General features: G+C 63.8%; 45 protein-coding genes and 1 tRNA gene. 26 read left to right on the plus strand and 20 right to left on the minus strand.

Features of this window, described 5'->3' with window-relative positions:
* Window positions 1-263: 263 nt before the first annotated feature.
* A complete protein-coding gene (locus tag L981_RS26440) occupies window positions 264-680 on the minus strand; it encodes a DUF2000 domain-containing protein (protein ID WP_043623416.1) in 417 nt (138 codons plus the stop codon).
* 142 nt (window positions 681-822) lie between these two features.
* Between L981_RS26440 and L981_RS26445 the strand changes: the two genes are divergently transcribed.
* A complete protein-coding gene (locus L981_RS26445; protein WP_043623419.1) occupies window positions 823-1,308 on the plus strand; it encodes an Lrp/AsnC family transcriptional regulator in 486 nt (161 codons plus the stop codon).
* 12 nt (window positions 1,309-1,320) lie between these two features.
* Here the strand turns inward: L981_RS26445 and L981_RS26450 are convergent, their stop codons facing one another.
* On the minus strand, window positions 1,321-2,226 hold the full coding sequence (locus tag L981_RS26450; RefSeq protein ID WP_043623422.1) for a LysR family transcriptional regulator: 906 nt from the start codon (window positions 2,224-2,226) through the stop codon (window positions 1,321-1,323).
* Window positions 2,227-2,356: 130 nt separating this feature from the next.
* Between L981_RS26450 and L981_RS26455 the strand changes: the two genes are divergently transcribed.
* From L981_RS26455 to L981_RS26470, 4 genes are all read left to right on the plus strand, one after another.
* Window positions 2,357-2,836: a carboxymuconolactone decarboxylase family protein gene (locus tag L981_RS26455; protein ID WP_043623425.1), complete on the plus strand. Its 480-nt coding sequence runs from the start codon at window positions 2,357-2,359 to the stop codon at window positions 2,834-2,836.
* A gap of 59 nt (window positions 2,837-2,895) precedes the next feature.
* Window positions 2,896-3,648, plus strand: coding sequence for an SDR family oxidoreductase (locus L981_RS26460; protein WP_043623428.1), 753 nt, complete (start codon window positions 2,896-2,898; stop codon window positions 3,646-3,648).
* 52 nt (window positions 3,649-3,700) lie between these two features.
* Window positions 3,701-4,108, plus strand: coding sequence for a cupin domain-containing protein (locus L981_RS26465; protein ID WP_043623431.1), 408 nt, complete (start codon window positions 3,701-3,703; stop codon window positions 4,106-4,108).
* 69 nt (window positions 4,109-4,177) lie between these two features.
* Window positions 4,178-5,182, plus strand: coding sequence for a mechanosensitive ion channel family protein (locus L981_RS26470; protein WP_043623434.1), 1,005 nt, complete (start codon window positions 4,178-4,180; stop codon window positions 5,180-5,182).
* Here the strand turns inward: L981_RS26470 and L981_RS26475 are convergent.
* Entirely contained in the window at window positions 5,165-5,653 is a 489-nt protein-coding gene (locus L981_RS26475; protein ID WP_043623437.1) for an Rrf2 family transcriptional regulator, read from the minus strand. The two genes, L981_RS26470 and L981_RS26475, sit on opposite strands and share 18 nt — an antisense overlap.
* A gap of 114 nt (window positions 5,654-5,767) precedes the next feature.
* Between L981_RS26475 and L981_RS33450 the strand changes: the two genes are divergently transcribed.
* Together L981_RS33450 and L981_RS26485 are read left to right on the plus strand one after the other, a co-directional pair.
* Entirely contained in the window at window positions 5,768-6,670 is a 903-nt protein-coding gene (locus L981_RS33450) for a M23 family metallopeptidase (protein WP_052202025.1), read from the plus strand.
* An 86-nt stretch (window positions 6,671-6,756) separates the two neighbouring features.
* Complete coding sequence (locus L981_RS26485; RefSeq protein WP_043623440.1) at window positions 6,757-7,401, plus strand: LysE family translocator; 645 nt, start codon at window positions 6,757-6,759, stop codon at window positions 7,399-7,401.
* Window positions 7,402-7,460: 59 nt separating this feature from the next.
* On the opposite strand, the gene L981_RS26490 is transcribed toward L981_RS26485, so the two are convergent.
* Window positions 7,461-8,732, minus strand: coding sequence for a GGDEF domain-containing protein (locus L981_RS26490; protein ID WP_197067196.1), 1,272 nt, complete (start codon window positions 8,730-8,732; stop codon window positions 7,461-7,463).
* Window positions 8,733-8,923: 191 nt separating this feature from the next.
* Between L981_RS26490 and L981_RS26495 the strand changes: the two genes are divergently transcribed.
* Window positions 8,924-9,493: a methylated-DNA--[protein]-cysteine S-methyltransferase gene (locus L981_RS26495; protein ID WP_043623444.1), complete on the plus strand. Its 570-nt coding sequence runs from the start codon at window positions 8,924-8,926 to the stop codon at window positions 9,491-9,493.
* A gap of 99 nt (window positions 9,494-9,592) precedes the next feature.
* On the opposite strand, the gene L981_RS26500 is transcribed toward L981_RS26495, so the two are convergent.
* The 4 genes from L981_RS26500 to L981_RS26515 form a co-directional block, all read right to left on the minus strand.
* Window positions 9,593-10,858: an alkyl sulfatase dimerization domain-containing protein gene (locus L981_RS26500; RefSeq protein WP_082006164.1), complete on the minus strand. Its 1,266-nt coding sequence runs from the start codon at window positions 10,856-10,858 to the stop codon at window positions 9,593-9,595.
* Between the two features lie 122 nt (window positions 10,859-10,980).
* Window positions 10,981-14,037 carry an AsmA family protein gene (locus tag L981_RS26505; protein WP_043623447.1) on the minus strand — a complete coding sequence of 1,019 codons (3,057 nt, stop codon included), beginning with the start codon at window positions 14,035-14,037 and terminating at the stop codon, window positions 10,981-10,983.
* 97 nt (window positions 14,038-14,134) lie between these two features.
* Window positions 14,135-15,079, minus strand: coding sequence for a DUF817 domain-containing protein (locus L981_RS26510; RefSeq protein ID WP_052202027.1), 945 nt, complete (start codon window positions 15,077-15,079; stop codon window positions 14,135-14,137).
* 156 nt (window positions 15,080-15,235) lie between these two features.
* The gene (locus L981_RS26515) at window positions 15,236-15,718 is read right to left on the minus strand and encodes a hypothetical protein (protein ID WP_052202028.1); all 483 of its coding nucleotides are present in this window, start codon (window positions 15,716-15,718) and stop codon (window positions 15,236-15,238) included.
* A gap of 531 nt (window positions 15,719-16,249) precedes the next feature.
* On the opposite strand from L981_RS26515, the gene L981_RS26520 reads away from it, so the two are divergent.
* From L981_RS26520 to L981_RS26550, 7 genes are all read left to right on the plus strand, one after another.
* Window positions 16,250-17,992 (plus strand): hypothetical protein, encoded by a 1,743-nt coding sequence (locus tag L981_RS26520; RefSeq protein ID WP_043623453.1) that lies wholly within the window; start codon window positions 16,250-16,252, stop codon window positions 17,990-17,992.
* 132 nt (window positions 17,993-18,124) lie between these two features.
* On the plus strand, window positions 18,125-20,161 hold the full coding sequence (locus L981_RS26525; RefSeq protein ID WP_245281723.1) for a type I secretion protein: 2,037 nt from the start codon (window positions 18,125-18,127) through the stop codon (window positions 20,159-20,161).
* Between the two features lie 21 nt (window positions 20,162-20,182).
* Window positions 20,183-22,651 (plus strand): type I secretion system permease/ATPase, encoded by a 2,469-nt coding sequence (locus tag L981_RS26530; protein ID WP_043623456.1) that lies wholly within the window; start codon window positions 20,183-20,185, stop codon window positions 22,649-22,651.
* 6 nt (window positions 22,652-22,657) lie between these two features.
* Window positions 22,658-23,998 (plus strand): HlyD family type I secretion periplasmic adaptor subunit, encoded by a 1,341-nt coding sequence (locus L981_RS26535; RefSeq protein ID WP_043623459.1) that lies wholly within the window; start codon window positions 22,658-22,660, stop codon window positions 23,996-23,998.
* A 519-nt stretch (window positions 23,999-24,517) separates the two neighbouring features.
* On the plus strand, window positions 24,518-24,928 hold the full coding sequence (locus L981_RS26540) for a hypothetical protein (protein ID WP_043623461.1): 411 nt from the start codon (window positions 24,518-24,520) through the stop codon (window positions 24,926-24,928).
* Between the two features lie 106 nt (window positions 24,929-25,034).
* Window positions 25,035-26,006, plus strand: coding sequence for an aldo/keto reductase (locus L981_RS26545; protein ID WP_043623464.1), 972 nt, complete (start codon window positions 25,035-25,037; stop codon window positions 26,004-26,006).
* 94 nt (window positions 26,007-26,100) lie between these two features.
* Complete coding sequence (locus L981_RS26550) at window positions 26,101-26,481, plus strand: VOC family protein (RefSeq protein ID WP_043623467.1); 381 nt, start codon at window positions 26,101-26,103, stop codon at window positions 26,479-26,481.
* Between the two features lie 45 nt (window positions 26,482-26,526).
* Here the strand turns inward: L981_RS26550 and L981_RS26555 are convergent, their stop codons facing one another.
* Window positions 26,527-26,952 carry an OsmC family protein gene (locus L981_RS26555; protein ID WP_043623470.1) on the minus strand — a complete coding sequence of 142 codons (426 nt, stop codon included), beginning with the start codon at window positions 26,950-26,952 and terminating at the stop codon, window positions 26,527-26,529.
* Window positions 26,953-27,124: 172 nt separating this feature from the next.
* Here L981_RS26555 and L981_RS26560 point away from each other — a divergent pair, with 172 nt between their 5' ends.
* Window positions 27,125-27,607 (plus strand): isoprenylcysteine carboxylmethyltransferase family protein, encoded by a 483-nt coding sequence (locus L981_RS26560; RefSeq protein WP_043623472.1) that lies wholly within the window; start codon window positions 27,125-27,127, stop codon window positions 27,605-27,607.
* Window positions 27,608-27,639: 32 nt separating this feature from the next.
* Here the strand turns inward: L981_RS26560 and L981_RS26565 are convergent, their stop codons facing one another.
* Complete coding sequence (locus L981_RS26565; RefSeq protein WP_043623476.1) at window positions 27,640-28,398, minus strand: sulfite exporter TauE/SafE family protein; 759 nt, start codon at window positions 28,396-28,398, stop codon at window positions 27,640-27,642.
* Window positions 28,399-28,525: 127 nt separating this feature from the next.
* On the opposite strand from L981_RS26565, the gene L981_RS26570 reads away from it, so the two are divergent.
* Complete coding sequence (locus L981_RS26570) at window positions 28,526-29,869, plus strand: PLP-dependent aminotransferase family protein (protein ID WP_043623479.1); 1,344 nt, start codon at window positions 28,526-28,528, stop codon at window positions 29,867-29,869.
* A gap of 195 nt (window positions 29,870-30,064) precedes the next feature.
* On the opposite strand, the gene L981_RS35850 is transcribed toward L981_RS26570, so the two are convergent.
* On the minus strand, window positions 30,065-30,196 hold the full coding sequence (locus L981_RS35850; RefSeq protein WP_256364296.1) for a hypothetical protein: 132 nt from the start codon (window positions 30,194-30,196) through the stop codon (window positions 30,065-30,067).
* A 282-nt stretch (window positions 30,197-30,478) separates the two neighbouring features.
* On the opposite strand from L981_RS35850, the gene L981_RS26575 reads away from it, so the two are divergent.
* Window positions 30,479-31,855, plus strand: coding sequence for a GntP family permease (locus tag L981_RS26575; protein WP_043623481.1), 1,377 nt, complete (start codon window positions 30,479-30,481; stop codon window positions 31,853-31,855).
* A complete protein-coding gene (locus L981_RS26580) occupies window positions 31,852-32,361 on the plus strand; it encodes a gluconokinase (protein WP_043623484.1) in 510 nt (169 codons plus the stop codon). Before L981_RS26575 ends, L981_RS26580 begins: the two co-directional genes overlap by 4 nt.
* Before the next feature lie 170 nt (window positions 32,362-32,531).
* Here L981_RS26580 and L981_RS34730 read toward each other — a convergent pair.
* Window positions 32,532-32,627: transfer RNA gene (locus L981_RS34730), tRNA-Sec, on the minus strand.
* A 1,604-nt stretch (window positions 32,628-34,231) separates the two neighbouring features.
* Here L981_RS34730 and L981_RS34735 point away from each other — a divergent pair.
* The gene (locus tag L981_RS34735; RefSeq protein WP_156134244.1) at window positions 34,232-34,519 is read left to right on the plus strand and encodes a hypothetical protein; all 288 of its coding nucleotides are present in this window, start codon (window positions 34,232-34,234) and stop codon (window positions 34,517-34,519) included.
* Here L981_RS34735 and L981_RS35685 read toward each other — a convergent pair.
* The 7 genes from L981_RS35685 to fdnG form a co-directional block, all read right to left on the minus strand.
* Window positions 34,497-36,434 carry a M10 family metallopeptidase gene (locus tag L981_RS35685; RefSeq protein WP_082006165.1) on the minus strand — a complete coding sequence of 646 codons (1,938 nt, stop codon included), beginning with the start codon at window positions 36,432-36,434 and terminating at the stop codon, window positions 34,497-34,499. The genes L981_RS34735 and L981_RS35685 overlap by 23 nt on opposite strands.
* A gap of 1,008 nt (window positions 36,435-37,442) precedes the next feature.
* Window positions 37,443-39,347, minus strand: a complete 1,905-nt coding sequence (selB, locus tag L981_RS26595; RefSeq protein WP_043623488.1) for a selenocysteine-specific translation elongation factor — start codon at window positions 39,345-39,347, stop codon at window positions 37,443-37,445.
* Window positions 39,344-40,720: an L-seryl-tRNA(Sec) selenium transferase gene (selA, locus tag L981_RS26600; RefSeq protein ID WP_043623491.1), complete on the minus strand. Its 1,377-nt coding sequence runs from the start codon at window positions 40,718-40,720 to the stop codon at window positions 39,344-39,346. The genes selB and selA overlap by 4 nt, the downstream gene beginning before the upstream one ends.
* Window positions 40,720-41,631, minus strand: coding sequence for a formate dehydrogenase accessory protein FdhE (gene fdhE, locus L981_RS26605; RefSeq protein ID WP_043623494.1), 912 nt, complete (start codon window positions 41,629-41,631; stop codon window positions 40,720-40,722). The genes selA and fdhE overlap by 1 nt, the downstream gene beginning before the upstream one ends.
* Before the next feature lie 102 nt (window positions 41,632-41,733).
* Window positions 41,734-42,423: a formate dehydrogenase subunit gamma gene (locus L981_RS26610; RefSeq protein ID WP_043623496.1), complete on the minus strand. Its 690-nt coding sequence runs from the start codon at window positions 42,421-42,423 to the stop codon at window positions 41,734-41,736.
* Entirely contained in the window at window positions 42,423-43,409 is a 987-nt protein-coding gene (fdxH, locus tag L981_RS26615; protein ID WP_043623499.1) for a formate dehydrogenase subunit beta, read from the minus strand. Before fdxH ends, L981_RS26610 begins: the two co-directional genes overlap by 1 nt.
* A complete protein-coding gene (fdnG, locus tag L981_RS26620) occupies window positions 43,406-46,492 on the minus strand; it encodes a formate dehydrogenase-N subunit alpha (protein ID WP_082006166.1) in 3,087 nt (1,028 codons plus the stop codon). Before fdnG ends, fdxH begins: the two co-directional genes overlap by 4 nt.
* 195 nt (window positions 46,493-46,687) lie before the next feature.
* Here fdnG and selD point away from each other — a divergent pair, with 195 nt between their 5' ends.
* Window positions 46,688-47,734 (plus strand): selenide, water dikinase SelD, encoded by a 1,047-nt coding sequence (selD, locus tag L981_RS26630; protein ID WP_245281725.1) that lies wholly within the window; start codon window positions 46,688-46,690, stop codon window positions 47,732-47,734.
* Between the two features lie 177 nt (window positions 47,735-47,911).
* Here selD and L981_RS26635 read toward each other — a convergent pair whose 3' ends face one another.
* Window positions 47,912-49,606: an amidohydrolase gene (locus L981_RS26635; protein ID WP_052202030.1), complete on the minus strand. Its 1,695-nt coding sequence runs from the start codon at window positions 49,604-49,606 to the stop codon at window positions 47,912-47,914.
* A gap of 421 nt (window positions 49,607-50,027) precedes the next feature.
* Here L981_RS26635 and L981_RS26640 point away from each other — a divergent pair, with 421 nt between their 5' ends.
* The 5 genes from L981_RS26640 (at window position 50,028) to L981_RS26660 (ending at window position 55,672) form a co-directional block, all read left to right on the plus strand.
* Window positions 50,028-51,272, plus strand: coding sequence for an acyl-CoA dehydrogenase family protein (locus tag L981_RS26640; RefSeq protein ID WP_043623505.1), 1,245 nt, complete (start codon window positions 50,028-50,030; stop codon window positions 51,270-51,272).
* A gap of 38 nt (window positions 51,273-51,310) precedes the next feature.
* Window positions 51,311-52,063, plus strand: coding sequence for an electron transfer flavoprotein subunit beta/FixA family protein (locus L981_RS26645; protein ID WP_043623508.1), 753 nt, complete (start codon window positions 51,311-51,313; stop codon window positions 52,061-52,063).
* Window positions 52,060-53,001, plus strand: a complete 942-nt coding sequence (locus L981_RS26650; RefSeq protein ID WP_043623511.1) for an electron transfer flavoprotein subunit alpha/FixB family protein — start codon at window positions 52,060-52,062, stop codon at window positions 52,999-53,001. Before L981_RS26645 ends, L981_RS26650 begins: the two co-directional genes overlap by 4 nt.
* 40 nt (window positions 53,002-53,041) lie before the next feature.
* A complete protein-coding gene (locus L981_RS26655) occupies window positions 53,042-54,058 on the plus strand; it encodes an AraC family transcriptional regulator (protein WP_043623514.1) in 1,017 nt (338 codons plus the stop codon).
* A 111-nt stretch (window positions 54,059-54,169) separates the two neighbouring features.
* Entirely contained in the window at window positions 54,170-55,672 is a 1,503-nt protein-coding gene (locus tag L981_RS26660) for an aldehyde dehydrogenase (RefSeq protein ID WP_052202031.1), read from the plus strand.
* Window positions 55,673-55,890 lie beyond the last annotated feature (218 nt).

Raw genomic sequence — 55,890 nt, forward strand, 5'->3', positions numbered from 1 at the left:
ACGGCGGGAGCCGTCGAGCCGATGTGGTATGTGAAGGAATTCTGATATTCTGAAAATTGTTTTCAGAGCTTGTCGCGCAGGGCGGGTCCCGTCAAGGCGGGAAGAGGCCGGCAAGTCGGAAAGCGCAGCCTTTCCGAGCGAATGGCTATGGGTGTTGCGAATGTGTCGCCACCAATCTGCGCATTGGTCTGGTTCGGGTGAAAAAAATGTACATGCCGGGCAGGGGCAGGCCCGACCCGCCGCGCCGTTGCGGGGCTTTTGCCCTATCGCAGCAATTTCAGCGATCCCGTCAGCGATTTGACCCACTTTCCGTCGCCGGCAAGGCCGGTTCCGTCGATCGTCTCCTGCGAAAGGTCGCGTTCCGGAAATTGCGCCTCGTAGTCCGCGTAGCTGTGGAGCGAGCGCGCGAAGGCGGGAAACGGCACGACGACACGGTCGTCGTCTTTCGGCAGCGCCTTCAGGAGCAGCGCACGGATCGTCGCGCCATCGGCCTGGAGGATCGGCACCGGCCGGTTGGAGCTGATATCGATGGTATTCTGCCTGCTGTCCGTCAGCTTCTGGTTACCGAGACCGGGCATCGCCGAGCCGATGCCGATGGATATCGCCGCGATCGTGTTGGCGAGATGGCCGGGTGCCAGTTCGGGATTGACGATGATGGCGAGGCGGGTGTCCTGAAGCACGTGGTCTGTTTCCTCTCTCTATCTCAAGGCGGCTGCCGGACGGGAGAATAGACCGTGTGGCGAGGCAGTTTCTTTCGGATGTTGCGAAAAATGGAAAATATGAGGTAGATTCTACCGCGTACACCTCGAACTGAGATGGAAAATGCCCGCGACCCTGACGCCCGCCGATGTAAAGATTCTGAACGCACTGCAAAGTGACGGGCGCCTGAGCAACCAGGCGCTTTCGGAGGAGGTGGGCATGTCGACCTCGCCCTGCTGGCGGCGCGTGCGGCAACTGGAGGACGACGGCGTCATCCAGGGCTACATGGCCGTTCTCAATCGGCGGGAAATCGGCCTTGGGGTGCTTGCCTTCATCCGTGTGAAGATCGACAGCCATACGGAGGCGGAAGCGGACGCCTTCGCCGAGGAGGTGATGAAGCTCGACAGCGTCGTTGCCTGCTACAGCATCGCCGGCGATGCGGACTTTCTGCTCCAGGTCGTCTCTGCCGACCTCGATTCCTATTCGGATTTTGCCATGAAGGTCGTGCGGCGCCTGCCGTGCATCAAGGAGATGCAGACGACCTTCGTGCTGAAGGAGATCAAGGCCTATGGCGGGCTGCCCCTTCGTGCCTCGGCCGGCCAACGCTGACCCAAGCCGCGGTCAGGAGGCGGACGCCATCAACGGGTCTTCCCGGACCACCTCCACCAGGAAATCGAGAACGGTGCGCACGCGCAGCGGCACGTTTCTGCGCGAGGGGTAGACGATGCTGATCGGCAGGCGCGCCGGCGGGAAAGCCGGCATGACGTTGACCAGGCGACCGGCGTCGATGTCCGGGCGGGCTAGGATATGGGAGAGGATTGCAAGGCCGTTGCCGGCGAGCACCGCGCGATGCACCGCCACGGCACTGTTGGCGACAAGCCGGGGTGCGATGCGCACGAAAACGTCGTCGGAGCCGTCGGAAAACGTCCACTGGCGGCCGTCGCCGGCGCGGCTGTAGCAGATGCATTCATGCGTCCCGACGTCGTCGGGTAACGTGGGCGCGGGGCGCCGATCCAGATAGTCGGGTGCCGCCACCAGAAAAGCGGTCGTCCAGCCGATCCGCCGGCAGATCAGGCCGCTCTCCGACACCGGGCCCAAGCGCACCTCCAGATCGATGCCCTCTCCGACCAGGTCCGAGGGTTCCTCGCGAAACAGCAGCTCGACCGACAGGCCCGGATGGCGGGCGAGCAGGGCAGCCAGGCGATCGCTGAGATAGAGGCCGAGCGGCGCGGGCACGGTAAGCCGCACGCGGCCCGCCACGAGGCCGGTCTCGCCGCAGGAGGCCTCGGTGAGAGCATCGACCGCCTCGACCACTTTGAGCGCCATCGGGATCATGTGCTCGCCCTCGGCGGTCAGCGCCAGCGCATTCGTCGTCCGGTGCAGAAGCCGCGTGCGCAGATGCTCCTCGAGCGCCGAGACCTGGCGTGACACGGCCGGCTGGGTCAGGCCGAGGTCGTTGGCGGCGGCGGAGAACGAGCCGGTCTCTGCCACCCGCAGGAAGGCTCTGAGCGCAGAAACGATGTCCATCCGGCTTCCCCCAAACGTTTCGACATAAGCCTTATGCGCCGAGTTTACGCCGGACGCGCTTTACTGTCCATCAATTAAGGATATCTTGTATCCATAAGGATATCAAATGTCCTTAATTAGGAGCAAATCCATGACCCAGCGCCTCAACTACGCCCAGCAGTCACCCGAGTTTTTCAAGAAAATCTCCGACTTCAGCCTCAGCCTGAAGGACAGCGTCATCGAGCAGGCCATCCGCGATCTCGTCAATCTGCGCGCCTCGCAGATCAATGGCTGCGCGTTCTGCGTCGACATGCATGTGAAAGAGGCGAAGATCCACGGCGAGAGCGAATTGCGCCTCTACCACGTGGCGATCTGGCGCGAATCGAACCTGTTTGCGCCGCGCGAACGCGCAGCACTCGCCTGGACCGAGGCGCTGACGAAATTGCCCGAGGGCGGCGTACCGGACGAACTCTACGAGCGCGTGCGCGGCCAGCTCTCGGAGAAGGAAATCTCCGATCTGACCTTCTCCATCATGGCCATCAACGCCTGGAACCGCGTCAGCGTCGCCTTCAAGTCCGTGCCCGGCTCGGCCGACAAGCTCTATGGGCTCGACAAAGCCGGGCTCAACTGAGCGCGCCTCAGCAACCCTCATGCAAGGCGGCGCGATGGGCGCCGCCGATGGAGGATCCCATGAAAATCGTCATCATTGGCGGAACCGGCCTCATCGGTTCAAAGACGGTCGAACGCCTGCGCAAGCGTGGACACGAGGTGATCGCCGCCTCGCCGAACACCGGCGTCAACACGATCACAGGCGAGGGGCTCGCCGAAGCGCTCAGCGGCTGCGATGTCGTCGTCGACCTCGCCAACTCCCCTTCGTTCGAGGACAAGGCGGTGCTTGAATTCTTCGAGACGTCCGGCCGCAACCTGCTTGCCGCCGAAAAGGCTGCCGGAGTCAAACACCATATCGCGCTTTCCGTGGTCGGTACCGAGCGGCTGCAAGAGAGCGGCTACTTCCGCGGCAAGCTTGCCCAGGAAAAGCTGATCAAGGCCGGTGGCGTGCCCTTTACGATCGTGCACTCGACCCAGTTCATGGAGTTCCTGAGCGGGATCGCGCAATCGGGAACAGTCGGCGACGTCGTGCGCCTGTCGCCGGCCTATGTGCAGCCGATCGCCTCGGATGATGTGGCCGATGCCATGACCGACGTGGCGCTCGCCGCTCCTGTCAACGGCACGATCGAGATTGCCGGTCCCGAACGCTCGCGCCTCAGCGATCTCGTCGCCCGCTATCTCAAGGCGACGGGCGACAATCGCAAGGTCGAGCCCGACCGGGAGGCGCGTTATTTCGGTGCTCTGCTCGAGGACGGCTCGCTCGTTTCCGACAACCATCCCCGCCTTGGCCGCATCACCTTCGAAGAGTGGTTCGCAACGGCGCCCCGCAAGTAACCGAACCGGAGGTGCGCGTCGCGCGTCTCCCTCATCTGAAAGGATTTTCGACATGATTAAGTCTCTCCTCGCCGCTCTTGCCGTTACCGCAACCCTGTTCGGCACCGCCGTCGCCGGTGATGCTGCCAAGGTGACGCTTGTCTATGAGCATGAATTGCCGAACATTCCGGGCAAGAGCATCAAGGGTGTCCTGGTGGAATACGGACCTGGCGGCTCGTCAGAGGCGCATACCCATGCGAGCACGGCGTTCATCTATGCGACCGTGCTCGAAGGCTCGATCCTCAGCCAGGTCAATGATGGCCCGGTGAAGGAATACAAGGCCGGTGAGAGCTTCTCCGAAATGCCGGGCGACCGTCACGGCGTCAGCGCTAACGGCAGCAAGACCGCGCCGGCCAAGCTGCTGGCCGTCTTCGTCGTCGACACCGCCGAAAAGGAACTGACTTTTCCGGTGACGAAATAGCGTGATGCCAAGGGCCGGGTGCCAATCGTGCGCCCGGTCCTTCTTTCGGCCCAATTGTTGGAGCCTGCCATGTTCGCCGAGCACCTGCCCTTGCCGCTCATCCTGATCAACCTTCTCGGGGCTGCCGGCATCGTCGTCTGGCTTCTGCAGGGTCGCCGTCGTCCGATGGCGCGGCTGATCGTTCAGATCCTGTTCTTCTCCATCATGACCGCGGTTCTCCTTCTTGCCGGGATCATGCCGCATCGCGGCGACGACCAGCATCTGCAAGGCGCGGCGGCGTTCCTCGCGACCTCGGCGCGGGTGCTATGGTGGACACACCTCGCCTGGTCCCTCGTCGGCTTCGTTCGCCTCTACATCGTTCTTGACCGGCGGCCACAGGAAGCCCGCCTTCTACAGGATCTCATCGTCGCTGCCGTTTATCTCGGCGTGGCGCTGTCGATCCTGGGGTTCGTTTTCAAAGCGCCGATCGGCACGCTCGTCGCCACGTCAGGCGTCGTCGCCATCATCTTCGGGCTTGCGCTTCAGAACACGCTCGGCGACGTCTTTTCCGGGATTGCCCTGACCCTGGGGCGGCCGTTCGCCATCGGCGATTGGGTGGCGCTCGGCGACGGAACCGAAGGGCGGGTCATCGAAAACAACTGGCGCTCCACCTTCCTGCTCACCAGCGCCCACAATGTCGTCGTCCTGCCGAACAGCGCACTCGCCAAGGTCGGGCTCACCAACTTCAGCCGCCCTGACGAAACCCATCAGATCTCGCTGCCGATCCGCATTTCGGCGGATCACCCGCCCGGCCGGGCCGAAGAGGTTCTGCGGACCGCCTTGCAGGCATGCACCCGTATCGTGCACGATCCGCCGCCGGCCGTGGCCCTCATGGCAATCGACGCCGTGGCGATCGAGATCGAACTGCAGTTTCGCGTCAGAAGCCCGGCGGAAAGGACGCCCGCGCGAAACGAGGTGATCGCACGCGTCCATGAGCAATGCCGGCAAGATGGCCTGTCGCTCGCGCTGCCGGCGTATCTCTACGTCTCGCCGGCTGAAACCACGGCAGGGCGCCGCTCATCCGGCGCGCTCTAGCACCCAGGCGAAGCTTCGCTTCCAGAGATCGGCGGGGAGTTCCTTCGAAAGCGTCTCGATCAGATCGGACAGGCGCACGCTTCGCAGCTTGTCGCGCCAGGCTTCATCCGCTTCCCACATGATACGCGCCACAGCGCAGGGCGTCTCTTCGCAGTAACCAGGCGCCCGGCAGGGATTGTTGGCCCGGATGTTGGTGCAGACAAAGGTGCGCGTCCTGCCTTCGACCGCCTCGACGATTTCGAGGAAGGTCAGTTCCGCTGGCGCCTTTGCCAGCCGGTAGCCTCCAGAAGGGCCGAGGGTCGTGTGGACGAGGCCGGCCTGTGACAGGCTTTGCAGCGCCTTCGACAGATACTCCTTCGGAAGTCCGTGGAATTCGGCCAGCGCCTTGGTCGATAGGTAGCGGCCCTCGGGCAGGCCGGCGAGAATGGCGCAACAGTGCAACGCCCATTCGACTTGGCTCTTAAGGATCATACGCTCTAACGATCATTTTTCGTCCGGCAGATGCCGTCCGCATCTATTAAGGACAAAAAATATCCCTATTTTTTCCCTGTGTAAACAGCGCCGTCGTGTGCAACAGGAGGGGTCATGGTCGTTGTCGTCGGTTTTCTGCTTGTTCTCAGCATCCTGTTGCCGCTTGCCTTTATCTGGCGACTGTGGCGGCTGAATGAGCCGACGCGGCTTGGCTGGTTGCTGGCGTTTGCAGAAACCGTCGTCCTGCTCGCCTTGATCGGGGTTCTCAACCGCTGGGATATCGCCGGCTTCTGGACCCGGGCGGCGCTTGCCGCGCTCGCGGTCGCAGCGGCTCTGGTTTCGTTGCCCCGACATTGGCGGCGGCCCTGGCTGTCGCTCGATCGTGGCGCCTTGGCGCACAGCCTGGTGCCGACCGTAACCTCTCTCGTCGTCTTCGGTGCAGCACTCGCCTATGTCTCCTGGGGCATCGGTGCACGGTACGATCCGCGCGCGCTGACCTTTCCGCTGACCGGCGGTCGCTTCGTCGTCGCGCAGGGCGGCGGCATCGGCGTGCTCAATCATCACAGCGATCACCCGGCGCAACGCCACGCCCTCGACATCACGGCGATCGGCGACGCCGGCTTCCGGGCGTTCGGACTGCTGCCCAGGGAGCCCGCCGACTACGCCATCTTCGGCAAGACCGTCGTCAGCCCCTGCGAGGGGGAGGTCGTTGCGGCCGTCGACGGTCTTCCCGACCTGCCGCCGCCCGAGGCGGACCGGGACAACCCGGCCGGAAACCACGTGATCGTCGCCTGCGACGGCATGCGGGTGGAACTGGCGCATCTGCGCGAGGGGACCGTGACCGCCACGGTCGGGGCGCGGGTTCTCGCCGGCGATCCGATCGGCGCCGTCGGCAACTCCGGCAACAGCACGGAGCCGCATCTGCACATTCATGCCGTCGACGCAGGATCCGGAAAGGCGGTTCAGCTGTCCTTTGACGGGCGTGTTCCTTCGCGCAATGCGCAATTCTCCAGGTGAAGCCGACGCGCGGTTGAGCGGGGCGGGTGCTTTACACGCTCGATCTGAATGGCCAAAGATAGGCCGCTTAGGGGAGGAGCTCGTTCATGGACATCAGCACCGTGGCTGCCTTTGCGGCCGTCACCTTCATCGCCGTCGTGACACCCGGTCCGGATGTGATCCTGGCGATGGCCAACGGGTCTCGCTTCGGCATGAAAAAGGCGGTTGCCGGCATGGTCGGCGTGCTCCTTTCCGACTTCTTCCTGATCGCCGCCGTTGCAGCCGGCCTCGGCGCCATCCTTGCCGCCTCGGAGTTCTGGTTCTCGGTCGTCAAATATGTGGGCGCCGGCTATCTCGCCTGGCTCGGCTACAAGATGCTTCGGCCCGGCAGAACCGAAAAAGCCGAAGGACAGCGCGCGGAAAGCGCCGATCTCGTTCGTTCGGAATCCGCGCTTGCGATCTGCCGCCACAGCATGATCGTGGCCATCACCAACCCGAAGGCCTACCTGTTCTTTTCCGCGCTGCTGCCTCAGTTCATCAACCCGGCCGCGCCGCAACTGCCGCAGTTCCTGGCGCTTACGGCCGTGTTCACCGTCGTCGAGTTTGCCGTCATGTTCGGCTACGCCCTTGTCGGCTTCAAGACGACGCAGTTTGCCGCCTCGTCGATGCGGCGCTGGATGGAAAGAGGCTGTGGCGGCGCCTTGCTCGTCTCAGCCGCCTCGCTTGCGCTGGTAAAGCGCGTCAACGGATAGGCGGCGGGGCGCGATACCGGCGCGACCGGCCGATGGTTCGCTTCACTGACGCGGAAATATCAGGAGCCGGTGGGCCGCCGCGTCGCCGCACTGCTTCTGGATGGGCTTAGCGATAGAAGCGTTGCCGCCGTTTCTGTGGGCGCAATCGAGCCCGCAGCAAACTGCGGCATGCCCGACGGATGTTCCGACCAGACGCTGTTTCTGCCGGCGGCCTTGGCGGCGTAAAGCGCGGCGTCGGCGGCGGAAATGATCGCGTGCACATCCTCGTGCCGGTCGGCAAAGGCAATGCCGATACTGACCGTTGCCGACAGCACGCCCTTGGCCGTGCTCATCCGGCGCGCCTCGAGCGAGGTGCGAATGCTGTCGGCAATGGCGATCGCGTCGGCGCGATCCGCCTGCGGCAGGCAGGCGGCGAATTCTTCGCCGCCGATGCGCGCGATCACGGCGCTGCGCGGCACGGCCTTCGACAGGATCCCGGCAAATTCCACGAGCACCTGGTCGCCCACCGTATGGCCGAAGCGATCGTTGATCGCCTTGAAGTGATCGATGTCGAGATAGAGCAGCGCTCCTCTGGCCGGTTGCGTGGCGAGATGGCTCTCCAGCTGCGCAAGGAACGAGCGGCGGTTCGGCACGCCCGTCAGTGCGTCTGTTTCCGAGGCGAGCTTGTAGCGTTGCTGCGTTCGTTCCTTGACCAGCGCGAAGAACGCAAAGCCTCCGGCGAGGCTGTGAAGAAACAGCTCGAAGGTCAGCAACTGGTACCAGAGCGGCTGCGCCGTTCCCGCCGCCGTGTTGCCGGCGAGCGGCCAGATCAGGATCAGCGGAATGCGGGAAAGGTAGAGCAGGCCATGAGTGGCGAAGACGAAGGCGACGATGTAGGAGCTGGGGAGCTTGCGGAAATTCTCCGACCGGAAGATCTCGTGCGCGATCAGTGCCGAATAGGCGAAGATCAGCAAGGAATAGAGCACGATCCGGCTGGTGACGCTCTCGCGAACATAGTCTGAAGAGTAGGTGACGACGATCCACAGGATCGGCCCGATGAGCGCGGAGGCGATCTTGAGCGGCTGATTGTCAAAGGCGCGCAGGCCAAGCCAGATCATCGCCAGCCCTAGCACCGCGAGCGCATTGCCGAGCGAGATGGTGATGAAGTTGTAGCCGTCGCCGCGCAGCGTCAACAGGACGAAGCCAAGCGCGCCGATGGCGAAGGCCGAGGACCACAGAAGCAGTTCGAGGCTTTTGCGCTCCTGTCGCCAGGCAAGTCCGAAGAAAGCGGCGAAGATCACCAGTGTCGCGAACGAACTGAGCATGATCGTCGGGGTATGCAGGATGTCCACCATCGTCTCCTGATGTTCGCGCGAAACCATGCCCGACAAGCGTAAAGCTTTCGCAAATGACGGCGCGGGGCGGTGTGCGGGGCTTCGGGCAATCTGTGCCAAAACGGCGGTCGCGTAGGCAGGAAACGGGTTGAATTCGGCGGCGTCCTGCACGATTTCTAGGGAGAGGCGTACAAGTGGAGGCAAGGCCGATGGGCCAGGCGATGCATCGTTATTTCATCTTTGAGACCGCAGCCGGCTTCTGCGGCATCGCCTGGAACGATGTCGGCATCACGCGCTTTCAATTGCCGACCAGCACGCGAGATGCGACCGAACGGCTGTTGCTACGGCGGCTGCCTTCCGGCGACGCGTCGGAGCCGACGCCTGAAATAGAGGCGGCGGTGGAAGCCGTGCAGCGCTACTTCGAAGGCAGGGAGGTCGATTTCTCCGGCTTTGCGGTGGACCTACAAGGCCAGGACGAGTTCTTCCTGCGTATCTACGCGGCCGCGCGGGCGCTGCGCTGGGGCCAGACCACCACCTATGGCGCGCTCGCCAAGGAATTGGGCGTCGGGCCGGAAGCGGCGCGCGATGTCGGCCAGGCCATGGCCAAAAACCCGGTATCGTTGATCATCCCCTGCCACCGGGTGCTGGCCGCCGGCGGCAAGATCGGCGGGTTTTCGGCGCCCGGCGGGTCGACCACCAAGACGCGCATGCTCGAACTGGAAGGCGTCCACCTGGAAGAGCAACAGCCAAAACCCGCACAGCAGTCCTTTGGCTTCTAAGTAAACTCTTTCAAGCGGGTGCCGCGTGAAGAGGCTTCACGCGACAGGTTTTAAGCTCTTGCTTTTATGGCGTTGTCGCAAATCGTTGCGCGACATGCTTTAGCCTTTGGACCGCTGCGCCGCCTCGCGTTCGTAGACCGCGAGAAAGGCCTTGCCCATCAGTGACTTCTCGTTCTCGATGCTCTGTCGCAGGACCGCCGCGCGGGTTGCCTGAATGGCACGGTCGTCGGGTGCGGCTGCACTGGCGAATTCTATGAGTTGCACCGCGAGGCGGAAACGCCCTTCCTCCGATAGGCGCACGGCTCGTTCTGCAAGCTTTTCGGCGCCGCCGGCAAGAGCGGCCAGTTCCGATGCGAGGTCGGCGGTCCGCGGCGGCTTGAGGTGGGCCGCGTCGCCATCGAACCAGCCGGCATAGAAGTGATAAATGCCGCGGACGAGGAATTCCGGGTCGTCGTATTTGGCTGCCAGATAGGGCTTGGCCAGATATGCATCCGGCACCTTCACCGCATGCAGGACTTCGTCGAGTGTCGCGCCCCTGTTGAGGAGCGCGAGCGTTTCGCGCACGAGATGCTCGAGCGCCTCTGCCCCGTCGCGCAGCATCTCGGCCGCGCGCTCTTCGCCAAAGACGACCGGACCGTGACCGGGAATGAGGACCGCCGGGGCGAGCGCCTCCATCCGCCGGAGTGCCGTCGCCCAATCGGCAGCATAACGCTGCACCTTGCGCGGATTGCCGGCGTTCGGAAACACCCAGATGACGAAATCGCCGCTCGCAAGGACGCGCCGTTCCGGCAGCCAGACGAATGTTGCGTCGTCCGTCTCGCCCCTGCCGTGAAAGAGTTCGATCCGCTCGCCGCCTATGGAGAGCGACAGGGTGTCGTCAAAGACCACGTCCGGTCGCCGCTGGCCGATCGGATAGACGTAGCCCGGATTGTTGAACTGCTGGCTCTGCGCGATGCTGTTGTAGCCATGCGAGACTTCGTAGCGCTCCATCCGCCGCTGCACGTTGCGGTGGGCGACGATCCGCGGCCGCGCCAGCCCGCGCGCATCCGCTTCCCGGTCGATTTCCGTGATCCCGCTGGTATGGTCGATATGGCCATGGGTGAATATGACGGTGTGTATGGGGCTGTCGTCCCACGAGCGTATGACGTCGAGGGTCTGCTTTGCCGTTTCCGGCTTCGCGGTATCGATCAGGACCAGGCCTTCGCGCGTGCGGATGGCCGTCACGCTGCCGCAGAAATAGGTCGTATGGACGGTGATGATATCGTCGGCGACGTGCGTGATGGCGCCATGCGAGACCGCGGCGGTCCATTCTTCCATCGGAGCCGTGCCGTCCCAAAGACGCTCGAACAACGGGTCGTGTCTCATGATCTTTCTGTCCTTGCAGCAATCGCAGACAGCTTTAGCACTGCCGGCCGTAGTTGGAAGCCGGCAAGTGCGGTCTTGTGGGCATGTTTCAGGCTTCGGGCTCCATCACCGGAGGCGCCCGCTCACTGAAGGAGCTTGAACAGCTTTCCCAAGGTGCTCTTGTCCTGTGCCGGCTGCTCGGCTTCTGTGGCGGGTTGCTGCTCAGGCTGCGGCGTTTCCGGCGATGGCTGTTCCGCAGCCGTGTCGGGCGGAATTTGCCCTTCGACAGGCGGTGCCGCCTCGGGCTCGGCGCCGCCACCGCCTATGATCTGCTCGATGGAGAGTTCTCGGCCTTCATCTTTCGGCTGCTTGCCGATCGCACCGCTGAGGATGTCGCGGAGCTTCCCTCCCTTGCCTTCGCCGGACAGGAGCTCGTCGAGCCCCAGCTTGCCGGTCGGCAATCCGAGCTTCTTCAACGTCGAAAGCGCGGCATCGGGGTTTTTCAGAAGGCCCGATAGGTCGGGATAGATACGCGGAGCGGCAAACGACCCTTCGATGATGACGGGCACGCCGATGCCTTCCGTCGCGATATCGGCGCCCTGGCCCTGCAAGGATGCGACGACGCGTGGATCGAGTCGGAAGTTCAACTGGTCCTCCGGCAGGTTTGCCTCGCCCTTGCCGCTCATCCGCACGAGCGGGCCGACGAGCTTGATGTCGTCGGTGCGGGCAACGCCGTTCTCGATCGCAAAGGACGCCCCGAGCTCGGTAAAGCCGGTCGCCTTGTTGTCGTTCTGCTTGAAGCCGGACGACATCAGGCCGACGAGATTGTTGTAGACGTCGGCGACGTCGATCCCGCGGATGGCGCCGTCGGAGAAGCGCACCTGCGCCGTGCCCTTGAGCGCTCGCTTGAGCGCGCCCGTCGTGCCGCCGGCGCCTGCAATGTCGAACGTCGTCTGCAGCGCGCCTTCAAGGTGCTTGAAGTTCGCAAGGTCGGTCAGCAGCGGCGCGGCCGAAGCGCCCGAAATCGAGGCCTTGACCGCGATCGACGGCTCCGTGCCGGAGCCGTCTGCGGTGAGGCTTGCGGCCACCTGGCCGCCATAGAAGGGGCTTTCGGGAATGTCGAGGTTTGCAATGCCCTCGGAGATCCTCAGGGAGGTAGCGACCGGCCCGGCGACGACGCGGCCGTAACCGAGCGTCTCGGCATCGACCTTGATGGAGGCATCGATCGTGCGAAGCGCGGACAGATCCAGCGGCGCATCCGGGGCAGGGCCTCCGCCCGCTTTGCCCTTGGCCTTTGCCTGCGGCGCTGCCGAAGGTGCGCCGGCCAGCCGCGCGAGGTCCAGTTCCTTGAAATGGAGCGCGCTTGAAATTTTGAGCGGGGTTCCAAGTTCGACCGCGCCGTTACCACTTCCCTCGACCCCGTTGACCGAGAGCGTGGCCTTCTGGAACGCGACGCCGGCAGCGCTTGCCTGCACGTCGCCGTTGAAGGCGAATTGCCTAATGCCGCCCGCGTCGGCCTGGCCGATCCAGGCAAGAAGTGCTTGCAGGTCTGCGGCCGCGAAGTTCACCTTGCCGGCGTAGTTGCCTGCAAGCGCCGCCTTGCCGTCCAGCGCAAGCGTCGCCTCCTTCGTGCGCACATCGAGCTTCAGCGGGATGTCACCCGCGCGGGCGTTGGCATCCATCAGCAGGTCGCGGACCGGCAGCGTGAGGTCGAGATCGGCCGGTTTGCCGCGCCAGACGAGGCTGCCCGCAAGGCGCATCGGCTTGGCCAGGCCCTCGATCTTGAGGGCGAGCTTCTTTGCCTTCACCTCGGCCATCGCCGGATCGGCGATGCCGGGAATGACGATGGTCGCGTCGTGCAGGCTCGCGCCGCCGGTCACGTTGATCGTCTTGCGCACGGAGCTTGCGCTCAGTCCGCGGAACGCGAAGGCCGTGTCCATCGTCACGGTCCCCGTCAGCGGCACCGCTTGGCCGGCCAGAGCCGCGAGTTTGGAAACGTCGAGCCCGTTGCTGACGACGCGGCCCTGGAAAATCGGCTCGGCGGCGCTGACGTCGGCGGCGAGATCGGCGGCAACACTGCCGGCGTCGATGCCGAGATGCTCGAGCCGCCCGGTCAGTTGTCCGTCCTTGAGCGTCGCCGTCAGCGTGACGTCGGATGCGGAAATGTCGCCGACGGCAAGGGCGCCGACATTGACGCTGATATCGGCGTCAAAGCCGGCCAGCGCCTGCAGGCCCGCTGCCGCCTTGGCCTTGTCCGTCCGGCCTGCCGGTTCCTCGGGCTGCGAGGAGGATGCGGCGGTCTCGCCGCCCTCGAGGAACGCGCTCAGGTCCAGCCGTTCGGCATTGAGGTCGGCGAGGAACCGCGGGCGGCTGCCCGGCACGAACAGCGCGTCGAGTCCGAGCGCTTCGTCGCCGATCGTAAGCTTGCCGCCGCGGATCTGGTAACCGCCATTGGCATTCAGCGCCACCTGGCCGCTGGCGGTCAGTTCGGTGAGCCCGGCCGCGAGCTGAGGCTCGGCCTGCAGAGAGAGGCTGAGTTCGGCGGGCTTGTGCTCGAGCAACGGACGCAATGGCGATACGGCAAGCGTCACCTCGTAGCGCCGGCCCTCGACGCCGGCGCCGGCCGAGAGCGACAATTCGCCATCGATATCCGGAACGGCGAGCGTAAGGTCGAGATCCTTGACGACGTCGACCGAACCGGCGGCGTCCTCCTGCCGCAGCGTTCCCTCGCTGATCGAGATCTTGTCGATGGCGCTTTTTTCGAGGAACGCCACGAGAGCGGCGAGCGGATCGCGTGTTTCGCCCGTGCTCGCCTGTCCCGCCTCGGCCCCCCCGTCTTGGGTGGCCGCTGCGGCCTCGGCCTTCGGCCGCAGCGCGACGACAGGGCGCACGAGCCTTACTTCCCTAACGTGCAGGCGTTCGGACCAGAGCGAGGAAAGCGTCACCGAGCCCGCGACTTCGCCAATCTCTGCGGTCATGCCGTCCGCATCGAGCGAAACGTTTTCGGCCACCACCGCCAGATGCGGGACGACGGAAAGCCTGACCGGGCCGTTGAGCGCGATTGCGCTGCCGGTCGCGTTCGAGAGCTGCCGCCCCAGTTCGGCGCGCATCCAGTCGCTCGAAACGAAGCTGGGCAGGATCATGACTGAAACGACAGCGAGGACGCCGAACGCCAGCAGGCAAAGAAAGAAACGCCGCATGTTTCCCCTCGTTGCGAAAGCGATTGATTCGGTATCGTTTTCCAGCGCGCGCCGTTTTGCAACTCCCGGGGCGATCCGGCCTCTCTCTAGGGTTGCGCTATCGCGCGACGACACCCTTTTCGGCGGCGGGTGAACCGCTCATCTCGGCGGCCTTCCTCTCGGCCACGGCGGCCGAAGCGACAACCGCACGCGGACGATGCACGAGCGTGACGAGCACGAAGGACAGGATCATCAGCAGATACCAGGCGCCGAGCTTTTGCACGGAGACCAGCGTCCAGCCGGCATGCTGCGAGGGATAGATCCAGGCCCGCGACCATGTGCCGATGTTTTCGGCGAACCAGATGAAGAGGGCGACCAGCAGGAAGCCGAGAAGCAGCGGCATGCGGTGGCGAAAGCGAAAGACGCGATAGTGCACCGTGGTGCGAAGGAAGAGGATCGCGGTCAACCCGAAGAGCGCGTAGCGCAGGTCGATGATGTAGTGGTGGCTGAAGAAGTTGACGTAGATGGCGAACGCCAAAAGCAGGGTGGCAAAGAGCGGCGGGTAGTTGCTGTAGCGCATGTCGAGAATGCGGGTCACGCGCGCCAGGTAGGAGCCGACCGCGGCATACATGAAGCCCGAAAACAAAGGCACGCCGCCGATGCGAAAGAAGCTCGGCTCCGGATAGATCCAGGAGCCGACGGAGGTCTTGAAGATTTCCATCAGCGTGCCGACGATGTGGAAGATCAGGATGACCTTGGCCTCGGCGATCGTCTCGAGTTTGAAGACGAGCAGCGAGATCTGGATGGCGATGGCGCTCAGGAACAGGAAGTCGTAGCGGGCGAGACCACTGCCTTCGGGCCAGTAGAACTTCGTTGCCAGCATCAGGGCCAGCATGGCGCCGCCGAAGAGGCAGGCGAAGGCCTGCTTGATGCCGAACACCAGAAATTCGGTCAGGCCGCCAAGGAGGCCGCTTGCCGGAAGCCGGTCGAGCACGCCATGGGCCGCAGCGTCGATGCGCGCCTCAAGGCTCGTAAACCGCCTCTCCTCAGGCTTTCCAACCATCCGCATCGCCTCCTGTTGCCGTCGCTCGTGCGATGGCCTGACAATGCGGTTGAATTGTGGATGGGTGGAAACCGGGCCGTGTGGGGCCGCCGCGCCCGTCACCGCCCGCAGCCGGCAGGATGGCGACGGGCAGCAATCAGCGCTCGTGGCGGTCGATCAGCGCGGGAAGGCGTAGCGGTCGACGATCGCCCAGATTTCCCGGTTGACCTCCTGCAGCTGCTCGATCACCTCGTTGATCCGCGCGATCTCCGCCTCGTTGATCTGCTCGATCTTGCCGTACTTGATCGTGTCCTTGCTGTCGAAGATCGCCATCAGCTGCGTGCTCGCCTGATCGCCGGTTTCGTCGAAGGAATAGATGCAGTGGCTGTATTTGTTGCGGAGCTTCGCCTGCCGGCCAAGCTGTTGGGTAATCGCCAGAATTTCCTGCCGCTGGGCGGCAGGCGTCTTTCCCATCTTGGTCAGCCGCTCGACGAGTTCGATACGGGCCCGCGTCGTGTTCAGCGTCAGGAAGATGACGATCGCGGTTTCCTTGTCGACCCGGGCGAGGCCGGCGATGAGGTAGATGAGCAAACTCTCCGTATTGGTCCACGTATAGTTGAGTTGTCCGATCAGAAGTAGGATCTCATGAAATCTTGCCATGGGCCCCTGCCAGCGCTTTTGTCCGTCAATGGACGAACGCTAGAATATCCCATTCTGGCGGCGAGTAAATTTGTTCCGGCAGGCGTCCTGCAGACCCTGAAACGCAACGCCCAGCCCTGTCGTCGGCTTGCCGCCGGCGGACGGTTGAGGGCCACATTTTACCTAACCCACGGGTGAAGACATTTCGCCGTCGCCGCTAGCCCGCGGTGGTTAGCCCGAACTGACAACTTACAATGTGTATCGGTTTTCGACAGACTCTCCAGCGCAACCGGCGAGCAGGACGCATCGGGCCTTATGGGGCTAGCACTGCATCGAATGGCAAAATGCCCTTTAGGGAACCTGATCCGGTCCTCTCGACCCAATAGGGGAGAGGCAGCCAGAAGAAAGCAATCGAAATATCGGCATGCGGACGCTGCGGCGTCCAGGAGGAACCATTTTCATTAAGTTCAACATGTAGCCCGCGCATGGCCCAAATCCGCGTATGAGAAGAATGCGGCTCGGCTGTCGCGGCCTCAACTTGAGGTGATCGTTATGAGCAAGGACAAGAATATCCTGTGGCCATGGGATGACAGCCAGTCTCAAGATCAAGACCAGGATCAAGGGCAAGGCCAGGGTCAAGGACAATTGCAGGCGGAGCTGCAGGGCCAGCTTCAGGGACAGGGACAAGGCCAGGGCCAGGGGCAAGACCAGGGACAGGGCCAGGATCAAGGGCAGGGCCAGGACCAGGGACAATCGCAATACAGCGAGTCCTACAATGGCAACCTGAACGGCAACGGAAACCTGAATGGCAACGGCAACGCCAATGCCAACGGTAACGGCAACCTGAACGGCAATGGCAATGCCAACCTGAACGGCAACGGCAACGCCAACCTCAACGGTAATGGCAACGCCAATCTCAATGCCAACCTCAACGAAAACAGCACCCATGTCGACGTCGACAGCAAGACGACGGTCGACGTGGACGTCGATCTTGACTTGAGCGGCTACAAGCCGTCGGACGACGACTTTGCCGATATCGACAACTCCTCGATCCACGGCATGGCGAACACGAGCTTCAAGGACATCCTGAACGGCTCGATGAACGGCAACAGCAACGTTGCCAACGTGTTCAGCCAGAACGCCATCATGTCGGATGACGACAGCGCCTCGGACATCAACAACAGCGGTACGCTCAACCAGAACGGCAACGCCAATGCCGGCGACGCCCGCTCGGGCGATGGCATCAAGGCCGGCGCCGATGGCGGCGAGGGCGGCAGCAAGGCCTATGCCAACGGCGGTGACGGCGGCGATGGCGGCCACTCGATCGGCGGCTTCGCGGGTGCTGGCGACGGTGACGGCGGTGATTCCACCAACAATGCCGATGCCACCGGCGGTGCCGGGCTTGGCGGTATCGCTGCCAGCGTTGGCGTTGGTGCCGACGGCAGCAGCGGTGACGCAAATGGCGGTTCGGCCACGGCAGGTGCCGGTGGCGCCGGCGGTGCCGGGCTCGGTGTTGGCCTCGGCCTCGGTGTCGGCCTTGGTGTCGGCGCGGGTGTCGGTGGCGACGGCGGCAGCAACGGTGCCGGCAATGGCGGTGAAACGGGCGCGGTCACGAGCGGCCCGGCAGGCGCCTCGGACGGCGGTGACGGCGGTGACGCCGGCGGCTTCGTCCTGCCGATCCTGAACCTTGGTGGCGACGGTGGCGACAGCCTCGGTGGCAACAGCGTGGCGGTTGGCGATACCAGCGGTGCCAATGGCGGCGACGCCGGTGACGCAGGTGATGGTGGCGACGGCTTTGGTGCCGGTCTCGGTGCAGGTGCCGGCTTTGGCGCCGGTGCGGGCGTCGGTGGCGCCGGCGGCGGCGGTGGCGATGCCTATGCCGGCGGTGGGACCAGCGGTGACGGCTATGGTGGCGACGGCACCGGTGGTGCTGCAACCGGCGGCGCAGGCCTTGGCGGCCTTGCTCTCACGGGTTCGTGGGCAGGCGGCGGCGACGGTGGCGACGCCTATGGTGGCCATTCATTCGGTGGTGCCGCGGGCGACGGCGGTGCTGGCGGCTTCGCAACGAACGGCGATGGCGGTGCTGGTGGCAGCGCCGGCATGTGGGGCTCGTACAATGGTGACGACAGCTTCGTCGAAGGGCTCTCCTCGGCGTCGGCCGATGCCGTCATCGACACGAACGCCTTCAACCAACAGATCGTGCTTGGTGCGAACCTGCAGGGCAACACGATCGACATGACGGTTGTTGGTGGGGACTTCACGACCACTGCGGTCGGCGACGACGACAACACCTGATCATGAGGTGATGCCGAACCGCATGCCGCGGACATCGGCATTGAATTGGACTGCGCGGGGAGCCTCTCGCGCAGTCCGGCATGACCCGCCATGCCAGAGGGGACTGCCGGTTACAAGAAGGAGGCCCTGACCTTGTATTCCGCAAAGATCACCGAGGCCATTGCCCATTTCATCGGTCTCTTCGAGCTCTCGGCCGAAGAGGCCCGTCTGCGTGAAATCCACGAGAAATTCGATCCGGATCGCGAGGTCCACAAGGACCCGAAGGAACTCTCGTCCGCGCCGGTCAAGGTGCACGCACCCTACGATCTCGACGATTTCAACCCCGACGTCCCGTACAAACCGGTCGGACCGGACATATTCATGCCGATACCGGACGGCTATGCCGGAGTGTCCTTGCCGGAATATCCCATTTTTGGCGGTTCCTTTGGCCGCGCCAGCACGGAAGCCTTCCTGCAGGGCGGATCGCCGAGATCGGCGGCGCAGGTGGTCGAGCCGCACATCAACCCGCCGGGTTCGGTCGTGGTCTACAGCAACCAGATCGCCGAACTCTCGGACAACGACTTCGTCAGCGTCGGCGGGCATGGACTGACGTCCAGCCTGCAGATCGACAACAGCGCAACGATGGCCGAACTCATCGATGCGGCCCAGCAGATTTCGCTGTTCGGCGACACCGATGTCGCTGGCTCCAGCGATGCGATCGCCAGCTTGGTAACGAACGCGGCTGAAAGGCTCGATGCCTATGCGGCCAGCGGCGAGGCAGAGGCCGAGGGGATGACCGTCAGCCATTTCGTCGCCAAGGCAAGCGCGCTCGAAGGCATTTATGTGAATGGCGTGATCGTCGAGGAAGCGCCGGTTCTCAAGGATCATCTGCCGGGCGCGGACGAGGCCACCGAGACACCGGACGCGCCTGCACTTACGAACGGGCCGGTCGAGGTCAGCGGCGGCGTCGCGTACGGGGAAGGCACCGTTTCGATCAACAGTTCGGTCGAACTGGAGACCGGCAGCAACACGCTGGTCAACTCCGTCGTGATCACCAGCAACTGGCTGCAGGCGGACGTGCTGGCTGTGGCCGGCGACCATGTCGCGCTCAACGCGATCGTGCAGGTCAACGCCTATTACGACAGCGACCTCGTCAGTTCGGCGCTCAGCGGCGGCAGTCCGGAGCAGGCAGCCACCCAGGCGTTCAACATCGCGATGTTCAAGCATGTCGAGCCGGCGCAGGAACCAGCCCATGCGGAAACCGGGGACTTCCCCAAGGCCTGGGCCATCACCGAGGTCAAGGGCGACCTGATGATGGTGAACTGGTTGCAGCAGTTTACCTTCATGTCGGACCAGGACACGGCGATCCTTTCGGCTTCGGGCTCGAAGCTCTCGATCGTCGCCGGCGACAACACCGCCGCCAACGAGGTGTCGCTGCTTGAACTGGGATACCGCTTCGACCTGATCTTTGTCGGCGGAAGCGTCTTCGACGCCAACATCATCCAGCAGACGAATATCCTGCTCGACAATGATCTGATTGGTGCCGTCGGCGGATTCCACACCAGCGGTGCCGGTTCGGTCTCGACCGGTGGAAACCTGCTTTGGAACTATGCCGGCATCGTCGAGGCCGGTCGTGCAGGCCCGGTCAATCCGATGTCGGACGGTTACCTGTCGGCGCTGCAGGACCTGTCGGAAGGCAAGAAGCCGTCGGGCGACGACTTTCTGCACGATCCCGCCTTTGCCGGGCTTCATGGCCTGCGGGTGCTCTACATTTCCGGCGATCTCATTAGCCTCAACTATATCCAGCAGACCAACATCCTCGGCGACAGCGATCAGGTGACGCTGGCGATGAACGCGCTCGAGGCGCGCCCGGATGCGGACTGGACCATTTCCACCGGCTCGAACGCCCTGTTGAACTATGCCGGGATCGTCGATGTCGATACCGGCAAGACCATCTATGCCGGTGGCGGCGCCTATTCGGACGAGGTGCTCATCCAGGCGGAGCTGGTCAAGAACGATCCCTATCTCGGAGGCCAGAATCCGGATGCGCTCGTCAGTGAGGCGGTGATCTTTCTCGGCGACGACATGCTCACGCCGGATTCCGGCCACCAGCCGCAGGACCAGATCTCGCCGAACCAGCACAGCATCGACACGGCCAGCGCCGACCCCATGCACAGCATGGTCGCCTGATGGGAGTGCGGGAGGATAATCATGACCGACCGCACCAATCCGTCTCGGCCGGCGCCCGCCGAAACCGGCGGCGATGCCGCTTCGCGCGTGGAGGAAAAGGAAACACGGTCGGAAACGTCCCGCGCCGATGCCGCGCGGCGGCAGTTTCTTCGCAAGCTCAATCATCAAGAACACGTTCTCAATCGTGCGGTTAGGGAGATCGACGGAGTGGCGGACCAGATAAGAAGAGTGGCGGCAACCGACGCCGGCGACAACGGCAATTGGAGTATTTCACCCGGGGGCTCGGGTGTCGCTGCAAGGCCGATACAGGCGGCGACCACCGTACCCGGCGTCGCGCCGGTGCGTGCTGCAGCGGCCGCGCCGATGGGGATCGCCGAGGCGGTGACGCGGCAGGCGCCACAGACGGCAACGCCACCGGCAGGCGCCGCGGAGACAGGCAACGTCATGCAGCGGCCCTGGCCGCCGAAGACCGAGCCGGTGGCGCGCGTCGAGATCCAGCCCGCTCCGCGCGACGAAGCGCCGGGCGAGCGCCGACCGATGCAGGAGGAACTGAGGCCGGAACCGCGCATCGAAAAGCCGGCGGACAAGCCGGTCGTCTGGCCGACGGCGGAGATGAAGGAGAGATATTCGCCGTCGGGCATGGTGGTGATCGAAGCCGATCGCGGACCGATCAAGGTCGAGGCCCGTTCGCCCGACAAGGGTGGCGGATCGTCCGACGGCAAGGGCGGCGGCGGTGGCGGCGGAGGGGGCGCCTTTCACAAACGCCTCGGACCGGTCGATTTCTCCGCCAGCCTCAGGGCCGGCATCAAGGCGATCCGGCAGAACCTGATGATCGTCATGGTGTTCACGATCGCCACAAACGTGCTCGTGCTCGCGATACCGGTCTATCTCTTCCAGATATCCGACCGGGTGCTGACCAGCCGCTCGATCGACACCTTGATGATGCTGACGGCGCTGATCGTCGGCGCCGTGGTGCTGCAGACGGTTTTCGACGGCATCCGTCGCATGATCCTCATGCGAACGGCGGTAGAGGTCGCCGCCCAGCTCGGCGCGCCGATCCTGAGTGCGGCGGCAAGAGCCGCACTCCACAGCAACGGGCGCGAATACCAGACGCTCGGCGACCTGCAGCAATTGCGCTCGTTCCTGGTGTCGGGAACCTTGCTTTCCTTCCTCGATGCGCCGATCGCGCCGTTCTTCCTGGTGGCGGTCTTCCTCATCCACCCGCATCTCGGCGCCATCGTCGTCACCTCGGCCGTCCTGCTTTTGATCGTCACGCTGCTCAACCAGCGTGCGACGGCCGCCGGCTTCGGCGAGGCCACCAACTACCAGACCAAGGCAAACCTGCATCTCGATTCCATGTCGCGCAATTCGCAGATCATCAATGCACTGGCGATGATCCCAGAGGCCGTGCACATCTGGGGCAAGGACATGGCCGGCTCGCTCAAGGCGCAGGTTCTGGCGCAGGATCGCAACATCGCCTTTGCCTCGCTTTCCAAGGCGGTGCGGTTGCTGACGCAGGTAACGATGCTTGGCTGGGGCGCCAATCTTGCGCTTCACGGCCACCTGACGGGCGGCATGGTGATTTCGGCATCGATCATCGCCGGCCGTGCGCTCGGCCCGATCGAGGCGGCGATCGAAGGCTGGCACCAGGTGATCCAGGCGCGCGCCGCCTATGGGCGCATCACCTCGCTGTTGCAGACGTCGCCGCTGAACTTCGAGCGGCTGAAGCTGCCGCGACCCGAAGGACGCCTCGATGTCGAGCGCCTGCTCTTCGTCCCGCAAGGCACAAAGCGCGTGGTGCTCAACGGCATCACCTTTGCGCTGGAGCCGGGCGACTCGCTCGCGGTCATCGGCAGTTCCGGCGCCGGCAAGACGACGCTCGGCAAGATGCTCGTCGGCTCCATCCTGCCGACGTCGGGCAACGTCCGGCTGGATCTCATGGATCTCAGAAACTGGGACCAGCGGCAATTCGGCGAAAGCATCGGCTACCTGCCGCAGGACGTGCAGCTGTTCCCCGGCACGATCAAGGCCAACATCGCCCGCATGCGCGAGGATGCTACGGACGCCGACATTTACGCCGCCGCCAAGCTTGCCGACGTGCACGACATGATCGCCACGTTGCCGCACGGGTATGAGACCGTGGTGGCGGCCGACGGCTCGCCGCTTTCGGGCGGCCAGAAGCAGCGCGTGGCGCTCGCCCGCGCCTTCTTCGGCAATCCGCGCATGGTCGTGCTCGACGAGCCCAATTCCAATCTCGATACTGCCGGCGAAGCGGCGCTGACGCGGGCGCTGAGCCATGCCAAGCGCGAGAAGATCACCGTCGTCACCATCACCCAGCGGCCCGCACTGCTCAACAGCGTCGACAAGGTCCTGTTGCTCGTCAACGGCACCGTGGCGCTCTTCGGCATGCGCCAGGATGTGCTCAAGGCACTTGCGTCGCGCGGCGTGAATACCGAGGGCAACCCGCTCGAACAAAACCAGCTTCCGTAGGCGATCATGAGCGATATGGCCAAAGTACAGGATCTGACCTGGTACGCGGAGGTTCCGCGTTCGATCTGGCGGCATACGATGATCGGCATGGTGCTGATCGTCGTTACCTTCGGCGGTTTCGGGCTGTGGGCCTTCACCGCGCCGCTGGCGGCGGCCGTCATCGCCCAGGGAAGCTTCGTTGCGACCGGGCAGAACAAGGTGATCCAGCATTTCGAGGGCGGGATCATCAAGGAAATCCTGGTCAACGAGGGCGACCATGTCACCGCCGACCAGCCGTTGATCCGGCTGGACGAGACGGCGGCGCTTGCCAACGAACGGCAGTTCTTTTTGAGACGGGCAAGGCTCGAGGCGATCGTCGCCCGGCTCAATGCGCAGGCCAACGGCCTGAAGGAGGTGGCGCTGCCGACGGTCCTCACCGAGAACCTGAAGGACGATCCGGAGGTCGTGCCGATCGTCCAGAGCCAGCAGCTCAACTTTAAAACCTGGAGAAGCAAGCTCGACAGCGACATCGGTCTTTTGAAGCGAAACATAGAGAGCCTTGAGTTCCGGTCCGAAGGCTTCGAGGAGCAGCTGAAGTCGGTCCGCGAGCAGCGGACCTTGCTCGAGGAGGAATATATCGGCAAGAAGACGCTGCTCGCCAAGGACCTGATCCGTAAGACGGAGATCAAGAGCATCCAGCGGGCGATCGCCGATGCCGAGGGGCAGATCGGCCGGCTGATGTCCGAAGTCTCCGAAACCGGCGCCCAGATCCTGAAACAGCAGCAGCAAGTCAACCAGACCGAGGAGAGCTACCGCGAGGCAGCACTCGACGAGTTGCAGAAGGCCGAAGCTGAGTTGGACACGGTGCGCGAGCAACTGCGTGGTGCCACCAATGTTCTGCGCCGCGCGACGATCAATGCGCCGGTGACCGGCACGGTCATCCGGATGCATTTCCACACCTCCGGCGGTGTCATCGAGAGCGGCAAGCCGATCATGGAAATCCTGCCGGCTGACGTTCCGCTCATCATCGAGGCACAGGTGCTGCGCACCGACGTCGACAATATCCGGGTGGGCGAAAAGGCGACGGTGCGCCTGACCGCGCTCAACCAGCGCACGACGCCGGTTCTGAACGGGCAGGTTTTCTACGTCTCGGCGGACGCATTGCCGGTACAGACGCAGGAGGGCACGCGCGAGGTCTATCTGGCGCGCGTCAACCTGCCGGCAAGCGAGCTTGCGAGGGTTCACAATTTCGTCGTGACCCCCGGCATGCCGGCGGAAATCCTGATCCAGACGGCGGAGCGGACCTTCTTCGACTATCTCACCAAGCCGATCCGTGACAGCATGGCACGCGCCTTCATGGAAAACTGATCGTTTCGCCCAGCGGCAGCATCTGCGGCGTCGGAGCGGGGGCGGCGTGAAACCCGTTTCCGCCCGCCTGCGCGTCGCCTGACGTGCTCGCGTATCATCTACGTCGCCGGCCGTTCGACCGCATTTTCTATGGGCCTGGACCGGTGCGCCGGTGTTGCGCTGCGCGCATAGCGCATAGCTGGCCTGCACAAAATCCGCCTACGATTTGGGCAGAAACCCTGTATATTCACCTCATCGAAGCAATGCATCTCCTCCCGCAGAGCTTCGACGGGTGAACGATCTCCTCCTCCCATGGATCGTTCACGAGATCAGCGCCACTCCTCCTCCCAGGCTGCTGATCGATTTTTGAGAGCCTGCCGCTCCTCCCGCGGCGGGCTCTTTTATTTTTCGGCTGACGCTGCCGGCAATTGCGTCCCTCAAGCGACGTATCGGCGACGCTCCGCCCCCCACGATCAATAATGCGCGCCCGCCCACGGAACCAAAGCGCCCGGTTAGCGGTTACTCCGGTGGAGGTGCGTAATGTCCATCCGGCACGTGAAATCCGATCTGCAGTCGAAACCCCAGCGCTGGGTGTTTCACCATGGCGCGGGGCGCCTGCGGGCAGGAGACGCGACCCGCAATCAGCCCACGACGGAGGGCCGGCCGGCCCCGGTGGTCGATGCAGGCGATGGTGGCCTCGTCGCGCCGGATCTTTCGGGATCGCTTGCCTCTCATCGCAACCGGCAGCCGCCGACGCACGACTATAGCCGCCGGACGGTGGGTCGCGAGGCGCTGGCCTCCATTCGCGACCTGCGCGACGAAGACTGCAGCGGCGGGCCGATCTGGGTCGCCTTGCTCGGCGACAATACGAGCGAGGGCATGCGGCAGTTCATCGGGCTCGTGCTCGCCTTCATCTTCCTGTCGGCTGTCTTCTTCTGGTTCCTTGCCTAGAAGGCATAGGGCAGCTGGCCCGGGCATTTTCCAGGTTGACCGTCGATCGCCGAGGCCTAGATAACCGGCGACATCCCGTCCTCCCTCCAATGCCAGCGAGAGCACCATGCACTACAGAACCCTCGGCCGCACGGGCCTGCGCATTTCCGAAATCGGTTACGGTGCCTGGGGCATCGGCAAGAGCCAGTGGCAGGGCGCAAGCGATGACGAGTCCGCGCGCGCCCTCAACCGCGCGGTTGACCTCGGCCTCAACTTCATCGACACCGCACTCGGCTACGGTCAGGGTCACAGCGAGAAGCTGATCGGCGCCTTGCTGCGCGAGCGGTCGGAGACGATCCACGTCGCCACCAAGATCCCGCCGAAGAACATGCAATGGCCTGCGCATGCCGGCACGCCTGCCGAGCAGACTTTCCCGGCCGATCACGTGATCGCCTGCACCGAGACGAGCTTGCGCAATCTCGGCGTCGAGACGATCGACGTGCAGCAGTTTCATGTCTGGTCGGACGAGTGGGTCGGCCGCGGCGACTGGCTGGAAGCGGTCGAGCGGCTGAAGCGCGACGGCAAGATCCGCTTCTTCGGCGTTTCGATCAACGACTACGAGCCGGACAATGCGCTCCGGCTGATCGAGACCGGCGTCGTCGACAGCGTGCAGGTGATCTACAACATCTTCGAACAGGCGCCCGAGGAGAAGCTGCTGCCGGCGTGCCTGAAGCACAATGTCGGCGTCATTGTCCGCGTGGCGCTGGACGAAGGCGGTCTCACCGGCCAGATCCGCGCCGATACCGTCTTTCCCGAGGGCGACTTCCGCGAGACCTACTTTCGCGGCGAGCGCAAGCGCGAGGTCGAGGAACGGACGCAGAAGATCGTCGAAGACCTGGAAATCAAGCCTGACGCGCTGGCCGAGACGGCGCTGCGCTTCGTTCTCAGCCACCCGGCGGTATCGACGGTCATTCCTGGCATGCGCTCGGTGCGCAACGTCGAGCGCAACTGCGCCATCGGCGACGGTGCCGGCCTGCCGGATACGCAGCGGGCAAAACTGACCGCCCACCGCTGGCGGCGCAACTTCTATCGGGATTGAAGATCGGCGACCACTCTCTTGAAGGAGGGGCGTTGCCGAGGCGCAGGCGCCGGCTTCTGTTTGCGGGCAGACGGTTGCTTCGGAGGAAAGGCAGATGTCTGAAACGGTCAACGTCCGCTACATGGTCGACGACGTCGAGGCGGCGATCGCCTGGTATACGACCCACCTCCGTTTTTCGCTTCTGTCGAGCTATGCACCGGCTTTCGCGGATGTGCAGCGCGGTGCGCTGCGGCTGCTGCTGAGCGGACCGACGAGTTCGGCCGGCCGGCCGATGCCGGACGGCGAGAAGCCGGCGCCGGGCGGCTGGAACCGCATCCATCTCCTCGTCGATAACCTCGACGCCGAAGTCGAGCGGCTGCGCCGCGCCGGCGTCATGTTCCGCAACGACATCGTCACCGGTCCCGGAGGGGCGCAGATCCTTTTGATCGACCCCTCCGGAAATGTCGTCGAACTGTTTCAGCCGGCACGACGATAGGGACCGCGCGCCCGCTGGTCGTTGATGCGAGCTCCGGGTAGGGGCTCAGCCGGCGCTGGTATCGACCACTTCGAAATCGTGGGTAATCGTCGCGGTCTTGGCGAGCATGGCCGAGGCGGAGCAGTATTTCTCGATCGACAGCGAAACGGCGCGCTCGACCTTGTTGACTGCGAGCCCGCGGCCCTTGACGATGAAGTGCATGTGGATGCGGGTAAAGACGCGCGGCTCCGTATCGGCGCGGTCGGCGTCGAGTTCGACGACGCAGTCTTCGATCGGTTCGCGACCCTTCTCCAGGATGTGCACCACGTCATAGGCCGAGCAGCCGCCGGTGCCGATCAGCACCAATTCCATCGGGCTCGGTCCCGGGGTGCGACCTTCCTCTCCGAAGGCGGTTCCCAAAACGACTTTGTGGCCGCTACCAGACTCTCCGACGAAGGTCCGGTCTTCCACCCATTTGACGCGTGCTTTCATGTGTCTCGTCCTGTTGTAGCCATGGCGTGATCATGGTCCCAAACAGAGCCGATGATCCTCCGTTCACATAGCGTCTTGGAGGGTTTTCGCAAATGGCCCGCGTCCGCTAAAATGGCAACCGCGCCATTGGTGCGGGAGCGGACCACGCGCAAACCAGGCAACAGGTGTTTTGATGAACGAGACGACAGGAAATGCGCCTGACCGTTCCGGCGCGGTGATCCATCCGCCGATCGCCTGGGTAATGTCGGTGGGCGGTGGCCTGGTGCTCGACCGGCTCCACCCGTTGCCGTACGTGCCCGCGATCGTGCCGGACGCCCTCGCCGGCGGCATCATTTTTCTCGCCGGTCTTGCGCTTTTGATCTGGGCGGCGGTGAGTTTCAGGCGCGCGGGAACCGAAATCCAGATCCATCGCCCGACATCGACGATCGTCGAAGCCGGTCCCTACCGCTTCACCCGCAACCCGATCTATACCGGCATGTTCCTCGGCCTGATCGGCTTTTCCATTCTCTTCGACACTCTGTGGCTGCTGATCCTGCTGGTCCCCTTTTACCTCGTCATCCGCTATGGCGTCGTGGCGTCCGAGGAGGCCTATCTCGAGCGCAAGTTCGGCGACGTCTATCGGGCCTACAAGGCGCGTGTCAGACGCTGGCTCTAACTGCCCAAGTCGGCTCACGCCCGTAGCGACGATCAGGCGATGTAGCCGGAAACACCATCCCACAGCAGTTTCAACGCGGTTATCACCAGCAGCCCGTAGCAGGCGCGATAGACCTGGCGCTGGTCCAACACCCCATGGAGCCGCCAGCCCGACCACACGCCGACCGGAATGGTGAGAAGGCAAAGCGCCATCAGGGTCCAGGTTCCGCCCGAAGGCTGCGACAGCAGCAGCCAGGGCACAAGCTTGGTGGCGTTGCCGACGGTGAAGAACAGGCTCGTGGTTCCCGCATAGATTTCCTTGCTGAGACCGAGCGGCAGCAGGTACATCGCGAGCGGCGGGCCGCCCGAATGGGCAACCATGGTGGTGATGCCCGAGGTGAAGCCGGCGGCAACGGCCTTTGGTCTCGAACGCGGATGCGGGGTCACCTCGGCGCCCCGGATGAACCAGAGCCCGACAAAGGCGAGCGTGATGCCCGCCATCAGAATTGCGATGGCCCGATGGTCGAGCGCACGGAACACGAAGTAACCAATGCCGATCCCGATCACCAGCCCGGGCACGAGCAGCATGAGGTCCGGCTTCGACCAGGTCGAAGGCTTCCAGTAGCGCAGCGCATAGAGGTCCATCGCGATGAACAGCGGTGCAAGCAGACCGCCGGCCGTAACCGGATCCATCACGGTCGACAGCAGCGGAATGCCGATGATGGCGAAGCCGCCGCCGAATGCGCCACGCATGAAGCTGATCAGAAACACGCCGGCAAAAGCGACGAGGACGGTCGCAAGGGTCAGTTCCATGGCGTGGCTCCGCGTTGACGCGCCGCGACGCCGAAGCGCCTGCGTTCTCAATGAAAGTGGGTTGATGAAAGGAGAATGATCGCAGATACTGCTCGGTGCAATCTAAACATTGTACTCGGAGCAATAAATGTCTAACTCCGAATATATCAGGCTGGCCGACGCCATCGCCGCGGAGATCGCGAACGGCACGCTGAAACCGGGCGACCGGCTGCCGCCACAGCGCCGGTTTGCCCATGAGCACAAGATTGCCGCCTCGACGGCGAGCCGTGTCTTTTCGGAACTGCTGCGGCGTGGACTTGTCGTTGGCGAAGTCGGTCGCGGCACCTTCGTTTCGGGCGAGACCAGGCGTGGCGCGGAAGCGCTTGGCGAACCGCGTGGCATCCGGACCGATCTGGAATTCAACTATCCGATCCTGCCCGAACAGACCGCGTTGATCGCCAGGAGCCTCGCGGGCCCCGAAAGGCCCGCCGCTCTGGATGTCGCCTTGAGGCAGGTCACCAGCACCGGAACGGCCGTTGCCCGCAGCGTGGCCGCTGATTTTCTGTCGCGGGACGGATGGTGCGCAACGCCGGAGCAGCTCGTTTTTACCGGCAACGGTCGACAGGCCATTGGCGCGGCACTTGCCGCGCTCGTTCCGACCGGCGGCCGATGCGGCGTCGAGGCGCTGACCTATCCCTTCATCAAGGGCATCGCCGTCCGGTTGGGCATCACGCTGGTGCCGCTTGCGATGGACGGCGACGGTGTGCGGCCGGATGCGGTGTTAAGGGCGCATCAGGAGGCCCGGCTGTCGGCGATCTACATTCAGCCGGCGGTCCAGAACCCGCTTGGCACGACGATGTCTGCGGCGCGGCGGAGCGATCTGATCCGGGTCGTCGAGGCGCTCGACCTCCCGGTCATCGAGGATCGCGTCTACAGCTTTCTCGAGGACGACCTGCCGCTTGCGACACTCGCGCCCGAAACCTGCATCGTCATCGACAGCCTGTCCAAGCGGGTCGCGCCGGGCCTGTCGCTCGGTTTTATCGTCCCGCCCCTGCGCTTGCGGGAAAGCATGATGGCGTCGGTGCGTTCCGGCGGCTGGCCGGCCTCCGGTCTTACCTTTGCCGCGGCCCAGCGGATCATGGCGGATGGCACCGTTGCCGAACTGGTCAGGCGGAAGCGCATCGATGCGCGCGCCCGGCAGAGGCTTGCGGCCGACCGACTATCCGGCTTCGATATCCAGTCGAACGAGAACGGCTTCCACCTCTGGCTGACGCTGCCACCCCACTGGCGCTCGCAGAGTTTCGTCGTTGCCGCGGCCAGGCGCGATATCGCCTTGACGCCCTCCACCACCTTCGCGGTGATGCCCGGCCATGCGCCCAATGCGGTCAGACTGGCGCTGGCGACCCCGACGATGGACCAGCTCGACAGCGGCTTGCGCACGCTCGCGGGAATGCTGAATGCGCGGGAGGAGGATCTCTATTCCACGGAATGAGTGGTCCGCGGCGATGAAACCGGTCCGGAATGGTCGCGGCACTTGCGATTTCGGGTGGATGAGCTGGCAGACCAACGATTGATCGTGGCCATGGCAGCTGCCGCTCTGCTTGGGAGGCGTTGCCGGGATGGACTTGATCAAGCGCCCATCCCGCCGGAACACGAAAGCTGGTCTTTCGTGCGGGAAGGTTGGGCCTTATCTCGGCGCGACGATCCCGTGATAATAGTCGCCGTCGCCAGCCTCATAGTCAGCGGTGTAGCCGCCACCGCCGGTCTGGGAGCATCCGGCGAGGGCTAGAACCATTGCCAACAGGATTGTAGCGCGCATTTATTCTACCTTTCAGTTGAACTGATCACGACAGGTCTGCCATGTTGGCATACCTAACACGCCCTATGGGGTCTGATCGAGTGCGTGTGGCGAACGGTGCCTATGGCAATGCGACGCGCCTCAAACGTGTTGTGATCGCCTGTCGAAGGCGATCGCGACCGCCCGGCTACGGGCCCTTATTGATGCGGTCGTATCTCCTGTGCCCACCTCTTTCAGGTAGGTTGCTGAGAAGGGCCATAGACTATATGGCCCTTGACCTCACTTCCGGAACAAGGAGGACACATGACTTCGATCGAACCCGTCTATGGAACCGCGACGCTCCTGCTGATTGCGGCGGCAGCCGTCGGCCTGCTTCTTTTTCTTATCCTCCGGTTGCGTCTGCACGCCTTCGTCGCCCTGGTTTTGGTCAGCCTGTTGACCGCGCTGGTGACCGGCATCTCGTTCAAGGACGTGGTTCCGACGCTGTTGCAGGGGTTCGGCTCGACGCTCGCCTCGGTGGCGCTTCTCGTCGGCTTCGGCGCGATGATCGGGCGGATGCTGGAGGTTTCCGGTGGCGCACAGGTGCTCGCGGACCGGCTGATCGGCCAGTTCGGGCCTGAGCGCGCGCCTTTGGCGCTCGGCATCGCCTCGCTGCTCTTCGGCTTTCCGATCTTCTTCGACGCCGGCCTCGTGGTCATGCTGCCGATCATTTTCAGCGTCGCGAGCCGCTTCGGCGGTTCGGTGCTGCTTTATGCGCTGCCGTCGGCGGGCGCTTTCGCGGTGATGCACGCATTTCTCCCGCCCCATCCGGGCCCGGTCGCCGCCAGCGAATTGCTGGGGGCGGATATCGGCCTGCTGGTGATCGTCGGTCTCGTCGTCGCATTGCCCACGTGGTATCTCGGCAGCTACCTCTTCGGCCTCTGGGCGGGCAAGCGCTTCGAACTGCCGGTGCCAACCCTTCTCGGATCGCCGAGCGAGGCGGCGCGCGACAAGGTGCCCCCGTCTTTCGGCACCGTCATGCTGGTGCTGCTGCTGCCGCTCGTGCTGATCTTCCTGAATACCGGCCTTTCGACACTGGCCGCCGCGAAGATGATCGACGGTGGCGCATTGTGGGTCAGCATCCTGCGCATGGCCGGGCAGACGCCCGTCGCCCTGCTGATCACCGTGCTTGTCGGCATGTGGGTCCTCAGCGGCGAGCGCACGCTCAAGGACATGGAAAAGCTGATGGACGGGGCGCTGGGCCCGATCTGCGGCATCATTCTCGTCACCGGAGCCGGCGGCATGTTCGGTGGCGTTCTGCGCGCAAGCGGCATCGGGCAGGCGCTCGCCGGCAGCCTCGAGGCGATCGGCATGCCGCTGATCGTCGCCGCCTTCCTCATTTCCACGGCCCTGCGCGTGGCGCAGGGGTCGGCGACCGTCGCTTTGACGACGACGGCCGGGCTGCTCGCTCCGACGGTCGCCGCGACGACGGGGCTCAGCCCCTTCGACCTGTGCTTCCTCGTGATCGCCATTGCCTGCGGCGCGACGGTGTTGAGCCACGTGAACGATTCCGGCTTCTGGCTCGTCGGCCGCTTCCTTCAAATGGATGAACGGACGACGCTCAAGACCTGGACGGTGATGGAAACCTTGCTCGGGGTGATCGGCTTCGGCTTCGCGCTTGTGGGATGGTGGCTGCTATGAGCGAAGATCTGCAGCATATCGTGGTGATGGGCGTGTCCGGCAGCGGCAAGACCACTGTCGGCGAGGCTCTGGCCGCAAGGCTCGGGTGGCGCTTCGTCGAGGGCGACAGCTTTCATCCGCCGGAGAACGTCGCCAAGATGTCCTCGGGCATTCCGCTCGATGACAATGATCGCGAACCCTGGCTGCGGGCGCTGGCGGCTGAAATCGCCAAGGACGAGGCGGCCGGCCGCCCCTCGGTGGTCGGGTGCTCGGCCCTGAAGCGGTCCTATCGCGACATCCTGCGCACGGGCGCGCCGCGCGTCCGCTTCGTGCATGTGCACGGCGACCGCGCTGTGCTGGCCGATCGGCTCTCCCATCGGGCGGGACATTTCTTCCCGGCTTCCCTGCTCGACACCCAGCTAGCAACCCTCGAGCTGCTCGGTGCGGATGAGGATGGCGTCGTCGTCGACGTGGCGCTCCCAACAGTTGAGCAGGTCGATCTCGCCATGCAGGGGTTGGGCAACTAGCCCAGCCCCGCTTGCGCTTTTCGCGTCGGCAGGCGATCGTTGCGTAGCCGGCATCGGCGAGCGGCTTTTGCAGCTGCGCGGCCGGAACGAGCCACGCAATCGCGTATCGAAGGCGAAGCTATCCCTGAACGTCCGCGCATCCCGGAGCCTAGGCTCGAACCCGCGCGTGCTGGCGGAGGGGAGTGGGGGTCGAACCCACCCGGGACAGGCTCGCTGCCCCAACCGGATTTGAAGTCCGGCCGTCCCACCGGAGACGATTCCCTTCCAGGCATTGATTTCATTATCATTTCTGAAGAAGTGACAATGTTCGGATCAGAGGTTTTCTACCGAATTGCTACCCTTCGCTTTCGCTAGTATCATCTACCGCTCGGCGGATCAGCTCGTCAATCTGCGCGGCGGCATTTGCCTGCATTCTCGAACGAGTGCGCGGTCGCCTACCGCGTCAGGAAATACCGCGAGGCGTACCCGGAAAGGGAGTGCGATTGCTGCGGCACGATCTTCCGCCCCAGCAAGCCTTGGGTTCGCCGATGCTCGCGCCGCTGCACTGAGATGGTGAACAACCGGCTCAAGTCCGAGCGCACCGAGATATTAGACGGGTGGTTCAAGAAAGCCGCCGCCGATGGTCCGGCTGGCCGAGGTGTCGCGCAGGATGAAGCGGTCCCCAATGGTTCGGGAAGCCGATTGAGGCGATGCAGTCGTTCCTCCATTCCCTATCGGGCACGACCAAGGCTGACTAGTTCGCGAGAGAGGATGCGGCATGGCGCGAGGTGGCAAATCTTCTGACTTAGCCAGCAGCTCCGGGCGGGAGATGTTTCCTCGTCGCACTTCAGGCTGCCGCGCAGATGCCGAGACCGAAATACGTCGGTGGCCTCGGATCGGGTAGGCCTGGTCGGGCCTGGCGGTCTCGCGCCGGTACTCGCACGCACAGCTGCTGATGAGCAAAGATGAAACCTACTCCAACGGCGATAGCGGCAATCAGGCGGCGTGTCTGGGCTGCCCAACTGACAGCGAACCAAAAACCGGCCAGGTAGGCCATCGCCGATGTGAAGCCGCCGATAAAAAAGTCCTCGCGAATTGGGATTTGTAGAACAGTTCCATACGCTCAATCTGTCCTGAACCTTGACGTCATTCCCACCCAGCGAGGTTGAGCGCTCGGGTGCGGATTATCGGATCAATCTCAGGTCGTGACGACGCGATTCTTCGGAGCTGCCTTCCGGGTCATCGCTTTCTGCCGAGTATAGCGACGGGCGGGCCGAGCCGGCCAATCAGATTCCGACCAAGCCGGATGGCATCCATACGCACGCTGTAACGGCGGTTACTACCGGGGGGCAGTGCGCACGATAACGGCCAGGCATCCCTGGCAGTCAGTTTCTACCTAAGGCTTTAGGAAATGTATGTGCGAAATTGAGCGCCCGTGTCGAATCGAGCAGATTGGTCTGCCTTTGAAATCGCCGAGCGCGATCACCGCTCAGCAGGTTCGCGATGCCTCGAAGTGCAAAGTGAACGAGGGCATATTCAAGTCACAAAGCCGCCGATGACCGTCAGCGCTGCTATGGGCCAAGCCGGCTGCGCTGCGAGCCATTCAAGGATTCTGCCAACGGGAGCTTTGCTCGGCAGGAAGTTCACGCTTCTGATCAAGTTTGTGCAGGAAGTCCTCAGTCAGAGGCTTTCTGGTTAGACAGAATAGCCCTGCAATCAGCACGACAACACCCAAGGCATCCATTTGATTTCTCCCTTTTAGATGCTTCGCATGACCACTTCGGCTGCGACGGAGGCGAGCATGGCGGCTAGCGCCACGGCTGTTCAAATCGTGCGATCTTCTCGTGACCCTGTTCGGCATGCGCATCGGAGGCGTCACGGGGATCTGACGGTGGTCAAGAAGATCCTTCAGCGGGTCGAGGGCGGGCAGTTTCGCAATCAGCCGATCGACCGGAGATCTGCGGCTTCAGAGGATCTCGATTATCGCACTTTTCTCGATCCGCCCAAGATCCTCAATCGCTGCATCCTGCTCGTCATTGCCGCCGATCACATGTTTGTCGTGCCCCACGGCGCTGATGACGTACGACGTGAGTTTCGTCGAAGGCATCAGGCCGATTGTGTTGGTGACTATTGGGAAGAGCGGGTGACCTTGGGGGTTACCCAAACACTCCGTCGTTGAGATAGCTGCGCCCCTCGTGGATACCATAGTTCAAGAAATGTTCGAGGGGGTTCACGCCGGCGGCAGCTACGTCTGGGTTAAGTTCGAGATATCCAGTGGTGTCGAAAATCTTCGACGGATCACGCCCTTCATGCCAGCCGTAGTTCTTATAGTGTTCGAGAGGGTTCATGCCAGCTGCAGCAACATCGCGATAGGTCGCCAGGTAGTCTGACGTATCAAAGAAGGCATTTGGATCACGTCCCTCACGCCATCCGAACTGCGCGAAATGATCCTCTGGATCGTAGTTGCTGTTTGCTACATCCTTGTAGTTCTTGAAATAGAACATGTCATCGACGAGCGCAGTACCGGCATCAATCTTCCGACTTTCGTAAACCCCATACGTGAGATAGTGCGCGAGCGGGTTCACCCCGGCAGCCGCAACGTCCGGGTTGAACCGCAGGTAGTCCGTGGTGTCGAAGAGGCTCGACGGGTCTCGCCCTTCCTTCCAGCCATACAGTGCATAGTGCTCGAGCGGATTCATGCCGGCCGCGGCAACGTCCCTGTATGTATCTAGGTAGGCCGACGTGTCGAAGAAGCCGTTGGGATCGCGGCCTTCCTTCCACCCGTACATGGCGAAATGTTGCTCGGCCTCCATCCCCGCGTAGTAGACATCGTTGTTTTCAGCGAAGTAGAATACGTCGTCGACGAGCATATTGTCGTCGGACTGGGCGATCGGGCGACCCCAGAACTGTATTTGCTCGATTGAGATCAGGCGGTCCGATGAACCGCCATGTTCAATCACCATGGCGCCATCGTGATAACCGACTCTCACCCCCGTGAAACTGAAGTTGAAATAGGCCGTGTCCCATCCTGCCTGGCCATTCAATGTGTCCGAACCGTCTTCTCCGGCCAGAAAGTCATCGCCGAACCCGCCAACAAGAACGTTGTCCTTGACGTTGCCGAAAATGTAGTCGTTGCCGGATCCGCCGACAGCGTTTTCGATGAGCGACCGAGTATCGCCTTCGAAGAGCAGGGCATTCGCAATGTTGCCGACCGCTGTTTTCAACCCGTCAAAATGAAGCTTTGCCAGTTGCGATTCGGATGTCTTGTTCCACTCGCCAGGTCGCAAATCGACTTTCACCCCATTGGTGTAATTCGAGAAGTCATAGGTATCGGTACCGCCGCCATCCCAAATGGTCAGAAAAATGCGGTTGGCCTCGGGAGTGCCTTGGCCAACACCGTTGATGAACATCTCGCCGGTTGTCGGGCTCCAGGAATAGACCGTGTTGCCGCTCTGCGTGCCGTAGTTCGCACCATACATCCGCTGCAGCGCAGCGATGTCGTACATCATCAAAGACTGGGCATACCCAGCGTCCTCGTTTGTGTATCCATCAATTGGCGACGCGCCAGAATACGAACTGTAGCTCATCACCGTGTATTCCATGGAAGCGCGGTCTATCGGCATAACCGCGCCCTCGTGCGCGTGATCAAGGCCGAGGGAATGGCCAATCTCGTGCAGGAATGTCACGTACGCATAATTGCCCTTTTTGGGAAATGTGTAGTCGCCGGACCAGGTGCCGAACCACGCATCGCCGCCTTCGGGCAGGGCGTTTGGATAATATGCCCAAGCCGTGTCGGGAAGGCTGGATTGTGCAAGCCGAAGATCGGCGGTTTGGGTTGCGCTCTCAGTAATCTCGGTGAACGTTAGGTTTGCAATCGCTGATATTTGCTCGAAAGCAGCGCGCGCCGCGCTTTGTTGCCACCAATTAAGGGTGGCGAAACCATTCACCGGCTCGCCACTTCCATAATTCAACCCATAAAACGCAGCGCTTGTCGGAAAGCTGAACGTGAAATTCTGGATCGCCCATTTCCAATCACCCGTAATACCGCCCACATACGGGTCGAAGGAGAAGGCATTTGGGATCACTGCTGGCATGGTTTTCTCGTCGGTGCTGGCTCAAAAGAGCAGATTTGGATTTGCGTGTGCCTATGGACACGCACAACCTCGCATTTGCAAGTGAATTTTGCGTCAAGCACTACCGCTTCGATATTTCTATCCACCTATCCGCTCAACAAACTCGCAACGAGTAGGATGTGAGGCCGCAAGGAGACGGTCGAGCGCCGCGGCTCCTTCCCGTCCACATCGATATGTAGTTCAGTCATCGTCCTGAATCTCAGGGCGCCCGACAATTGGACTCTCATCCGGGGTCGGCAAAACACTGCATCCCACCGGACAATCGTCGCAATCCACTTTCTCTGCCTCACCGCCTCAGCTTTCCGATCTTGATTACGTTACCGCTCATGCTGCCGCATTTTCTGCAACGTATCCGCAGCGCCGGCGCCATGATTGCGGCTTCCCGAAACGCCTTGCCACGTTTTAAGCATTGCCAGATTGCCCCTCACGGTCCGCACATGAACCAAGGGGCCGGCGGCCGACTTCTTCGTCCCGCCTTGCTCCGCGCAGATCGATTGAGATGGCCGGCTTCACGCTTCGCTCAATATTCACGCATGGGAAGGTGCTGTTCGCAGGTGCTCGCCAGTCCGTGGTCCGAGAGGCCATGTCGCCCGTCAGCTTTTGCATTGGCGCGGACCAAACAAGCTCGTGCAGTTCTTCGCGAGTGATAATACGTTTCCGCTGCTCCACTTAGGATAAAACTCCAACTATCCGTCAGCGGAAAGCTACAGGAGCAAAGATGGACAGATAAATGGCCTCCACCCCTTCGCCCGTCCGACGGAATCGGAGGGGCTCGCTCTGTGCATGACACGAACAACTCTGCTACCACTTTGTTGCCCACTTCGGTAGTGCCGCACAAAATGAGGCATTACAACCTAATATTCAGTCGACGGAAACGCACCACATTCACCTTGAAGATAACGCAAGACGATGGGGCGACTGTCTACAGAATTTGAAGTCCGGCCGTCCCACCGGAGACGATTCCCTTCCTCAGTGCGCAAACAGGTCGCGGCGATGGGGATTTATGCGACGCAAGTCTCCCCTGCGCAAGGTCAGGCCCAGCCGGTCGTAGAAATCGAGGATCTCGATGGCGACCTTGCGGCCGTTGTGCACCCGGTCGCGGAAGGCGGGGGCGGTGAACCAGCCGTCGTCCGCCTGCGCCGCCACCTCGAGTACGATGGCTGCCATCTCCTCCACGACGGCGCGGGCGAAGAAATGGTCATGCGCGATCTCGTGGGTCTGCCCGAGCCTCTGGGCGAGCTTCAGCACGCGCCGTATGTCGCGCTCGTCCGCACTGAGAAGGGCTGTGAAGTCGCGCACGCGCGGCGGCCGGAAGCGGTTGTCGTCGACGAGATGCGGATGGATCCGCTGCCACAGGTCTTCGTCGGCCGGCGACAGCCGGACCGCGTGGCTTGGCAGCCGCAGGAAGGCGCCGTCGAGCACGATGCGACCGGCAGCCGCTTCGTCCCTGAGGAACGCGAGGAAGCTTGCCGTCGGCAGGCGTGGTTTGAGCAGGAGCCGCAGCCGCTCGCGGCCGATGCCGGCAAGCTCGGGGTTTTCAGCGTGGAAGGCTGCGAGTGTGTCCGTCAGGCTCGCCCGCAGGCCGTCAATCGCTGCGGACGATAGCGCATGGTCGCCTATGGTTTTTGCTCCGGCGGCAAGCAGAAGCCTGGGAAGCGCGTCGTCGCCCAGGCCACGGTCGCGTAGGAATGCCGCAAGCGCGATCGGTGCGAGATCGGACAGGGCCGACAGAGCCGCCGCCGGGTCCGCGTTGCCGGAGGCGGCAAGGAAGGCCAGGCGCTCCGGCGTGCCGCGCTTTCGCGCCGGCGGGTGCAGATCGAGAAAGCGGCCGCCGCCGATCGTCCGGCTGGCCGAGGTGTCGCGCACGATGAAGCGGTCGCCGATGGTCGCGGCGATCGGACGGTCGAGGACCAGTTGCACCAGGCCCTCCATCCCGGGATCGAGAGGACCCGCAAGAGGCACGATCCGCGCGCCGACTTCCGTCGCGTGGCTGTGCAGGCGTACCGGAAACCAGGTGCCGATCGGCTTGGCCTCCGAGGCAAGCACGCGGACCTCCGCGTCGATCCGGTCCGTCGGGGCGTGCAGCGCCGGAGCGAGGATGACGTCGCCACGCCGGATCGCGTCCTTCGTCACCCGTTCGCCGGCAAGGTTCAGCGCGCAGCGTTGGCCGGCAAGCCCCTCCGATGCTTTCCGGTTCTGTGCGTGGATGCCGCGGATGCGGGCGGTCAGGCCGGACGGGCTGACGATGACGGTGTCGTCGAGCGTTGCACGCCCGCCAAGCACCATGCCGGTCACCACGGTACCGGCGCCTGAGAGCGTGAAACTGCGGTCGACGGCAAAGCGCAGCAGGCCGGCATCGCTCCGCGCGGCGGTCTCCGCTTCGGCGGCGGCGAGCCCTGCGCGCAGGGTTTCGATGCCTTCGCCGGTGAGCGCGGAGACGGCAAGGATCGGCGCCTTCGCGAGACCTGTGCCGGCAAGTGCGGCCTGGATCTCCGCGGTCACTTCCGCGCGCCGCTCCGGCCCGGCGAGATCGGCCTTGGTGAGCGCGACGATGCCTCTGGTGATACCGAGCAGGTCGAGGATGGCGAGATGTTCACGGGTCTGCGGCATGACGCCGTCGTCGGCTGCGACCACCAGCAGCGCGAAGTCGATGCCGCCGGCGCCGGCAAGCATCGTATGGATCAGCCGCTCGTGACCGGGCACATCGACGAAGCCGGTAACCGTGCCGCCCCCGAGGTCAGCATAGGCAAAACCGAGGTCGATGGTGATGCCGCGGGCCTTTTCCTCGGCAAGGCGATCTGCATCCGTGCCGGTCAGAGCCTTCACCAGCGCCGTCTTGCCGTGGTCGATATGCCCTGCCGTTCCGACGATCATAGCGCCGCCAGGGCCTCGATGAGCGCCGCATCCACCTCGAGGCAGCGCAGGTCGAGGATCAGCGCGCCGTCGCGGATGTGACCGACGACAGGGATCGGCAGGGCGCGAAGCCGTGCGGACAGCCGTTCCGGCGCGTCGCCGCCGCTGCCTGTCAGCCGCAGTCCGGCGCTCGGGATCGTATCGACCGGCAGCGCGCCGGAACCGACCTGGCTCTGGCAGGCGCAGGTTGCTGCAGAATAGCCGTGCGGCTTGAGCAGCGCATCGATGGCCGGAGCAAGACGCGCCGCCTGTGCGGCAATGTCGGCTTCCGGCCGGGAGAGGAAGCGCAGCGTCGGCAGCCGCGCCTTTAGCCGGTCGGGATCGCGATAGAGCTTCAGCGTCGCTTCGAGTGCGGCGATGCGGATCTTGTCGAGACGAACGGCGCGTTTCAGCGGATTGCGATTGATCGCGGCAATCAGATCGCGCCGGCCGACAATGAGGCCTGCCTGCGGCCCTCCGAGCAGCTTGTCGCCCGAAAACGTGACTAGATCGGTACCTTCGGCGACCGCTTCCGCCACCGTCGGCTCGCGCCGCAATCCGAAGGTGGAGAGATCGACGAGCGAGCCGGAGCCGAGATCGTTCAGAAGCGGCACGCCGGCCTTGCGGGCAATCTCGGCCAGTTTTGGCGCCGGCACCTCGGCGGTAAAACCCTCGATCCGGTAGTTGGACGTGTGGACCTTGAGGATGACGCCGGTCTCGGGGCGGATGGCCCCTTCATAGTCGCGTGGATGGGTGCGGTTGGTGGTACCGACCTCCACCAGTTTCGCGCCGGCGCGGGCCATGATGTCGGGCATGCGGAAGGCGCCGCCGATCTCGATCAACTCGCCGCGCGACACGATCGCCTCGCGGCCGTCGGCGAGCGTATTGAGCGCGATCAGCACGGCTGCGGCATTGTTGTTGACGATGGTGGCGTCTTCGGCGCCGGTGAGTTCGCGGAGCAGGCCGCGCAGATGGTCGTCGCGCTGGCCGCGCCCGCCGCCGTCGAGATCGAACTCTAGCGCCAGCGGGTTGGCCATCGCGGCGGTCGCGGCGCGTACGGCTTCCTCGGCCAGAATGGCGCGGCCGAGATTGGTGTGCAGCACCGTGCCCGTGAGGTTGATGAGCGGGCGAAGGGCGGAGCGGGCGGCGATCGCCAACTCCTCGGCGACGCGGCGCGGCAGGTCGGCCGCAAGCGCTGCCCCATCCTCGCCCGCACGGATTTTCTCCCGCGCGATCTCGAGCCGGGCGCGGACGGCGGTGACGACGGCAAGGCGGCCATGTTCTTCCGCCAGCGCCAGTCCCTCTGGCGAGGTCAGCATCTGGTCGACCGAGGGAAGCACGCGAAAATCCGGCATCAATACCCCGCGAGATAGGGGTTGAAGCCGCGGCGGCGAAAGGCGGTCTCCTTCATCAGGATGTCGAGACCGAGGCTGCCGACATCGTCGGCGATCGGCTCCAGGCTCGGGTTTTTCACCTGGTAGAAGATCTTCACCCAGGAATGGCATTCCCGGCAGGTCTCGGCCTTCACCGTCGCCTCCGAGGTCTCAACCGAACGATAGCTGATGCCCTTGGTCGAGCCGCAACAGAGGCACTTCACCCGCACCTCGTTCCATTGCGTGGCGCAGCAGGCGCAGGCGGCGTAGCGCACGTTCTCGACGCCCTGCGTACCCACGACCGACGACGTCGCCGGCCGGCCGCCGCAGGCGGGACAGACGCCGAGGCCGACAGGGACGAGCGTTTCCGGATCGAGCGTCGCGGCGAGCCGCGCCATGTGCACCTGCACCGCGGCTGCGACGAAGAGGTGGGGAGCGGCACTGTCGTCCGGAACCTGATCCGACAGAATGTTGGTAAGCAACCAGCGTCGGTCACTATCCTCGGCAGCGCGCACCGCATCGAGCGCCAGGCGCGCGGAGTCGGGCATGGAAATCTCGACGGCACCTTCGAGAAGCGCATCGAGCGTCGCCGAAAGGTCGGGGTCATCGACAAGCGCCAGTCGGTCGATCGGCGGCATTTCAGTGCGCGCAGCCTCGGCGACGCGCGCCGATGTCGGCGCCGTCACGGGCGGAAGGGTTACTGCCAAGCGAGCCTGGAGTTTGGAGAGCGCCGCAAGAAAGGTGAGGTAGGGCGCAAGCGCGTTGCTTTCGGCGAGGAACGCGAAGCGGCGCGCGCGTGTCTGGAACAGTTTGACCGGCTCGGGCAGGAAGGCCAGCGGCGGTGTCGGCACGCCGCCGATGAGGGAAGGATCGGGTTGTATGTCTTCAGCCATCGCATCTCCGGTGATCCGACGGAGACGCCGGATCATGCAGCATTCACGGTGCTACAGCGACCGTTGCGCGCCCGACAGGACGCGCGGCGCTGTAGGAGACGTTCACTTTGACGGGTCGGAGCCCTGACGTCCAGCCAGTTCGCGCAGCCATTTGCGATGATGGCGAAAGGCCCAGCCTCCGGTGACGGTGCCGCGGGTCATCGCCCGGATCGTGCCGCGCGTCCAGATCGCCGCATAGACATGGACAATGAAGATCAGGATCGTGAAGAGCGCCGCCAGCGCATGCACGGCGACGGCGATGCGGCGAACGGGGATGGAAACGAGGTCGGGGAAATACTGCTCCCAGATCATGATCCCGGTCGTCACAAGCACGACGATCAGGCCGGACATGCCCCAGAAAACCATCTTCTGACCGGCATTGTACTTGCCGAGTTCAGGCAGGCTTTCTTCGTTGCCCTGGAGAAGGTCGCCGAACTTGCGGCTCCATTCCACATCCTCGCGCCGCGGCAGATTGAGCTTCCACATCTGCGCAAACAGAAGGAGGAAGCTTGCGACGAGGACAAGTCCGACGATCGGATGCAGCCACCGCGTCGTCTGGCCGCCGCCGAAAAGGCCGGTCAGGAAAAACAACGACGGGTGGAAGAAGGAAAGGCCGGAGATCAGAAGCACGATCATGCAGGCGGCGGTGACCCAATGGTTGAGACGGGTATAGCCGCGATAGCGATTGACGGTGACCGGGTGCTTCGTCTCGATCCGGTCGCCGGGGGCCGAATAGATGCGTTTGTCAGCCATCACGCCTCCCTGCCGCCTTGCGGACGGTTGCGGTCCTCGACGAGTTGTTCGGCCTCGCCTTCCTCGTGGGCGGTCACCTCGTTCGGACGGGCGAAGATGCCGTGCAGAACGGCACCGGCGGCTGCAAGCCCGGCAACGGCGAGGCCGACGGTCTTCGCCGGCCCCTTCCAGCCGCGCACCACCGGCGAAATCTGCGGATCTTCCGGCAGCCCGGAATAGAGCGACGGCTGATCGGCATGATGCAGCACATACATCACATGCGTGCCGCCGACGCCCTGCGGATCGTAGAGGCCGGCATGGTCGTAGCCGCGTGACTTCAGGTCCTCGACGCGCTCGTTGGCAAGCGTGACCATGTCGTCCTTCGTCCCGAAGGTGATCGCCTTGGTCGGACAGGCCTTGGCACAGGCCGGTCCCTGGCCGACCGCGACGCGGTCCGAGCAGAGGGTGCATTTCTTCGATACATGCGCGGTTTTGGAGATGCGCGGAATGTTGAAGGGACAGCCGGCGATGCAATAGCCGCAGCCGATGCAGTTGTCGGAGATGAAATCGACGATGCCGTTGGAATATTGCACGATCGCACCCGGCGCCGGGCAGGCCTTGAGACAGCCGGGATCGGCGCAGTGCATGCAGCCGTCCTTGCGGATCAGCCATTCGAACTCGTTGGTAACGGGGTTTTCGTATTCGGTGAACCGCATCAGCGTGAACATATCCGCCGTCAGGTCATGCGGGTTCTCGTAGACGCCGACATTTTCCTCCAGGTCCGGATGGGTGTCGTTCCATTCGATGCAGGCGGACTGGCAGGCCTTGCAGCCGATGCATTTCGACACGTCGATCAACTTGGCGACCGGGGTCAGCTGTCGTTCGGGTATCGGCACGTTGCTCGTTGCCGAAACCTTGATGACATCGCTCGGCAACAGGTTCGACGCCAGCGGCTGCAGCGGCGGGTTGGCGGCGGCCGTTACCGGCTCCGGTGCGCGTTCGCTCATGCCGAGGCTCCTTCTTCCGCCGCGGGTTCGATATTGACCAGGAAGGCCTTGAACTCCGGCGTGTCGATATTGGCGTCGCCGACGAAGGGGGTAAGGCTGTTCGGGCCGAAGCCCTTGCGGGCCGCACCCATGAAGCCCCAATGCAAGGGAATGCCGACCACATGGACCGGCTTGCCGTTGCAGATCAGCGGGCGAATACGCTTCGTTACCACCGCCTTCGCCCAGACCTCGCCGCGCGCGCTCCACACGCGCACCCGCCCGCCCTTGGTGATGCCGCGCTCGGCCGCCAGTTCCTCGCTGATTTCCACGAAGAACTCCGGTTGCAGCACGGCGTTGACGCGGCTGTGCTTGGTCCAGAAGTGGAAGTGCTCGGTGAGGCGGTAGGACGTGGCAACGAAGGGGAAGTCGGTGCTCGTGCCCAGCTGTTGCAGGTCGCCTGGGAAGATGCGCGCGACGGGATTGCCGCGAAGCTTGGCGTTGAACGGATTTTCGACCGGGCTTTCGAACGGCTCCATATGCGTGGGGAAGGGGCCGTCCCGCATCAGTTTGCGCGCAAAGAGACGGGCGGTTCCCTCGGCCGTCATGATGAACGGCATCACGGTCTCCGGCTTTGCCGTCACCGCGATGTCGGGCACGTCGAAGCCGGCCCAACGCTCGCCGTTCCATTCGATCAGTTTGCGCGCCGGATCCCAGGGCTTGCCCTCTAGGTCGCAGGAGGCACGATTGTAGAGGATGCGTCGATTGGCCGGCCAGGCGAAGGTCCATTTGAGGAAAGTGCCGACATCGCCCGGATCGCTGTTGTCGCGCCGGGCCATCATGTTGCCTTCCTCCGTCCAGGAGCCGGTATATATCCAGCAGCCCGACATGGTGGAGCCGTCGTCACGCATCACGCCGAAGTTGGGCAAAAGCTTGCCGGCCTCGACCAGCACCTTCGTCGGATCGGTCGGATCGTAGAGCGTTTGCAGCGCCCGTCCGTTCATCTCCTGGGCAAGTTCGGCCGGTTCCGGCTCGTACGGGTCCTTGTAGTCCCAGGCGAGGTTCAGGATCGGCTCGGGACAGACCCCGCCTTCCTTGCGGTAGAGTTCACGCACCCGCAGGAAGATGTTGGCCATGATCCAGGTGTCGTGCTTGGCGTCGCCCGGTGGTGTCGCGCCCGGCCAGTGCCATTGCAGCCAGCGGCCCGAATTGACGGTGGCGCCTTCGTCCTCGGCAAAGCAGGTCGCCGGAAGTTGCAAGACCTCCGTCATGATCTTGGCGGAATCCACCTGGTTGTAGATGCCGTGGTTTTCCCAGAAATGCGCCGTCTCGGTCTGCAGCGGGTCGATGGTCACGAGCAGTTTCAGCTTCGACAGACCCTCGGTCAGCTTTGCCCTGTTGGGGAAGGACAGAAGCGGATTGAAGCCCTGGCAGAAGTAGAGGTTCACTTCGCCGCGGCTCATCATGTCGAACATCCGGAGGATGTCGTAGTAGGGCACATCGAGCTTCGGCAGCCAGTCGAAGCCCCAGTCGTTCTCCTTCGTGGCAGCGCTGCCCCACATGGCCTTCAGGAAGCTGACCATGAATTTGGGCGTGTTCTGCCAGTAGCTCGTCTGGCCGGGAACGAGCGGCTTGTTGCCGCGCGTCGACATGTAGGTCGTGTAGTCCGTCTCCTTTTCGGTCGCCAGGTTCATGTAGCCCGGCAGGGAATTGGAAAGCAGGCCTATGTCGGTCAGGCCCTGGATATTGGAGTGGCCGCGAAGCGCGTTCACCCCGCCACCCGGCAGGCCGACATTGCCGAGGATCAGCTGCAGCATCGCCATTCCGCGGATGTTCTGGGCGCCTTTCGAATGCTGCGTCCAGCCGAGCGCGTAGAGCGAGGTCATCACCTTGTCGCGGGCAGACGTCGCGCCGATCATCTCCAGGATCTTCAGGTAGCGATCCTTGGGCGTGCCGCAGATGTTTTCGACAAACTCCGGCGTGTAGGCTGCGACATGCTGCTTCAGGAGGTTCCAGACGCAGCGCGGGTCTGACAGGGTCGGATCGGTTTTCACCGTGCCGTCCTCGTTCAGCTGGTATTCCCAAGCGGTGCGGTCGTAGTCGCGTTTCTCCTCGTCGTAGCCGTTGAAGAGGCCATCGACCCAGCCGAACTCGGGGTTCACCAGGTAGGTGGCGTTGGTGTAGTTCTTCACATAGTCCCACTGCACCTTGTCGTTCTCGATACAGTAGCGGATCGCGCCCATCAGGAAGGCGATGTCGGAGCCTGGGCGGATCGGGGCGTAGACGTCAGCGACCGAGGCGGTGCGGTTGAAGCGCGGGTCGACGACGATCAGCCGGGCACCGCGATGGTGCTTGGCTTCCGTTACCCATTTGAAGCCGCAGGGATGTGCTTCCGCCGCGTTGCCACCCATGACGATGACGAGGTCGGTGTTCTTGATGTCGGTCCAGGCGTTCGTCATTGCGCCGCGGCCAAATGTTGGAGCCAAACTGGCTACCGTGGGGCCGTGTCAGACGCGTGCCTGGTTGTCGAAGCCGACGACTCCCATGGAACGGACGGTCTTGTAGGTCAGCCATCCCGTCTCGTTGGTGCCGCCCGAGGCCGCCAGGAAGCCCATCGTCGTCCAGCGGTTGACGGTGACGCCGGCCGCGTTCTTCTCGATGAAGTTCTTGTCGCGGTCGTCCTTGATCGCGCGGGCGATCTTGTCGAAGGCATCTTCCCAGGAGATATCCTGCCAGGTGTCGGCGCCTGGAGCGCGGTGACGCGGCTTCGTGGCGCGGGTCTCGGACTTCACGAAGTCCTTGAGCGCCGCGCCCTTGGGACAGAGCGTTCCGCGGTTGGTCGGATGATCGGCATCCCCCTCGATATGGATGAGTTCCGCCTTCTCGCCGGCGGAAAGGTCACCCTTCGAATACATCAGGATGCCGCAGGCGACCGAACAGTAGGTGCAGACATTGCGGGTCTCGGTGGTGCTTGCAAGTTTGAAGGCACGCACATGGGCGGCTGTTGCGGCCTCGGCCGCTCCGAAGCCCATGGCCCCGATCGTGGTGGCCGCGGCTCCTGCGCCAGCAAGCTTCAGGAAACTGCGGCGAGAAAGATCGATGTTCATTGGAGGTCCTCTTCCATGCGTATCGGTCTTGAAACGAATGGTCGAGCCTCAGAGCCGGCGTGTCAAGGCCGATTTGATCGGCTTTTGTCACGAAAAGTCATGGCCTTGCCGGAAATGATCGGTCATGATCGCGTCCGTGGTCGGCAAGGCCGCCATCGATACCATTGCATCGAGGGAGTTCTGATCGTGAGCAGCCTGCCCGCCTCCTCCGAGCCTCGCCTGACCTCGCTTGCCCATGGCGGCGGCTGCGGCTGCAAGATCGCGCCGGGTGTGCTCCAGGAAATCTTGCGGGGGCGCGTCCAGCTGCCGGTGCCGCCGGAGCTGCTGGTCGGCATCGAGACGTCCGACGATGCGGCTGTCTACCGCCTCAACGATCACCAGGCGGTGGTCGCCACCACCGACTTCTTCATGCCTGTTGTCGACGATCCCCACGATTTCGGCAGGATCGCCGCGACCAATGCGATCAGCGATGTCTACGCCATGGGTGGCACGCCGATCTTTGCGTTGGCGCTCGTCGGCATGCCGGTCAACGTGCTGTCGACCGAAACCATCGGCGCCATCCTCGACGGCGGCGCGGCGGCCTGCCGGGCGGCCGGCATTCCGATCGCCGGCGGCCATACGATCGATTCCGTTGAGCCGATCTACGGTCTCGTCGCGATCGGCCTCGTCGATCCTGCGCATCTGAAACGCAACAGCGGCGCCCTTGCCGGCGACGTGCTCATCCTCGGCAAACCGCTCGGCGTCGGCATCTTTTCCGCGGCGCTGAAAAAGGGCGCGCTCGATGAGGCCGGCTACGCCCGCATGCTCGAAAGCACCACCCGCCTCAACGCGGCCGGGCCCGATCTCGCGCGGCTTTCCGGCGTCCATGCCATGACCGACGTGACGGGCTTTGGCCTTGCCGGCCACGCGCTCGAAATGGCGCGTGGATCGAACTGCCAGGTCCGGATCGACTGGTCCGCCGTTCCCCTTCTGGAGGGTGCTTTTGATCTCGCTGCCGCCGGTTTCGTCACCGGCGCCTCCGGGCGGAACTGGGCAAGCTACGGGAAGGACGTGACCTTTGTGCGCGAGATGGGCGCGATCGACAAGGCGCTGCTTTGCGATCCGCAGACGAGCGGCGGCTTGCTCGTCGCCTGTGACCGGTCCTCCGCGCAGGACGTGCTCGGCCTCTTCGGCAAGCACGGCTTCGGCGCAGCGGTGATCGGGGAAACGGTGGCCGGCCCGGCGGGGCTGGTGGTCGCTTAGGCTCTGGGTCTCACCCGGCGACAGTCGAGTCTGGCCGCCTCTGCCTGGCCCAATACCTCGCGTCGAACAGAGTGGCTGCAACGCCTTTCGCCGGGACGCGTTACTCCCGGCGATGATCGCTATGTTGCGGCCGGGTTGCTTTGACCGCAGGCCATGATGGTGCCCCTTTGTCCCCCGCTATTGCCCGGCGGACCGGAGGGCGCGGGCATCGTAGACGACCTTGCCGCCAAGCAGGGTCAATACCGATCGGATGGTATCGATCTCGTCGACCGGCATCGTCATGTAAGGCTTGTCGAGCACGGCGAGATCGGCGAGCTTGCCTTCGGAAAGCGTGCCGCGATCCTTTTCGGCAAAGCCGATCCATGCGGCATTGCGGGTGTAAAGCCTGAGCGCCTCTTCGCGCGTCAGCAACTGGTCGCTCGCCTTCTGCACAGTGCCCCCCAGCGAACGCCCCGTCAGGTGGTACTCTATCGCCTGCCAGACGCCGGCGACGCCGATGCGCGTGGAGTCGGTGCCGCCTGCCACCAGCAGCCCCTTGTCGATGGCAAGGCGTGTCGGCGGCGAAAGGGCCGCGATATCGGCGCCGTTGGCGTCGGCGATCGCCGCTCCCTCGAAATAGGGTCCCATCTGGACGGTGTAGGCGAGGCCCATCTTCCGCATCCGGTCGAGGGTCCGCTCCGATCCGGTGTTGAGGTGGGCGATCGACCACCGGAGGTCGTTGAGCGGATGCGTCTTGTGCACCTCCTCGAAGACGTCGAGGATCGCGCTCGCGGCATCATCGGTATAGGCGTGGATCTCGACGGGGATGCGCCGTTCCGCAGCAAACTGTGCGACTTTCAGGAGTTCGTCGCGGGCCTCCCTGGGCGGCGCAAAGCCCGGCCCCATCTGCACGCCGTCGTTCATCGCAAAGACCAGGGATTCGCCAAGGCCGAGGAAGCTCAGCGTGCCGTCGTCGTGGACGGCGGGACGGAACGACATGATCTCGCGGAACCATTCGGCTTCCTTGCCGGGGTGGGCCGCCGGAATGCGGTAGCCGGCCCTCAGCGTCAGGTCGCCTTCGTCGCGAAGCGCAAAGAACGGTTCGTAGCCGGCCGCCGGCCCTGCGGAGGGGTCGATGAAGCCGGTAACCCCGACCGCATTAAGATGCGAGAAGAACAGCTTGAGGTTCGTCTTGCGCTCTTCCTTCCCAATCGCGCTGAGCTGTCCGAAGAACACGTTGAACGAGCCGATGTTGCCGAAGAGCTTGCCCGTCGCACGGTTTTCTCCGTTGCGCTCGATCCTGACGCCGGGCGGCAGTTTCGGTTCGGCGCTGTCGAGCGCGAGCAACTCGATCCCCTTGGTGTTCACGAGCGCGTAGTCATAAAGATATTGCACATAGGCCGGGGTGTCCGGCAGGGCCTTGTCGAGGTCGGCAAGCTCGGGCGGACGGCGCTCGGCGAACTGGTCCGGATGCCAGGAGCCGACGACCGCGACCCACTGGTCCCTGGCGCGATCACGCGCCGCAGTCTTCAAGGCTTCGAGCGCACTCGCAAGGCTCGTTTCGTCATGCCAGTAGGTCTCGAAAGGATAGGTCTGGCCGCCGCGGATCGCGTGGATATGCGTGTCGACGAGACCGGGAATGACCGTGCGGCCGCCAAGGTCGAGCACCTCGGTGTCAGGCTGCGCCAGCTTTGCGATGTCTTCGTCGCTGCCGACCGCCACGATGCGGCCATTGGCAATGGCAAGCGCTTCCGCCGCCGGCCTGGCCTCGTCCATGGTGACGATCGTGCCGTTTCTGAGTACGAGGTCGGGGCGATCGTTTGCCAGGGACGGTTGCGTGAAAACGGCAAGCTGCGCCGCGGCGAGGCAGAAGGTCGAAAACCGGCGGATCAAGGCACTCTCCTCAACTGGATCGGTGAAACCAAACTGGCGGAGGGTGCGGGTGGTTCGCGTTGCTTTCTCCGGCAGCTGCGGCGTCGGGTGGTGGCCGAGCCGTCTTCGCCACGCCTGAGAGAGCGGGCTGAAAAAAGATACGGACGCTACAAACCGGCGGTAGGTACCGAATTCGAGCCACAGTGTCTTAAAAATAGGACAAGGATTTCGGCGCGTGCCGATTGAGACTGCGATGGCATGGGGAGCCGTTGAGGCAAAGGCCGACGCTCAATTGCTTCCCATGGCGCGCAGAAAGTCCACGTCGAATTGGACGATAGTCCACCAAAAGAGCACACTCGAACCTCATCTCCACGGGAACGGCAAGCTACTAATCGGTCGGCAGGATGAGGAACCCGCCAGATCAGAACCAAGGGAGCGAGAAATGATCCACGCCGATGACGGCTCACTGTCCCAGGAACAGCGAATGATGCGCGACAGCTGCCGCGCCTTCGTCGACGACGCGGTGACGCCTTTCATTCGATCGAACTGGCAGCGCGAATGGGACATGAGCCCGGGCGAGCGGCTGCCGCGCTCGATCCTTGAGGGTGCCGAAACGATCGGCGTCCGCACGCTCGGCGTGCCGGAAGCCTATGGCGGCGTCGACCTGGAGCGCGAGACGGAGGTCAGGACCTTCGCGCTGATCTCCGAAGAAATCGCTCGCGGCGACTCCGGCCTTGCCGACAAGCTGGTGCAGAACTGGAAGGTCTCGATCCTCCTGCGCGAATTCGCGCCGAAGCACCTGCAGGACAAGTGGTTCCCGCGTCTTCTGGCGGACCCGCAGTTCCTGCTGGCCCATTGCCTGACCGAGCCGCGCGGCGCTTCCGATCGCTGGCTGCCCTACAATGTGCCCGAGGCGGCGATGCACACGAAGGCCGTGCTCAAGGACGGGCACTGGGTGATCAACGGCCGCAAGCAGTTCATCTCGAACGGCTTCGATGCGAGCCTCTATGTCGTCTATGCCAATACGGACTCCTCCGTTGGCATGCTGCAGGGAACTTCGAGTTTCCTCGTGCCCCGCGACACGCCCGGCCTGACGGTGACGAAGTGCAACGAGACCATGGGCTGCCGTTTCATGAACAACGGCGAACTGGTGTTCGAGGACTGCCGGGTGCCGGCCGATCACCTTCTCGTCCAGAACACCGCCCTTGGCAGCGCCGGGCAGTATTTCCGGGCCGGCAAGATCATCCAGGCGGCCAAGAACCTCGGCGTCGGCGTCGCCTGCTTCGAGCGCACGGCCGACTATGTCCAGAACTACGTTCAGGGTGGGCGTATTCTCATCAAGCACCAGGCCGTGGCCCTGCGGCTTGCCGACATGGCGACGCGGATCGAGGCGGTGCGCGCCCTGATCGAGCGGGCGTCGAGGGCCGTCGACGAGGGCCATCCGGACATGGATGTTCTCTGCAACATGGCCAAGGTCTACGCCTCGGAAGAGATCATGAAGGTCGCGACCCACGCGCTGGAACTGCATGGCGGCAACGGCGCGATGCTGGAGTTCGGCATCGAGAAGCTGTTCCGCGACGCGGCGATCTTCCTGCACATGGACGCGACCGTCGATGTCAGCCGGATGAAGATTATCAAGACCATGTTCCCGGCGACCGCCGGCAAATACGCGGGCCCTGAGAACTAGGGCCTGCCGGAGGGAATGGCGGGCTCGGGAGGACGAAGATGAAGATACTGGTCGCGATAAAGCGCGTTGCCGATCCGAACGTGAAGGTGAGGCTACGGTCCGATGGCAGCGGTCTCGACCTCGCCGCGGTCAAGATGACGATGAACCCGTTCGACGAGATCGCGGTCGAAGAGGCGGTCCGCCTCAAGGAGGCGGGCATCGCCTCCGAGGTGGTCGTCGTTTCTGTCGGCCCCGAAAAGGCGACGGAGACATTGCGCACCGCACTGGCGATGGGGGCCGATCGCGGCCTCCTCGTCAGGACGGAGGAGACGACCGAGCCGCTGGCGGTTGCCAAGGTGCTCAGCGCCGTCGCCGGCGAAGAACAGCCGGCCTTGATCCTTCTTGGCAAACAGGCCGTCGACGACGATTGCAACCAGACCGGACAGATGCTGGCGGCCAAACTCGGTTGGCCGCAGGCGACCTTTGCCTCGCAGCTCACCGTCGACGGCGACCGCGCCACCATCATTCGCGAGATCGATGGCGGATCGCAGACGATTGCGCTTGCGCTACCGGCGATCGTCACGGCGGATCTGCGCCTCAACGAACCGCGCTATGCGTCGCTACCGAACATCATGAAGGCCAAGAAGAAGCCGCTGGAGGAAAAGTTACCTTCAGACTACGGCCTGGTCATCGAGGAGCGCCTGGAGGTCGTCCGTCTCGAAGAGCCGCCGACACGGGCCGCCGGCATCAAGGTGAAATCGGTGGCGGAGCTTGTCGAACGACTGAAAACGGAAGCGGGAGTGCTGGCATGAGCGTGCTTGTCTTGGCCGAACACGGCAATGCGCAACTGGACGAGGCAACGGCAAGGGCGGTCAGCGCCGCCCTTTGCCTCGGCAACGACATCGACGTGCTCGTCGCGGGTAAAGGGTGTCACGACGTGGGGCCGGCTGCAGCCCATCTCGGCGGCATCTCCAGGGTGCTGGTCGCGGAGGGGGAAAGCCTTGCCAACCAGCTTGCCGAGCCGCTTGCCGACCTGATCGTCGCCTTGTCGGGAGACTACGATGCCATCGTCGCGGCATCCACCTCGACCGGCAAGAACGTGATGCCGCGCGTCGCGGCGCTGCTCGACGTCATGCAGATCTCGGACGTGATCGCGATCGACGGCCCCGACCTGTTTCGCCGTCCGATCTATGCCGGCAACATCGTGCAGACCGTGCGCTCGAAAGACCCGAAACGCGTCCTCACGATCCGGGCGTCGGCATTCCGAGCCGTGGGTCAGGGAGAGGCGAGGCCGATCGAGACCGTTGACGTTACCCCAGGCGCCTCCCGGTCGACGTTTGTCGCCAATGCTGTCGCAGTTTCGGAGCGGCCGGAGCTGACCTCGGCGCGCATCGTCGTGTCCGGCGGGCGTGGCATGGGCTCGGCCGACAATTTCGAGACGGTGCTTGCGCCGCTCGCCGACACGCTGGGTGCCGCATTGGGCGCGAGCCGCGCGGCCGTTGACGCCGGCTATGTGTCGAACGACCTTCAGGTCGGTCAGACCGGCAAGATCGTCGCGCCCGAACTCTATATCGCCTGCGGCATTTCCGGCGCGATCCAGCATCTGGCGGGGATGAAGGATTCGAAGGTGATCGTCGCGATCAACAAGGACGCGGAGGCGCCGATCTTCCAGGTGGCCGATTACGGTCTCGTCGCCGATCTCTTCGAGGCCGTTCCCGAATTGAAGGTTACGCTCGCAAGCGCGACTTGAAGCAAGCGGCGTTGGCACTGAGGCAAACGGGGAGGACGGGATGGCAAGGATAGACGGGCAGCTGGGCGATGATCCGGATCAGGACGTGGACGACACCTTGTCGGCGCCCTTTCGTTCCTACGCGCTCGAACGGGCCGACGCGCCCCGTTTCCATATTCGCCTCGTCGAAAAGACCCAGAGGCTCTATCCGGCCCACAAGCACGACTATTTCCAGATCGTCTATTTCATGAGCGAGGGGCCGACGGCGCGCGTCGGCCTCAAATCCTACAAGCCGCAGCCGGGCTCGGTCTATTTTATCGCACCGATGACGCCGCATCAGATGCGGTTCAGCAGCGCGTCGCGGTCCGTCGTCATCTACTTCGATCTCGACTTCCTGCGGCCGGGCATCACGCGCCCCTATCCGATACAGGAACTGGTGCGCATCGCGCCTGAACTCACGCCGTTTGCCTGGCAGGGGCATATCGACTTCAACCTCGACGAAGCCCAGGCGGCGCGGGTCGAGGAGGCCTGCCGGGAGATGATCCTGGAACATGCCGAGGACCGGATCTGCACCGGGGAGATCATTCGCGCCGAACTGACGCTGATGCTCGGCAGGATTTGCCGGGCCTATGAGGATCGTTTCGACGAGTTGTCGCCGGTGCTGCCGGCGATCGGCCGGGACAGCGGACACATGCGCCGGATCTCCGATTTCATCGCCGAGAACTACCTGCGCTCGCCGACGCTCGATCAGGCGGCCGCCTATGCCAGGCTTTCCCGCAGCCGCCTCTGCGCGCTGTTGCGACAGCATACGGGCACCAGCTTCAACGCGCTCATCCGTGAGATGCGCATCGATGACGCGCGCGAACGCCTGGTGCTGACCGACGAGCCGATCGGCCAGATCGCCTTTGCCGTCGGCTACAACGACGAAAAGTATTTCCTGCGGGCGTTCCGAAAGTCGGTCGGAATGACGCCGACGGCCTATCGGGCGAAACGGCTGAGCGACCTCGCCGTACCCGCGACGACGCGGCGCGGCCTCGCCGCACAGGCTCCGGGCCTGATGCCAAGGAGCAGGAGCTAGGCGGATCACACGACACCAGCCGGACAACGGGATTGTCCGAAGGACAGAGGAAAGCTTGACCGGGATGCGGTCCGGCATATGCGGTTTGATTGCAACACGGGAGGAGTAGCAATGCTTAGGAATGTCGAGGATCAGGCGCGGGCGCCGCTCAGGATGTCCGGCTTGTTCGTGGGCGGGGAATTTCTGGACGATGGCAGCGCCACCACGTTCAGTGTCGAGGAGCCGGCAACCGGCGCGACGATCGCGCATGTGACCAATGCTTCGGTGGCCGACGTCGACCAGGCCGTCAGAAGTGCGCGCGGCGCCTTCCAGGCCTGGCGCGACCGCTCCCCGCGCGAGCGCGGCCAGATCCTGCGGGAGGTCGCCGCCCATATCCGCAAGCACGTGGACGAACTGGCCGAGATCGAGGCGCGCGAAGTGGGCAAGCCACGTCGCGATGCGCTCCGCTTCGACGTGTCGTTCTGCCATGCCTGCTTCGACTATTTCGGCGGTCTCGCCGATACGATCCACGGAGAGATCCTCGACCAAGGGCCGATCGAGGCGCGCATCAACTACGAGCCCTACGGCGTGGTGGCCGCGATCCTGCCTTTCAACTGGCCGCCGATCCACTTCTCCAAGAAGTGCGCGCCGGCACTTGCTGCCGGCAACACCGTCGTCATCAAGCCGGGCGAGCAGGCGCCCTTGACCGTACTGCGCCTCGTCGAACTCGCCAACGAGATCCTGCCGCCGGGCGTTCTCAACGCGGTCGCCGGCATGGCCTCCGGCCCGGCACTTGCCGCCCATCCGCTGGTCGAGCGCATCACCTTCACCGGGTCGACGATGACGGGCCGGCGCGTGCTGCAGTCGGCCGCGCAGAACCTCACCTATGCCACGATGGAACTGGGTGGGAAGAACGCGCTGATCGTGCTGCCCGATGCCGATCTCGACGTCGCGATCAACGTCGCGCTCGAAGGCATGTTCTACAATCAGGGCGAAGCCTGCACATCGACGTCACGCATCCTCGTGCACGATAGAATCCATGACGAGTTCCTGGAGCGGTTCGCACGGGCGACCGAGAAACTGGTCGTCGGCGACGGGCTTGATCCGGCGACCGATATCGGCGCCATGGTCGATGCGAAACACCGCGACAAGGTTCTCGGCTATCTCGATATCGCGCTGAAGGAGGGAGCCCGCCTGGTCACCCAGGGCAAGCTGCCGACCGACGAGCGCTTGAAGGACGGCTACTGGGTCGCGCCGACGGTTCTGGCCGACGTCACGCCCGACATGACCCCGGCGCGCGAGGAGATGTTCGGTCCGATTGCCAGCATCATGCGGTTTTCGACCGAGGAAGAGGCGATCCGCATCGCCAATGACAGCGAATACGGCCTGACGGCGGCGATCTGCACGACCGACGAGGCGCATGCCGGCAAGATCGCCGCCAAGCTCGAAGCGGGCATGATCTTCATCAACAACTACATGCGCCGCGCCTTCCTCGGCTCGCCCTTCGGCGGTCAGAAGGGAAGCGGCTTCGGCCGGGAAAATGCCGCGGAAACGCTGCGCGAATTCACGCGTTCGAAGAACGTCCGGTTTCCGTCGGGCCGGGGCACCATCCCGACCTGGCCACCGAAGGACTGAGTTCGCCCCGAACCAGATCCATTGAACAAAACATCCAGCACGGTGACGCCCGTCTGCGGCGCGTCACCGTGCGAGCTCCGACCGGTCCCAGTTAAGGGTAGGCGTCGCGTTCCGCGTGGCGCGTCCGCTCTGTACGGCCGGCAATTGATAGGCGGGTTGCATGCAGATGGTTGAACGCGAGAGCATGGAGTTCGACGTTGTGATCGTGGGTGCGGGAC

The sequence above is a fragment of the Ensifer sp. ZNC0028 genome (genome assembly GCF_000799055.1).
Lineage (GTDB): Bacteria > Pseudomonadota > Alphaproteobacteria > Rhizobiales > Rhizobiaceae > Ensifer.

Coding starts and splice junctions, on each gene's coding strand:
- L981_RS26445 (WP_043623419.1), top strand. CDS start 823: ATGCCCGCGACCCTGACGCCCGCCGATGTAAAGATTCTGAACGCACTG.
- L981_RS26485 (WP_043623440.1), top strand. CDS start 6,757: ATGGACATCAGCACCGTGGCTGCCTTTGCGGCCGTCACCTTCATCGCC.
- L981_RS26610 (WP_043623496.1), bottom strand. CDS start 42,423: ATGGCTGACAAACGCATCTATTCGGCCCCCGGCGACCGGATCGAGACG.
- L981_RS26495 (WP_043623444.1), top strand. CDS start 8,924: ATGGGCCAGGCGATGCATCGTTATTTCATCTTTGAGACCGCAGCCGGC.
- L981_RS26570 (WP_043623479.1), top strand. CDS start 28,526: ATGTCTAACTCCGAATATATCAGGCTGGCCGACGCCATCGCCGCGGAG.
- L981_RS26465 (WP_043623431.1), top strand. CDS start 3,701: ATGATTAAGTCTCTCCTCGCCGCTCTTGCCGTTACCGCAACCCTGTTC.
- L981_RS26565 (WP_043623476.1), bottom strand. CDS start 28,398: ATGGAACTGACCCTTGCGACCGTCCTCGTCGCTTTTGCCGGCGTGTTT.
- L981_RS26515 (WP_052202028.1), bottom strand. CDS start 15,718: ATGGCAAGATTTCATGAGATCCTACTTCTGATCGGACAACTCAACTAT.
- L981_RS26560 (WP_043623472.1), top strand. CDS start 27,125: ATGAACGAGACGACAGGAAATGCGCCTGACCGTTCCGGCGCGGTGATC.
- L981_RS26500 (WP_082006164.1), bottom strand. CDS start 10,858: ATGAGACACGACCCGTTGTTCGAGCGTCTTTGGGACGGCACGGCTCCG.
- L981_RS26575 (WP_043623481.1), top strand. CDS start 30,479: ATGACTTCGATCGAACCCGTCTATGGAACCGCGACGCTCCTGCTGATT.
- L981_RS26470 (WP_043623434.1), top strand. CDS start 4,178: ATGTTCGCCGAGCACCTGCCCTTGCCGCTCATCCTGATCAACCTTCTC.
- L981_RS26545 (WP_043623464.1), top strand. CDS start 25,035: ATGCACTACAGAACCCTCGGCCGCACGGGCCTGCGCATTTCCGAAATC.
- L981_RS26450 (WP_043623422.1), bottom strand. CDS start 2,226: ATGGACATCGTTTCTGCGCTCAGAGCCTTCCTGCGGGTGGCAGAGACC.
- L981_RS26460 (WP_043623428.1), top strand. CDS start 2,896: ATGAAAATCGTCATCATTGGCGGAACCGGCCTCATCGGTTCAAAGACG.
- selA (WP_043623491.1), bottom strand. CDS start 40,720: ATGCCGGATTTTCGCGTGCTTCCCTCGGTCGACCAGATGCTGACCTCG.
- L981_RS35685 (WP_082006165.1), bottom strand. CDS start 36,434: ATGCCAGCAGTGATCCCAAATGCCTTCTCCTTCGACCCGTATGTGGGC.
- L981_RS26555 (WP_043623470.1), bottom strand. CDS start 26,952: ATGAAAGCACGCGTCAAATGGGTGGAAGACCGGACCTTCGTCGGAGAG.
- L981_RS33450 (WP_052202025.1), top strand. CDS start 5,768: ATGGTCGTTGTCGTCGGTTTTCTGCTTGTTCTCAGCATCCTGTTGCCG.
- L981_RS26535 (WP_043623459.1), top strand. CDS start 22,658: ATGAGCGATATGGCCAAAGTACAGGATCTGACCTGGTACGCGGAGGTT.
- L981_RS26475 (WP_043623437.1), bottom strand. CDS start 5,653: ATGATCCTTAAGAGCCAAGTCGAATGGGCGTTGCACTGTTGCGCCATT.
- selB (WP_043623488.1), bottom strand. CDS start 39,347: ATGATCGTCGGAACGGCAGGGCATATCGACCACGGCAAGACGGCGCTG.
- L981_RS26660 (WP_052202031.1), top strand. CDS start 54,170: ATGCTTAGGAATGTCGAGGATCAGGCGCGGGCGCCGCTCAGGATGTCC.
- L981_RS26520 (WP_043623453.1), top strand. CDS start 16,250: ATGAGCAAGGACAAGAATATCCTGTGGCCATGGGATGACAGCCAGTCT.
- L981_RS26530 (WP_043623456.1), top strand. CDS start 20,183: ATGACCGACCGCACCAATCCGTCTCGGCCGGCGCCCGCCGAAACCGGC.
- L981_RS26645 (WP_043623508.1), top strand. CDS start 51,311: ATGAAGATACTGGTCGCGATAAAGCGCGTTGCCGATCCGAACGTGAAG.
- L981_RS26540 (WP_043623461.1), top strand. CDS start 24,518: ATGTCCATCCGGCACGTGAAATCCGATCTGCAGTCGAAACCCCAGCGC.
- fdxH (WP_043623499.1), bottom strand. CDS start 43,409: ATGAGCGAACGCGCACCGGAGCCGGTAACGGCCGCCGCCAACCCGCCG.
- L981_RS26550 (WP_043623467.1), top strand. CDS start 26,101: ATGTCTGAAACGGTCAACGTCCGCTACATGGTCGACGACGTCGAGGCG.
- L981_RS35850 (WP_256364296.1), bottom strand. CDS start 30,196: ATGCGCGCTACAATCCTGTTGGCAATGGTTCTAGCCCTCGCCGGATGC.
- fdhE (WP_043623494.1), bottom strand. CDS start 41,631: ATGGCTGAAGACATACAACCCGATCCTTCCCTCATCGGCGGCGTGCCG.
- L981_RS26505 (WP_043623447.1), bottom strand. CDS start 14,037: ATGCGGCGTTTCTTTCTTTGCCTGCTGGCGTTCGGCGTCCTCGCTGTC.
- L981_RS26640 (WP_043623505.1), top strand. CDS start 50,028: ATGATCCACGCCGATGACGGCTCACTGTCCCAGGAACAGCGAATGATG.
- L981_RS26650 (WP_043623511.1), top strand. CDS start 52,060: ATGAGCGTGCTTGTCTTGGCCGAACACGGCAATGCGCAACTGGACGAG.
- L981_RS26510 (WP_052202027.1), bottom strand. CDS start 15,079: ATGGTTGGAAAGCCTGAGGAGAGGCGGTTTACGAGCCTTGAGGCGCGC.
- L981_RS26655 (WP_043623514.1), top strand. CDS start 53,042: ATGGCAAGGATAGACGGGCAGCTGGGCGATGATCCGGATCAGGACGTG.
- L981_RS26455 (WP_043623425.1), top strand. CDS start 2,357: ATGACCCAGCGCCTCAACTACGCCCAGCAGTCACCCGAGTTTTTCAAG.
- L981_RS26580 (WP_043623484.1), top strand. CDS start 31,852: ATGAGCGAAGATCTGCAGCATATCGTGGTGATGGGCGTGTCCGGCAGC.